The 57,300-nt window shown below is 69.9% G+C and carries 50 protein-coding genes, 2 tRNA genes and 1 pseudogene (1 of these 53 running past the window's edge); 31 read left to right on the top strand and 22 right to left on the bottom strand.

The window, feature by feature from the left end; translation table 11 throughout:
• The 7 genes from trpA to F9B98_RS09330 all read left to right on the top strand — a co-directional run.
• Positions 1–265 carry the final stretch of a tryptophan synthase subunit alpha gene (gene trpA / locus F9B98_RS09360; RefSeq protein WP_150956413.1) on the top strand. Its footprint begins 527 nt before the window's first position, so 265 of the gene's 792 nt are visible here — the last part of the coding sequence; its start codon lies beyond the left edge, outside the window; it ends in the stop codon at positions 263–265.
• 10 nt (positions 266–275) lie between these two features.
• The gene (gene lgt, locus F9B98_RS09355; protein WP_150956410.1) at positions 276–1,280 is read left to right on the top strand and encodes a prolipoprotein diacylglyceryl transferase; all 1,005 of its coding nucleotides are present in this window, start codon (positions 276–278) and stop codon (positions 1,278–1,280) included.
• 51 nt (positions 1,281–1,331) lie between these two features.
• Complete coding sequence (gene gltB / locus F9B98_RS09350) at positions 1,332–5,909, top strand: glutamate synthase large subunit (protein WP_150956407.1); 4,578 nt, start codon at positions 1,332–1,334, stop codon at positions 5,907–5,909.
• On the top strand, positions 5,902–7,368 hold the full coding sequence (locus F9B98_RS09345) for a glutamate synthase subunit beta (protein WP_150956404.1): 1,467 nt from the start codon (positions 5,902–5,904) through the stop codon (positions 7,366–7,368). Before gltB ends, F9B98_RS09345 begins: the two co-directional genes overlap by 8 nt.
• Positions 7,369–7,423: 55 nt before the next feature.
• The gene (gene pyk / locus F9B98_RS09340; protein WP_150956401.1) at positions 7,424–8,869 is read left to right on the top strand and encodes a pyruvate kinase; all 1,446 of its coding nucleotides are present in this window, start codon (positions 7,424–7,426) and stop codon (positions 8,867–8,869) included.
• A gap of 89 nt (positions 8,870–8,958) precedes the next feature.
• Positions 8,959–9,039: transfer RNA gene (locus F9B98_RS09335), tRNA-Leu, on the top strand.
• A gap of 71 nt (positions 9,040–9,110) precedes the next feature.
• Positions 9,111–9,731 carry an ANTAR domain-containing response regulator gene (locus F9B98_RS09330; protein WP_056231849.1) on the top strand — a complete coding sequence of 207 codons (621 nt, stop codon included), beginning with the start codon at positions 9,111–9,113 and terminating at the stop codon, positions 9,729–9,731.
• 74 nt (positions 9,732–9,805) lie between these two features.
• On the opposite strand, the gene F9B98_RS09325 is transcribed toward F9B98_RS09330, so the two are convergent.
• On the bottom strand, positions 9,806–10,237 hold the full coding sequence (locus F9B98_RS09325) for a hotdog fold thioesterase (RefSeq protein WP_150956398.1): 432 nt from the start codon (positions 10,235–10,237) through the stop codon (positions 9,806–9,808).
• A 60-nt stretch (positions 10,238–10,297) separates the two neighbouring features.
• Here F9B98_RS09325 and polA point away from each other — a divergent pair, with 60 nt between their 5' ends.
• The 6 genes from polA (at position 10,298) to F9B98_RS09295 (ending at position 18,767) form a co-directional block, all read left to right on the top strand.
• Complete coding sequence (gene polA, locus F9B98_RS09320; RefSeq protein WP_150956395.1) at positions 10,298–12,934, top strand: DNA polymerase I; 2,637 nt, start codon at positions 10,298–10,300, stop codon at positions 12,932–12,934.
• 126 nt (positions 12,935–13,060) lie between these two features.
• Positions 13,061–14,737 (top strand): DUF885 domain-containing protein, encoded by a 1,677-nt coding sequence (locus tag F9B98_RS09315; protein ID WP_150956392.1) that lies wholly within the window; start codon positions 13,061–13,063, stop codon positions 14,735–14,737.
• 98 nt (positions 14,738–14,835) lie between these two features.
• Positions 14,836–15,906 carry an LLM class flavin-dependent oxidoreductase gene (locus F9B98_RS09310; RefSeq protein ID WP_150956389.1) on the top strand — a complete coding sequence of 357 codons (1,071 nt, stop codon included), beginning with the start codon at positions 14,836–14,838 and terminating at the stop codon, positions 15,904–15,906.
• A complete protein-coding gene (locus F9B98_RS09305; protein ID WP_150956386.1) occupies positions 15,903–17,237 on the top strand; it encodes an MFS transporter in 1,335 nt (444 codons plus the stop codon). The genes F9B98_RS09310 and F9B98_RS09305 overlap by 4 nt, the downstream gene beginning before the upstream one ends.
• Positions 17,238–17,367: 130 nt before the next feature.
• Positions 17,368–18,132, top strand: coding sequence for an SGNH/GDSL hydrolase family protein (locus F9B98_RS09300; RefSeq protein WP_150956383.1), 765 nt, complete (start codon positions 17,368–17,370; stop codon positions 18,130–18,132).
• A gap of 131 nt (positions 18,133–18,263) precedes the next feature.
• The gene (locus F9B98_RS09295) at positions 18,264–18,767 is read left to right on the top strand and encodes a hypothetical protein (RefSeq protein ID WP_150956380.1); all 504 of its coding nucleotides are present in this window, start codon (positions 18,264–18,266) and stop codon (positions 18,765–18,767) included.
• 43 nt (positions 18,768–18,810) lie between these two features.
• Here F9B98_RS09295 and F9B98_RS09290 read toward each other — a convergent pair whose 3' ends face one another.
• Positions 18,811–19,875, bottom strand: a complete 1,065-nt coding sequence (locus F9B98_RS09290) for a hypothetical protein (RefSeq protein ID WP_150956377.1) — start codon at positions 19,873–19,875, stop codon at positions 18,811–18,813.
• A 74-nt stretch (positions 19,876–19,949) separates the two neighbouring features.
• Between F9B98_RS09290 and F9B98_RS09285 the strand changes: the two genes are divergently transcribed.
• Both F9B98_RS09285 and F9B98_RS09280 read left to right on the top strand, forming a co-directional pair.
• Positions 19,950–20,759: an SDR family oxidoreductase gene (locus F9B98_RS09285; RefSeq protein WP_150956374.1), complete on the top strand. Its 810-nt coding sequence runs from the start codon at positions 19,950–19,952 to the stop codon at positions 20,757–20,759.
• Between the two features lie 35 nt (positions 20,760–20,794).
• Positions 20,795–21,352, top strand: coding sequence for a DUF6578 domain-containing protein (locus tag F9B98_RS09280; RefSeq protein ID WP_150956371.1), 558 nt, complete (start codon positions 20,795–20,797; stop codon positions 21,350–21,352).
• Here the strand turns inward: F9B98_RS09280 and F9B98_RS09275 are convergent.
• The 3 genes from F9B98_RS09275 to F9B98_RS09265 all read right to left on the bottom strand — a co-directional run bounded on the left by F9B98_RS09275 (position 21,349) and on the right by F9B98_RS09265 (position 24,046).
• Positions 21,349–21,894 carry a hypothetical protein gene (locus tag F9B98_RS09275; RefSeq protein ID WP_150956368.1) on the bottom strand — a complete coding sequence of 182 codons (546 nt, stop codon included), beginning with the start codon at positions 21,892–21,894 and terminating at the stop codon, positions 21,349–21,351. The two genes, F9B98_RS09280 and F9B98_RS09275, sit on opposite strands and share 4 nt — an antisense overlap.
• Positions 21,895–21,909: 15 nt before the next feature.
• Positions 21,910–22,689 (bottom strand): SDR family NAD(P)-dependent oxidoreductase, encoded by a 780-nt coding sequence (locus tag F9B98_RS09270; RefSeq protein ID WP_150957767.1) that lies wholly within the window; start codon positions 22,687–22,689, stop codon positions 21,910–21,912.
• A 244-nt stretch (positions 22,690–22,933) separates the two neighbouring features.
• Positions 22,934–24,046: a fatty acid desaturase family protein gene (locus F9B98_RS09265; protein WP_150956365.1), complete on the bottom strand. Its 1,113-nt coding sequence runs from the start codon at positions 24,044–24,046 to the stop codon at positions 22,934–22,936.
• Between the two features lie 602 nt (positions 24,047–24,648).
• On the opposite strand from F9B98_RS09265, the gene F9B98_RS09260 reads away from it, so the two are divergent.
• Complete coding sequence (locus F9B98_RS09260) at positions 24,649–24,999, top strand: hypothetical protein (protein WP_150956361.1); 351 nt, start codon at positions 24,649–24,651, stop codon at positions 24,997–24,999.
• 497 nt (positions 25,000–25,496) lie between these two features.
• On the top strand, positions 25,497–25,955 hold the full coding sequence (locus F9B98_RS09255; RefSeq protein WP_150956358.1) for a hypothetical protein: 459 nt from the start codon (positions 25,497–25,499) through the stop codon (positions 25,953–25,955).
• A 165-nt stretch (positions 25,956–26,120) separates the two neighbouring features.
• On the opposite strand, the gene F9B98_RS09250 is transcribed toward F9B98_RS09255, so the two are convergent.
• Positions 26,121–26,903, bottom strand: a complete 783-nt coding sequence (locus F9B98_RS09250; protein WP_150956356.1) for a dienelactone hydrolase family protein — start codon at positions 26,901–26,903, stop codon at positions 26,121–26,123.
• A 125-nt stretch (positions 26,904–27,028) separates the two neighbouring features.
• On the opposite strand from F9B98_RS09250, the gene F9B98_RS09245 reads away from it, so the two are divergent.
• Positions 27,029–27,550 (top strand): DUF2127 domain-containing protein, encoded by a 522-nt coding sequence (locus F9B98_RS09245; protein WP_150956354.1) that lies wholly within the window; start codon positions 27,029–27,031, stop codon positions 27,548–27,550.
• A 20-nt stretch (positions 27,551–27,570) separates the two neighbouring features.
• Here the strand turns inward: F9B98_RS09245 and F9B98_RS09240 are convergent, their stop codons facing one another.
• Positions 27,571–28,263: a class I SAM-dependent DNA methyltransferase gene (locus F9B98_RS09240; protein WP_191966753.1), complete on the bottom strand. Its 693-nt coding sequence runs from the start codon at positions 28,261–28,263 to the stop codon at positions 27,571–27,573.
• A 97-nt stretch (positions 28,264–28,360) separates the two neighbouring features.
• Between F9B98_RS09240 and F9B98_RS09235 the strand changes: the two genes are divergently transcribed.
• Positions 28,361–29,290 carry an AEC family transporter gene (locus F9B98_RS09235; protein WP_150956350.1) on the top strand — a complete coding sequence of 310 codons (930 nt, stop codon included), beginning with the start codon at positions 28,361–28,363 and terminating at the stop codon, positions 29,288–29,290.
• A gap of 72 nt (positions 29,291–29,362) precedes the next feature.
• The gene (locus F9B98_RS09230; protein WP_150956348.1) at positions 29,363–29,911 is read left to right on the top strand and encodes an HdeD family acid-resistance protein; all 549 of its coding nucleotides are present in this window, start codon (positions 29,363–29,365) and stop codon (positions 29,909–29,911) included.
• Between the two features lie 49 nt (positions 29,912–29,960).
• Here F9B98_RS09230 and F9B98_RS09225 read toward each other — a convergent pair whose 3' ends face one another.
• On the bottom strand, positions 29,961–31,931 hold the full coding sequence (locus F9B98_RS09225; RefSeq protein WP_150956346.1) for an alpha/beta hydrolase family protein: 1,971 nt from the start codon (positions 31,929–31,931) through the stop codon (positions 29,961–29,963).
• A gap of 2 nt (positions 31,932–31,933) precedes the next feature.
• Positions 31,934–32,698, bottom strand: coding sequence for an SDR family oxidoreductase (locus tag F9B98_RS09220; RefSeq protein ID WP_150956343.1), 765 nt, complete (start codon positions 32,696–32,698; stop codon positions 31,934–31,936).
• A gap of 154 nt (positions 32,699–32,852) precedes the next feature.
• On the opposite strand from F9B98_RS09220, the gene F9B98_RS09215 reads away from it, so the two are divergent.
• The 4 genes from F9B98_RS09215 (at position 32,853) to F9B98_RS09200 (ending at position 35,526) form a co-directional block, all read left to right on the top strand.
• Entirely contained in the window at positions 32,853–33,329 is a 477-nt protein-coding gene (locus tag F9B98_RS09215) for an NfeD family protein (protein WP_150956340.1), read from the top strand.
• Positions 33,326–34,267 carry an SPFH domain-containing protein gene (locus tag F9B98_RS09210; protein ID WP_150956337.1) on the top strand — a complete coding sequence of 314 codons (942 nt, stop codon included), beginning with the start codon at positions 33,326–33,328 and terminating at the stop codon, positions 34,265–34,267. Before F9B98_RS09215 ends, F9B98_RS09210 begins: the two co-directional genes overlap by 4 nt.
• Positions 34,264–35,061 carry a glycerophosphodiester phosphodiesterase family protein gene (locus F9B98_RS09205; RefSeq protein ID WP_150956334.1) on the top strand — a complete coding sequence of 266 codons (798 nt, stop codon included), beginning with the start codon at positions 34,264–34,266 and terminating at the stop codon, positions 35,059–35,061. Before F9B98_RS09210 ends, F9B98_RS09205 begins: the two co-directional genes overlap by 4 nt.
• Before the next feature lie 93 nt (positions 35,062–35,154).
• Positions 35,155–35,526 carry an RNA polymerase-binding protein RbpA gene (locus tag F9B98_RS09200; protein ID WP_150956331.1) on the top strand — a complete coding sequence of 124 codons (372 nt, stop codon included), beginning with the start codon at positions 35,155–35,157 and terminating at the stop codon, positions 35,524–35,526.
• Positions 35,527–35,541: 15 nt separating this feature from the next.
• Here the strand turns inward: F9B98_RS09200 and lnt are convergent, their stop codons facing one another.
• From lnt to F9B98_RS09155, 9 genes are all read right to left on the bottom strand, one after another.
• A complete protein-coding gene (gene lnt / locus F9B98_RS09195) occupies positions 35,542–37,119 on the bottom strand; it encodes an apolipoprotein N-acyltransferase (RefSeq protein WP_150956328.1) in 1,578 nt (525 codons plus the stop codon).
• Positions 37,116–39,599, bottom strand: coding sequence for a DEAD/DEAH box helicase (locus F9B98_RS09190; RefSeq protein WP_150956325.1), 2,484 nt, complete (start codon positions 39,597–39,599; stop codon positions 37,116–37,118). The genes lnt and F9B98_RS09190 overlap by 4 nt, the downstream gene beginning before the upstream one ends.
• A complete protein-coding gene (tatC, locus tag F9B98_RS09185; RefSeq protein WP_150957765.1) occupies positions 39,596–40,357 on the bottom strand; it encodes a twin-arginine translocase subunit TatC in 762 nt (253 codons plus the stop codon). Before tatC ends, F9B98_RS09190 begins: the two co-directional genes overlap by 4 nt.
• Before the next feature lie 63 nt (positions 40,358–40,420).
• Positions 40,421–40,672, bottom strand: a complete 252-nt coding sequence (tatA, locus tag F9B98_RS09180; protein WP_094733007.1) for a Sec-independent protein translocase subunit TatA — start codon at positions 40,670–40,672, stop codon at positions 40,421–40,423.
• A gap of 88 nt (positions 40,673–40,760) precedes the next feature.
• Positions 40,761–41,735 carry a WYL domain-containing protein gene (locus F9B98_RS09175; RefSeq protein ID WP_150956322.1) on the bottom strand — a complete coding sequence of 325 codons (975 nt, stop codon included), beginning with the start codon at positions 41,733–41,735 and terminating at the stop codon, positions 40,761–40,763.
• A complete protein-coding gene (locus F9B98_RS09170) occupies positions 41,732–42,724 on the bottom strand; it encodes a helix-turn-helix transcriptional regulator (RefSeq protein ID WP_150956319.1) in 993 nt (330 codons plus the stop codon). Before F9B98_RS09170 ends, F9B98_RS09175 begins: the two co-directional genes overlap by 4 nt.
• 88 nt (positions 42,725–42,812) lie before the next feature.
• Positions 42,813–43,760, bottom strand: a complete 948-nt coding sequence (locus tag F9B98_RS09165) for an FKBP-type peptidyl-prolyl cis-trans isomerase (protein ID WP_150956316.1) — start codon at positions 43,758–43,760, stop codon at positions 42,813–42,815.
• Positions 43,761–43,769: 9 nt separating this feature from the next.
• Positions 43,770–44,789 (bottom strand): tRNA (adenine-N1)-methyltransferase, encoded by a 1,020-nt coding sequence (locus tag F9B98_RS09160; RefSeq protein WP_150956313.1) that lies wholly within the window; start codon positions 44,787–44,789, stop codon positions 43,770–43,772.
• Positions 44,786–45,484 carry an HAD family hydrolase gene (locus tag F9B98_RS09155; RefSeq protein ID WP_150956310.1) on the bottom strand — a complete coding sequence of 233 codons (699 nt, stop codon included), beginning with the start codon at positions 45,482–45,484 and terminating at the stop codon, positions 44,786–44,788. Before F9B98_RS09155 ends, F9B98_RS09160 begins: the two co-directional genes overlap by 4 nt.
• Before the next feature lie 130 nt (positions 45,485–45,614).
• On the opposite strand from F9B98_RS09155, the gene F9B98_RS09150 reads away from it, so the two are divergent.
• Positions 45,615–46,481 carry a PAC2 family protein gene (locus F9B98_RS09150; protein ID WP_150956307.1) on the top strand — a complete coding sequence of 289 codons (867 nt, stop codon included), beginning with the start codon at positions 45,615–45,617 and terminating at the stop codon, positions 46,479–46,481.
• Between the two features lie 102 nt (positions 46,482–46,583).
• On the opposite strand, the gene F9B98_RS09145 is transcribed toward F9B98_RS09150, so the two are convergent.
• Positions 46,584–47,429: an undecaprenyl-diphosphate phosphatase gene (locus F9B98_RS09145; protein ID WP_150956304.1), complete on the bottom strand. Its 846-nt coding sequence runs from the start codon at positions 47,427–47,429 to the stop codon at positions 46,584–46,586.
• An 8-nt stretch (positions 47,430–47,437) separates the two neighbouring features.
• On the bottom strand, positions 47,438–48,739 hold the full coding sequence (locus F9B98_RS09140; protein ID WP_150956301.1) for a M20/M25/M40 family metallo-hydrolase: 1,302 nt from the start codon (positions 48,737–48,739) through the stop codon (positions 47,438–47,440).
• Between the two features lie 141 nt (positions 48,740–48,880).
• Here F9B98_RS09140 and F9B98_RS09135 point away from each other — a divergent pair.
• From F9B98_RS09135 to F9B98_RS09110, 6 genes and pseudogenes are all read left to right on the top strand, one after another.
• A tRNA-Leu gene (locus F9B98_RS09135) sits at positions 48,881–48,966 on the top strand.
• 206 nt (positions 48,967–49,172) lie between these two features.
• Positions 49,173–50,110: pseudogene (locus tag F9B98_RS16285) on the top strand (metal ABC transporter solute-binding protein, Zn/Mn family).
• Positions 50,107–50,895 (top strand): metal ABC transporter ATP-binding protein, encoded by a 789-nt coding sequence (locus F9B98_RS09125; RefSeq protein WP_150956298.1) that lies wholly within the window; start codon positions 50,107–50,109, stop codon positions 50,893–50,895. Before F9B98_RS16285 ends, F9B98_RS09125 begins: the two are co-directional and overlap by 4 nt.
• Positions 50,892–51,761 (top strand): metal ABC transporter permease, encoded by an 870-nt coding sequence (locus F9B98_RS09120; protein WP_150956295.1) that lies wholly within the window; start codon positions 50,892–50,894, stop codon positions 51,759–51,761. Before F9B98_RS09125 ends, F9B98_RS09120 begins: the two co-directional genes overlap by 4 nt.
• Positions 51,761–52,558, top strand: coding sequence for a metal ABC transporter permease (locus tag F9B98_RS09115; protein ID WP_150957763.1), 798 nt, complete (start codon positions 51,761–51,763; stop codon positions 52,556–52,558). The genes F9B98_RS09120 and F9B98_RS09115 overlap by 1 nt, the downstream gene beginning before the upstream one ends.
• Positions 52,559–52,741: 183 nt before the next feature.
• The gene (locus F9B98_RS09110; protein WP_150956292.1) at positions 52,742–53,788 is read left to right on the top strand and encodes an isopenicillin N synthase family dioxygenase; all 1,047 of its coding nucleotides are present in this window, start codon (positions 52,742–52,744) and stop codon (positions 53,786–53,788) included.
• A gap of 32 nt (positions 53,789–53,820) precedes the next feature.
• On the opposite strand, the gene F9B98_RS09105 is transcribed toward F9B98_RS09110, so the two are convergent.
• Positions 53,821–54,900: a VIT1/CCC1 transporter family protein gene (locus F9B98_RS09105; RefSeq protein WP_150956289.1), complete on the bottom strand. Its 1,080-nt coding sequence runs from the start codon at positions 54,898–54,900 to the stop codon at positions 53,821–53,823.
• A 235-nt stretch (positions 54,901–55,135) separates the two neighbouring features.
• On the bottom strand, positions 55,136–56,878 hold the full coding sequence (locus F9B98_RS09100) for a DEAD/DEAH box helicase (protein WP_225310327.1): 1,743 nt from the start codon (positions 56,876–56,878) through the stop codon (positions 55,136–55,138).
• Positions 56,879–57,300 lie beyond the last annotated feature (422 nt).

Genomic DNA, 57,300 nt, shown 5'->3' with positions numbered 1-57,300 from the left:
CGTCTCGACCATGGGCATCACGGGAGAGCGGGCACAGCTCGACGCCGCCGCCCGCGGCCTCGTGGAGCGCCTGCGCTCGTTCGGGGCCGAGCACGCGTGCGTGGGTATCGGCATCTCGAACGCCGAGCAGGTCGCCGGGGTCGTCGAGTACGCCGACGGGGCGATCGTGGGTACCGCGCTCGTCAAGGCGCTCCGCGACGGAGGCGTCGAGGGCCTGTCGGCCCTGGCGCGCGAGCTGTCTGCGGGCACCGCGCAGCGCGCCTAGACTCGAAGCCATGACGTTCGCCCTCTCGAGCGCCGCCTCCGGCGTGCTCGCCAGCATCCCGAGCCCGACCATCTCGTACGTCGATCTCGGTCCCCTCCGCATCCACTTCTATGCCCTGTGCATCATCGCGGGCATCATCGTTGCGATCTTCCTCACCAACGCGCGCCTGACGCGTCGCGGTGCCGAGAAGTGGGTCGTCATCGACATCTGCCTGCTGGCGGTTCCGCTCGCGATCGTCGTGGCGCGCATCTACCACGTCGTCACGCACCTGGGCTTCTACTTCGGCCCCGGGTCGAACCCGTGGAACATCACCCAGCCCGGATCGGTGTGGGCCATCTGGGAGGGCGGCATCGCCATCTACGGCGCCCTCATCGGCGGCGCGATCGGCGCCATCCTCGGATGCAAGTGGACCGGCATCCGCTTCTGGACCTTCGCCGACGCGCTGGCCCCGGGCCTCATCATCGCCCAGGCGATGGGCCGCTTCGGCAACTGGTTCAACCAGGAGCTCTTCGGCCAGCCCACCGACCTGCCGTGGGGTCTGGAGATCGCCTCGGGCAATCCCGCGATCCCGGTCGGACTGCCATCGGGCACGCTTTTCCAGCCGACTTTCCTCTACGAGGTCATCTGGAACCTGCTCGGCGCGGCGGTCATCCTCTTCGTCGGAAAGCGCTTCACCCTGCAGTGGGGCAAGCAGTTCGCGATCTACCTCGTCTGGTACTCCGCGGGCCGAATCGTCTGGGAATCCATCCGCATCGACCCCAGCGACATCATCCTGGGCCTTCGCACCAACGTCTGGGCCGCCATCTTCGGCGTCGTCCTCGGCATCGTGATCTTCGTCGTGCAGTCGCGTCGTCACCACGGTCTCGAGCCGTCGCCGTACGCACCCGGGCGCGAATCGAAGGCGCCGGGGGCTGTAGACTCAGGCGACCCCTCTGACTTCGTCGACGTGAGCGAGCCGCCCGCGACGAGCGACACCGTCGGCACCAGCGCCACAAGCAGCCCCGCCACGAAATAAACTCTGGGCCGACGTCGTCCCATTCGAAGCATCAACGTGAGGACGGTTGATATGGCTTCCAGCCTGCGTTCCGACACCGTCGGAGGCGCATTCCCCGCCCGCCAGGGAATGTACGACCCGTCGTTCGAGAAAGACGCCTGTGGCCTCGCCATGGTCGCCACTCTCCGCGGCGAAGCCGGACACGACATCATCGATCTGGCGCTGACCGCGCTGCGCAACCTCGAGCACCGCGGCGCCATCGGTTCGGATGCGGGTACCGGTGACGGTGCCGGCATCCTGACCCAGATGCCCGACGCGTTCCTGCGCGCGGTGGTCGACTTCGACCTGCCGCCGGTGGGGGAGTACGCCGCGGGCATGGTGTTCCTGCCTCTCGGTCACGACGAGCGCGCCGCGATGAAGGCGGGAATCGAAGAGATCGCCCGTCACGAGAACCTCGAGGTGCTCGGGTGGCGCGAGGTGCCCGTCGAGCCCGAGAACCTCGGCAAGCTCGCCTACGAGGCACGGCCCGCGTTCGAGCAGCTCTTCGTCTCGCGTCCGGCGACCGGCGACCAGCCGACCCTGTCGGGGATCGCCCTCGACCGCCGCGTCTACCGTCTGCGCAAGCGCGCGCGTCACGAGCTCGAGGCCTACTTCGTGTCGCTGTCCAGCCGCACGCTCGGCTACAAGGGCATGGTCACCACGCTCCAGCTCGAGCCGTTCTACCCCGACCTGCAGGACGAGCGCTTCGCATCCGAGCTCGCCGTCGTGCACTCGCGCTACTCGACGAACACGTTCCCGTCGTGGCCGCTCGCGCAGCCGCTGCGCATGCTCGCGCACAACGGCGAGATCAACACCGTCAAGGGCAACCGCAACTGGATGCGCGCGCGCCAGTCGCAGCTCGAGTCCGAGCTGATCGGCGACATCCGCCCGCTGCTTCCCATCTGCACCGACGGCGCCAGCGACTCGGCATCCTTCGACGAGGTCCTCGAGCTGCTCACCCTGACCGGCCGAAGCCTGCCCCACGCGATCATGATGATGGTCCCCGAGGCGTACGAGAAGCAGGCGACGATCGACCCCGCCCTGCGCGCCTTCTACGACTTCCACTCCATGCAGATGGAGCCGTGGGACGGACCCGCCGCGCTGATCTTCACCGACGGCACGCTCGTCGGCGCGACGCTCGACCGCAACGGCCTGCGCCCGGGGCGTTGGACCGAGACCACCGATGGCCTCGTCGTCATCGGCTCCGAGACCGGCGTGCTCGACTTCGCGCCCGAGCGCATCAAGCGCCGCGGCCGGCTGCAGCCCGGTCGCATGTTCCTCGTGGACACGGCCCAGCGCCGCATCGTCGAAGACGAGGAGATCAAGGCCGACCTGGCCGCCCTCCACCCGTGGGGGGAATGGGTCGACAAGGGCCGGGTCAAGCTCAGCGAGCTGCCCGAGCGCGAGCACATCGTGCACCCCATCGCCTCGATCACGCGTCGTCAGCGCACCTTCGGCTACACCGAAGAAGAAGTGCGCATCCTGCTCACCCCGATGGGCCAGGGCGGCGCCGAGCCGCTGGGCGCCATGGGCAGCGACGCTCCCGTCGCCGTGCTCAGCGACCGCCCGCGCCTGCTGTTCGACTACTTCTCGCAGCAGTTCGCGCAGGTCACCAACCCGCCCCTGGACTCGATCCGCGAAGAGGTCGTGACCTCGCTCTCCCTGGGCCTCGGCCCCGAGCGCAACCTGCTCGACTGGGGTCCGGATCACACCCGCACGGTGACGCTCGACTTCCCCGTGATAGACAACGACGAGCTGGCCAAGATCCAACACATCGACACGGCCCTGCCGGGCCGTTCGTCGGTGACGATCCGCGGCCTCTACCGCGTCGAGGCCGGGCACAAGGGGCTGCAGAAGCGCCTCACGCAGATGTGCTCCGAGGTCGACCAGGCCATCGAGGACGGCGCCGAGTTCATCGTGCTCAGCGACCGTGACTCGAACAAAGACCTGGCTCCGATCCCGTCGCTGCTCATGCTCGCGGCCGTGCACCACCACCTCATCCGCAGAGAGACCCGCATGAAGGTCGGTCTCGTGGTCGAGGCGGGCGACGTCCGCGAGGTGCACCACGTGGCGACGCTCATCGGCTACGGCGCCTCGGCGGTCAACCCGTACCTGGCGATGGAGACCGTCGAGTACCTCGTGCGCGCCGGCTTCATCACGAACGTCACGCCCGAGAAGGCCGTCAAGAACCTGATCTACGCGCTCGGCAAGGGCGTGCTGAAGATCATGTCGAAGATGGGCATCTCCACCGTGTCGTCGTACGCCGGCGCCCAGGTGTTCGAAGCGGTTGGCCTGTCGCGCGACTTCATCGACGCCTACTTCACCGGGACCGAGACCAAGCTCGGCGGCGTGGGCCTCGACGTCATCGCGGCCGAGAACGCCGCGCGCCACGAGTACGCCTACCCGCAGGACGCGGCGGCCCGCGCGCACGAGCGCCTGTGGACCGGCGGCGAGTACCAGTGGCGCCGCGACGGCGCCCCGCACCTGTTCAATCCCGACACGGTGTTCCGCCTGCAGCACGCCACGCGCGAGCGCCGGTACGACATCTTCCGCGAGTACACGCAGCTCATCGACGACCAGGCGCACGAGCTCAAGACGCTCCGCGGTCTGTTCGGCCTGCGCACGGGCACCCGCCCCGCCGTGCCGATCGACGAGGTCGAGCCCGTCTCGGCGATCGTCAAGCGCTTCTCGACCGGCGCCATGAGCTACGGCTCGATCTCGAAGGAGGCGCACGAGGTGCTCGCGGTGGCGATGAACCGCATCGGCGGCAAGTCGAACACCGGCGAGGGCGGAGAAGACGTCGACCGGCTTCTCGACCCCGAGCGTCGCAGTGCGATCAAGCAGGTGGCATCCGGTCGCTTCGGTGTGACGAGCCTGTACCTGACCCAGGCCGACGACATCCAGATCAAGCTCGCCCAGGGCGCCAAGCCCGGCGAAGGCGGTCAGCTGCCGCCGACGAAGGTGTACCCGTGGGTGGCGCGCACGCGTCACGCGACCGCGGGTGTGGGTCTCATCTCGCCGCCGCCGCACCACGACATCTACTCGATCGAAGACCTCAAGCAGCTCATCTTCGACCTCAAGCGCGCCAACCCCTCGGCCCGCATCCACACCAAGCTGGTGAGCCAGTCGGGTATCGGTGCGGTCGCCGCGGGTGTCGCCAAGGCGCTGAGCGACGTCATCCTGGTCTCGGGCCAGGACGGCGGCACGGGCGCGAGCCCGATGAACTCGCTCAAGCACGCGGGCACGCCGTGGGAGCTGGGCCTGGCCGAGACGCAGCAGACGCTCATGCTCAACGGCATGCGCGACCGCGTGGTCGTACAGGTCGACGGACAGATGAAGACCGGTCGCGACGTGATCATCGGCGCCCTCCTGGGGGCGGAGGAGTTCGGTTTCGCCACGGCTCCGCTCGTGGTCTCGGGCTGCATCATGATGCGCGTGTGCCACCTCGACACCTGCCCCGTGGGGGTCGCGACGCAGAACCCCGTCCTGCGCGAGCGCTTCACCGGCAAGGCCGAGTACATCGTCAACTTCATGGAGTTCATCGCTCAAGAAGTGCGCGAGTACCTCGCCGCGATGGGCTACCGCTCGATCGACGAGATCGTGGGTCGTTCGGAGCTGCTGGATGCCAACGAGGCGATCCAGCACTGGAAGGCTCGGGGCCTCGACCTCGCGCCGATCCTCGAGGGACCCCGCTTCGCCGAGGACGAGCCCCGTCGCCACGCGCGCAACCAGGACCACGAACTCGAGGACCACTTCGACGTGCAGCTCATCGAGCGCGCGCAGGACGTCATCGCCGGCGGCGGTCAGCTCACGATCGACCTGCCGATCCGCAACACCGCCCGCGCGGTGGGGACCATGCTCGGCCACCACGTCACCAAGGCGCGGGGCGAGCACGGTCTGCCGGAGAACTCGATCGACGTGCGCCTGACGGGTTCGGCCGGACAGTCGTTCGGCGCGTTCATGCCCGCGGGCATCACGCTGCGTCTCGAGGGCGACTCGAACGACTACGTCGGCAAGGGTCTCTCGGGCGGAACGATCGTCGTGCGCCCGCCGCGCGGCTCGAGCTTCGCCGCGTCCGAGAACGTCATCGCCGGAAACGTCATCGGCTACGGCGCCACCCAGGGACAGATGTTCCTCAACGGCGTCGTGGGCGAGCGCTTCCTCGTGCGCAACTCGGGCGCCACCGCGGTGGTCGAAGGCGTGGGCGACCACGCGCTCGAGTACATGACGGGCGGTCTCGCCGTGATCCTCGGCGCCACGGGCCGCAACCTCGGCGCCGGTATGTCGGGCGGTCAGGCCTACGTCTACAAGCTCGACCGCGATCTGGTGAACCGTGAGGCCATGGCATCCGGTGAACTCGTGCTCGGTTCCCTCGGATCGGGGGATGCCGAGATCCTCCGCGACCTGCTCGAAAAGCACGTCGCAGAGACCGATTCCACGCTCGCACGTCGTCTGCTCGACGACTTCGAGACCGAGGTGGACAACTTCGTCCGGGTGCTGCCGCGCGACTACGCCGCTGTGCTGCAGACCCGCCAGGAGGCGGTCACCGAGGGGCTCGACCCCGACGGCGACGTCGTCTGGAAGCGCATTCTGGAGGTGACGGGTGGCTGACCCGAAGGGCTTTCTCAAGGTCACGGAGCGCGAGCTCCCCAAGCGCCGGCCCGTGCCGGTGCGCATCATGGACTGGAAAGAGGTGTACGAGCCGGGGGATTCGGCCGTCATCAAGCGCCAGGCCGGTCGCTGCATGGACTGCGGCATCCCGTTCTGCCACAAGGGCTGCCCGCTCGGGAACCTCATTCCCGAGTGGAACGACCTCACGTGGCGCGGCGAGGGCCGCGCGGCCATCGAGCGCCTGCACGCGACCAACAACTTCCCGGAGTTCACCGGTCGGTTGTGCCCCGCGCCGTGCGAGAGCTCGTGCGTGCTCGGCATCAACCAGCCGGCGGTGACGATCAAGCAGGTCGAGGTCTCGATCATCGACGAGGCGTTCGGCAACGGCTGGGTCGAGCCCGAGCCGCCGGAGCGCCTGACCGGCAAGACGGTCGCCGTCGTGGGCTCCGGCCCCGCCGGCCTCGCCGCCGCCCAGCAGCTCACGCGCGCCGGGCACACGGTCGCGGTGTTCGAGCGCGACGACCGCATCGGCGGTCTGCTGCGTTACGGCATCCCCGACTTCAAGATGGAGAAGCGCCACCTCGAGCTGCGCCTGCGCCAGATGCAGGCCGAGGGCACGCGCTTCCGCGCCGGCGTCGAGATCGGCAAGGACGTCTCGTGGAGCGACCTGCGGGCGCGCTACGACGCCGTCGTGGTGGCCACCGGCGCCACGGTGCCGCGCGACCTCGCGATCCCCGGCCGCGACCTCGACGGCGTGCACTACGCCATGGAGTACCTCATCGAGGGCAACAAGGCCGTCGCCGGCGACCAGGTGCCGCACCAGATCACCGCCGAAGGCAAGCACGTCGTCGTCATCGGTGGTGGCGACACCGGAGCCGACTGCATCGGCACCGCGCACCGCCAGGGTGCGCTGAGCGTGACCAACCTCGCGATCGGCAAGCAGCCTCCGTCCGAGCGCCCGGCCGAGCAGCCGTGGCCGATGATGCCGAACCTGTTCGAGATGGCATCCGCCCACGAAGAGGGCGGGGAGCGCTCCTTCCTCGCCTCGACCGTGGAGTTCCTCGGCAACGCCGCGGGCGAGGTGCGCGCGCTGCGCGTGGCCGAGACCGAGTACGTCGACGGCCGCCGGGTGCCCAAGAGCGGCACCGAGCGCGAGATCCCGGCCGACCTGGTGCTCATCGCGATGGGCTTCACCGGCCCCGAGCGCGAGCACCTCGAGAGCCAGCTGGGCACGCAGTTCACGGGCCGCGGCAACGTGGAGCGCGACGCGACCTACGCCACCAGCACCCCGGGGGTGTTCGTCGCCGGAGACGCCGGTCGTGGACAGTCCCTCATCGTGTGGGCCATCGCCGAGGGCCGCGCGGCCGCCGCCGAGGTCGACACGTTCCTCATGGGCGAGACGGTGCTGCCCGCACCGGTGCGCCCGACCGATGTCGCCATCGGCCTCCTGCCCGCCTAAGCTGGCAAGGGCCGATCGGCCACTTCCCGAAAATCCTCACGGAGCTTGAAAACGGATGAGACGCGCCAAGATCGTCGCAACACTCGGGCCCGCCACGTCGTCGTATGAGATGGTTCGCGCCATCATCGACGCCGGGGTGGACGTCGCCCGCCTGAACCTGAGCCACGGAGACTACTCCGTGCACGACGCCAACTTCGCCAACGTGCGAAAGGCCGCAGAGGACGCCGGCCGCCCGGTCGCCGCCCTCGTCGACTTGCAGGGCCCGAAGATCCGCCTCGGCAAGTTCGAGAACGGTCCCCACGACCTGCTCCCCGGCGACATCTTCAAGATCACCGTCGAGGACATCCTCGGCACCAAGGAGATCGTCGGCACGACCTTCAAGGGTCTGCCCCAGGACGTCCGCCCCGGCGACTTCCTGCTCATCGACGACGGCAAGGTGCGCGTCGAGGTCGTCGAGACCGACGGCACCGTCGTCACCACCAAGGTCGTCGTCGGCGGCCCGGTCTCGAACAACAAGGGCATCAACCTGCCCGGCGTGGCCGTGAACGTCCCCGCCCTGAGCGAGAAGGACGAGGCGGACCTCCGCTGGGGCCTGAACGCCGGCGCCGACCTCATCGCCCTCTCGTTCGTCCGCGACGCCAAGGACATCGAGCGCGTGCACGAGATCATGGCCGAGGAGGGACGCTACATCCCCGTCATCGCCAAGATCGAGAAGCCGCAGGCGGTCGACAACCTCGAGGAGATCATCGACGCCTTCGACGGCATCATGGTCGCCCGTGGCGACCTCGGCGTCGAGCTGCCGCTCGAGGCCGTGCCGATCGTGCAGAAGCGCGCCGTGGAGCTGGCCCGCCGCATGGCGAAGCCCGTCATCGTCGCGACGCAGATGCTCGAGTCGATGATCAACAGCCCGGTGCCCACCCGCGCCGAGACCAGCGACGTCGCCAACGCCGTCCTCGACGGCGCGGACGCCGTCATGCTCTCGGGCGAGACGAGCGTCGGCGACTACCCGGTCGTGGTCGTCGAGACCATGGCCCGCATCGTCGCCTCGACCGAGGAGCACGGACTGGAGCGCATCGCACCCCTGACCAACAAGCCCCGCACGCAGGGTGGCGCCATCACCCTCGCCGCCGTCGAGGTGGCCGACTTCGTCGAGGCGAAGTACCTCTGCGTCTTCACCGAATCGGGCGACTCGGCTCGCCGCATGTCGCGTCTGCGCTCGACCATCCCGATGATCGCGTTCACGCCCGAGCCCGGCATCCGCCGCCGCCTGGCGCTGACCTGGGGCGTGCGTTCGACCCTGGTCGAGCACGTGTCGCACACCGACAAGATGTTCCTGCAGGTCGACGACTACCTGCTCACGAACAAGCTGGCCGAGGTGGGTGACAAGGTCGTCGTGATCTCGGGTTCCCCTCCCGGAATCGCGGGCTCGACGAACGACCTGCGCGTGCACCGCGTCGGCGACGCCGTCCACGGCGCGGCCCCGGTCTACAAAGAGGTCTGATCCTCGATGACGCGCGCCGGGTTCGCCCGGCGCGCGTCTTCGCGTTCCCGCTCCGGCCCCACCGCCGGTAGGTTGGGAACGTAACACCTGCCGGTGTGGCGGAATGGCAGACGCGGGGCACTCAAAATGCTCTGTCGAAAGACGTGTGGGTTCGAGTCCCACCACCGGTACCCGTAACAGCACCCGAGCGATGGGGGCTGCGATCCGGGGCTTCGAGCCCCCGCAGACTTAGGATGGTTCCGTGACTGATCAAGAAGCCGTTCCGGCCAGCGCTCCGGCCGCCCCCCGACGCGTCGTCGTCGCGGAAGACGAGTCGCTCATCCGCCTCGACATCGTCGAGATCCTCCGCGACAACGGCTTCGACGTCGTGGGCGAGGCCGGCGACGGCGAGACCGCCGTGCAGCTGGCCACCGAGCTGCGTCCCGATCTCGTGATCATGGACGTCAAGATGCCGCAGCTCGACGGCATCAGCGCCGCCGAAAAGCTCAGCAAGAACCACATCGCCCCCGTGGTGCTGCTCACCGCCTTCAGCCAGAAGGAGCTCGTCGAGCGCGCCAGCGAGGCCGGCGCCCTGGCCTACGTCGTCAAGCCCTTCACCCCGAACGACCTGCTGCCCGCGATCGAGATCGCCCTGGCCCGCTACGAGCAGATCATCACGCTCGAAGCCGAGGTCGCCGACATGGTCGAGCGGTTCGAGACGCGCAAGCTCGTCGACCGCGCCAAGGGCCTGCTCAACGAGAAGATGGGCCTGTCCGAGCCCGAGGCCTTCCGCTGGATCCAGAAGGCGTCGATGGACCGCCGCCTCACCATGCAGGACGTCGCCAAGGCGATCATCGAGCAGCTGGCCCCCAAGAAGGGCTGAGCGAGACTCTTCGCGAGATGGATGCCACGTCAGTGGCATCCATTTCTCGTTTCTGTCGCGAGCGTCAGGGGCGCTCAGCGCGCGGGGGCGTCCTTGATCATGTTCGTGATGCGAATGGTCGAGCAGCGGCGACCCTGCTCATCGGACACGGCGATCTCGTGCACGGTCAGCGAGCGGCCGAGGTGCACGGGCGTGCAGACGCCCGTGACGATCCCCGAGGTGGCGGAGCGCGTGTGCGTGGCGTTGATGTCGATGCCGACCGCGAGCTTGCCGGAGCCGGCGTAGAGGTTGGCCGCCATCGATCCGAGCGACTCGCCGAGCACGACGTAGGCCCCGCCGTGCATCAGGCCGACCGGTTGCGTGTTGCCCTCGACCGGCATGGTCGCGACGCTGCGCTCGACCGAGAACTCGACCCACTCGATGCCCATCTTCTCGGCGAGGGCGCCCATTCCGCGCTGCTTCGCCCAGTCGAGGCCGGAGGTCGTGTCGGGGGTCGTGGAGCTCATCATCGCCTTCGATCGGGCCGGGGCCGGGGGAGTGTCCGTGGTTCTCGTTACGCTGGAGGGGTGACGGATGCCGAAAAGCCTACTCTCCTCGTCGTCGACGGCCATTCGCTGGCGTACCGGGCGTTCTACGCCCTGCCGGTCGACAACTTCTCGACGAAGGACGGCCAGCACACCAACGGCATCTACGGCTTCCTGTCGATGTTCGTGAACCTCGTCAAGGCCGAGAAGCCCACGCACCTCGCCGTCGCCTTCGACACCTCGCGGCAGTCGTTCCGCACGCGCGAGTACGCCGAGTACAAGGCGAACCGCAGCGAGTCGCCGGCCGAGTTCAAGGGGCAGATCCCGCTCCTTCAGGACTGCCTCGAGGCCATGGGTGTACCCGTGCTGAAGAAAGAGGACTTCGAGGCCGACGACATCCTCGCCACCCTGGCCACGCAGGGGGCGGAGCAGGGCTTCGAGGTGCTCGTGTGCTCGGGCGACCGCGACACGATCCAGCTCGTCACCGACGACGTCACGCTGCTGTACCCCAATGTGCAGGGCGTGTCGCAGCTCAAGCGCTACGACACCGCGGCGGTCATAGAGAAGTACGGCCTGCCACCCGAGCAGTACCCCGACATCGCCGCCCTCGTGGGCGAGACCAGCGACAACCTGCCCGGGGTGCCCAAGGTGGGCGAGAAGACCGCGGTGAAGTGGCTGACGCAGTGGGGCTCGCTCGACGCCCTGCTCGAGAACGCCGACAAGGTCACCGGCGTCGTCGGCAACAACCTCCGCGAGCACCTCGACGGCGTACGCCGCAACCGCACCCTCAACCGCCTGCTCCGCGACGTCGAGCTGCCCGTCGGCCCCGGCGACCTGAAGATGCACCCCCTCGACGCCCAGGCGGTGCGCGACATCTTCGCCCGCCTCGAGTTCCGCACGCTGCTCCCGCGCGTGTTCGACGCCCTCGGCGGCGACGCCGGCGAGGTGGAGGAGCAGCGGCCCACCGCGACCGCCCCGACGCCCACGCGTCTCGACGCCGACGCCCTGGCATCCTGGGCCGAGGCGGCCGAAGGCTCGGTCGGGGTGACCGTCACGCTCGAGGGCTCGCAGCCCACGTCCGTCGGTCTCGCCTCCGCCGACGCGGCGGTCGAGGCCGAGTGGACGGATGCCGTGGGCGAGGCGCTCGCGTCGTGGCTGGCATCCGATGCCCCCAAGGTGTTCGCCGATGCGAAGCCGCAGATCAAGGCGCTCGCGCGGCGGGGCCTGACCGTCGGCGGGCTCGCCTTCGACGTCGTGCTGGCCGGGTGGCTCGTGCGCCCGAGCTTCCCCGACAAGACGCTCGGCGACCTCGTGGAGCGCGTGCTCGACGAGAAGCTCCCCGTCGCCGACCCCACCCAGCTCGTCCCCGAGACCGAGGGCGCGACCCCTGGCCAGCTGTCGTGGTTCACGCGGCGCGTGGCGGAGGCCCAGCGGGCCGAGCTTCCCGGTCGCGTCGCCGAGGTGCTCGACGATATCGAGCTGCCCACGCTCACGGCGCTTGCCGACATGGAGCTCGCGGGCGTCGCCGTCTCGCACGAGAAGCTGTCGGGTTTCTCGGCCGAGCTCGGATCCCGCGCCGACGCCCTCGCGCGCGACGCCTACGCCGCGATCGGTCACGAGGTGAACCTCGGCTCGCCCAAGCAGTTGCAAGAGGTGCTGTTCGACGAGCTGCAGCTGCCGAAGACCCGCAAGACGAAGAGCGGATACACCACGGATGCCGCGGCCCTCGCCGACCTGCAAGAGAGCGCGCCGCACCCCTTCCTCGACCTGCTGCTGCGCCACCGCGAGGCGACGAAGCTGAAGCAGATCATCGACGCGCTCGACACCGCGACCGGGCCCGATGGCCGCATCCACACCACGTACGTGCAGACCGGCAGCCAGACGGGGCGCCTGTCGAGCACCGACCCGAACCTGCAGAACATCCCGATCCGCACCGAGGAGAGCCGCCGCATCCGCGCGGCGTTCGTCGTGGGCGAGGGCTACGAGACCCTTCTCACCGCGGACTACTCGCAGATCGAGATGCGCATCATGGCCCACCTGTCGGGCGACCCGGGGCTCATCGAGGCCTTCAACTCCGGCGAAGACCTGCACCGCTTCGTCGGCGCCCGCGTTTTCGGCGTCGAGCCCGCCGACGTCACCCCCGCCATGCGCACGAAGGTCAAGGCGATGTCGTACGGCCTCGTCTACGGCCTGTCGGCATTCGGGCTGTCGAAGCAGCTGCGCATCGAGCAGTCCGAGGCCAAGAAGCTCATGCTCGAGTACTTCGCCCGCTTCGGTGCGGTGCGCGACTACCTGCGCGGCTCGGTCGAGCAGGCCCGTCAAGACGGCTACACCGAGACGATCTTCGGCCGGCGCCGCCCGTTCCCCGACCTCACGAGCATGAACCGCGTGCTCCGCGAGAACGCCGAGCGGGCCGCCTTGAACGCGCCCATCCAGGGCAGCGCCGCCGACATCATGAAGGTCGCTCTGTTCCGCATCCAGCGCGAGCTCGCCGAGGCAGGGCTCAGCTCGCGCGTGCTGCTGCAGATCCACGACGAGCTCGTCGTCGAGGTGGCGGCGGGGGAGTGGGATGCCGTGGAACAGATCGTCCGCGCGCGCATGGCCGACGCCGCCGACCTGTCGGTTCCGCTCGACGTGCAGATCGGACGCGGCGGCGACTGGGACGAGGCGGGGCACTGAGGCCGACGGCGCGGCATCCGGAACCTTCGATCGCGCGTCGTGCTCGTGCGCGTCGTGGCGCGTAGCGCCGGCATCCGGGACGAACCGGGGTGTGCGCACCCGCGACCGCTTCCCTAGGCTCGGAGAATGACAGACGCACAACGCACCCCCACGTCGATCGACACGATCGCGGACGTGTGGGTCGACACCCTGGCCCAGCGTGAGCCGACGCTCGCGACCTACATCGGACGCTTCGAGCACAACGGGCGTTTCGGCGACTACAGCCCCGAGGGCGCCGAGGCGCTCATCGCCGACGCGCGCGCGACCAAGGCGGCCCTCGACGCAGCCGAGCCGGTCGACGCCATCGACACCGTCACGAAGATGGACCTGGGCCGCGAGCTCGACCTCATGATCGAGCAGCACGAAGCGAAGACGCACCTGCGCGACCTGAACGTCATCGCATCGCCCGCGCAGGACATCCGCTCGACCTTCGACCTCATGCCGACGGCGACCACCGACGACTGGTCGACGATCTCCCAGCGGCTCAAGGCTCTGCCCGCGGCGATCGACGGTTACATCGCCACCCTCCGCCACGGCATCAGCGAGGGCATCGTCCCGGCCCGCCGTCAGGTCACCGAGGTCGTCATCCAGATCGCGCGGTACACCTACGACACGGGGTTCTTCGCCGAGTTCGTCGGCGACGCCGCTCCCGAGGAGGGCCAGCTGCCGGCATCCCTCGCTCGAGATCTCTCCACGCACTCCAACGCCGCGCGCGTCGCGTACGACGCGCTCGCGACGTTCCTGTCGTCGGAGCTGGCTCCCGCCGCGGGTGAAACCGATGCGGTCGGGCGCGAAATGTATGCGCTGCACTCGCGGCACTTCCTGGGCGCCGAGATCGACCTCGACGAGACCTACGACTGGGGCGTCGAAGAGCTCGCGCGCATGGTCGCCGAGCAGGAGGCCATCGCGAACGAGATCCTCCCCGGCGCGAGCGTCGAAGAGGCCGTGGCGTTCCTCGAGAAGGACGAGTCGCGCAAGCTGCGCGGAACCACGGCACTGCAGGAGTGGATGCAGCGCACGAGCGACAAGGCCGTCGAAGAGCTGGGCCGCACGCACTTCGACATCGCCGAGCCCATCCGCCACCTCGAGTGCATGATCGCCCCCACCAACGAGGGCGGGATCTATTACACCGGCCCGACCGACGACTTCTCGCGGCCGGGACGCATGTGGTGGTCGGTGCCCGAGGGCGTCGACACGTTCGACACCTGGCGCGAGCTGACGACGGTGTATCACGAGGGCGTTCCCGGTCACCACCTGCAGATCGCCCAGGCCGTGCACAACCGCGGCGAGCTCAACTCGTGGCGACGTCTGCTCGCCGGCACGAGCGGCCACGCCGAGGGCTGGGCGCTGTACGCCGAGCGCTTGATGGAGCAGCTCGGCTACCTCGACGACCCCGCCGACCGCCTCGGCATGCTGGACGGCCAGCGCATGCGCGCCGCCCGCGTGGTGCTCGACATCGGCGTGCACCTGCAGAAGCCGCGCCTGGACGGCACCGGCACGTGGGACCACGACTACGCCCTCGCGTTCATGCTGAAGAACGTCAACATGAGCGAGGAGTTCGTGCGCTTCGAGGTCAACCGCTACCTCGGGTGGCCGGGGCAGGCTCCGTCGTACAAGGTCGGCCAGCGCATCTGGGAGCAGGTGCGCGACGAGGAGCAGGAGCGCCGCGGCGCCGACTTCTCGATGAAGCAGTTCCACACCCGCGCCCTCGACATCGGCGGCGTCGGTCTCGACACGCTGCGTGCGGCCCTGGCATCCGCATGATCCTCCCGAGGGGCGTCGCTGCGGCGGCGCCCCTCGGCGATGCGGGGGAATACCCCGCGGTCGCGTAAAGTTCATTCATCCGAATGCAAGGAGACCCCATGGACGCCCGTTCCCTCGAGTTCGGCCTCGACACCTTCGGAGACATCTCTCGCGCCCCAGACGGGTCGCTGCTGTCCGACGCGCAGACCATCCGCAACGTCGTGGATCAGGCGGTCCTGGCCGACGAGGTCGGCCTGTCGTTCTTCGGCGTGGGGGAGCACCACCGTAAGGACTTCGCGGTCACGAGCCCCGAGATCGTGCTGGCCGCTGCGGCCGCCCGCACGAAGGAGATCCACCTCGGCACCGCGGTGACCGTGCTCTCGAGCGACGACCCCGTTCGTGTGTACGAGCGCTTCGCGACGCTGGATGCCATCTCGAACGGCCGCGCCGAGGTCATCCTCGGGCGGGGGTCGTTCATCGAGTCCTTCCCCCTCTTCGGCTACGACCTCGCCGACTACGAGCAGCTCTTCGAGGAGAAGCTCGAGCTGTTCTCGCACCTGCTGACCGAGAAGCCCGTCACCTGGTCGGGCCGCACGCGCGCGTCGCTCCAGGATGCCGATGTGTACCCGAAGACCGAGACCGGGCTGACCGCGTGGGTCGGCGTCGGCGGTTCTCCCGAGTCGGTGGTCCGCACCGCGCGCTACGGCTACGGCCTGGTCCTCGCGATCATCGGCGGGTCGGCGGCGCGCTTCCGCCCCTACGCCGACCTGTATCGCCGCTCGCTGGCCGAGCTCGGCAAGCCGCAGATGCCCATCTCGGTGCACTCTCCCGGCCACGTGGCTGAAACCGACGAGCAGGCGTGGGACGAGGCGTTCGAGGGCGTCGCCGAGCTCAACAACACGATCGGTCGCGAGCGCGGCTGGCCCGAGTACAACCGCATGCGCTTTCAGCACGACGTGAGCCCCGAGGGCTCGATGTACGTCGGCTCGCCCGAGACCGTCGCGCGCAAGATCGCCGCGACCGTGCGAGCGCTGGGCAACTCTCGCTTCCAGATGAAGATCGCGAGCGGATCGATCTCGCACGACCGGCTCCTATCGAGCATCGAGCTGTACGGCACCAAGGTGCGGCCCCTCGTCGAGGAGATGCTCGCCGAGACGCCCGCCTCGGTCGACGCTCCCGGCATCCGGTGACCACGACCACCGACACCATCCGGGTGTCCGAACGCCTCGACGCGCTGCCGTTCACCCGTCGTCACGGGCGGATCCTGGGCGGGTCGGGCCTGGGCTGGGCCCTGGATGCCATGGACGTGGGCCTCATCTCGTTCGTCATCGCGGCCCTCAGCGCGCAGTGGCAGCTGGCACCGACGCAAGCCTCGTGGATCGCCTCGGTCGGCTTCGCCGGCATGGCGATCGGGGCGAGCGTGGGCGGGCTGCTGGCCGACCGGTTCGGACGCCGTCACGTCTTCGCACTGACGCTGCTGGTGTACGGCGTGGCCACCGGGGCGAGCGCCCTGGTGGGCGGCCTCGCCGCACTCCTGGTCCTGCGCTTCGTCGTGGGCCTGGGGCTCGGGGCGGAGCTGCCGGTCGCCTCGACCTACGTGAGCGAGTTCGCACCCGCTCGCATGCGGGGGCGCCTCATCGTCCTCCTCGAGGCGTTCTGGGCCGTCGGCTGGACGGCCGCCGCGCTCATCGGCTACCTCGTGGTGCCCTCGTCGGCCGACGGCTGGCGCTGGGCGTTCGCCCTCGGCGCGATCCCCGCGGTGTACGCGCTGATCGTGCGGTGGGGTCTGCCCGAGTCGCCGCGATGGCTCGCCTCGCGCGGGCGCAACGCCGAGGCGGTCGTCATCGTGCGCGACCTGGAGGCCGCGGCCGGTCGCATCGCTCTCGAGGCGTCGACCGAGGGGGTCACGGCATCCGCTCCCGCTCCTCGTCCGCGCGTGGGCGCACTGTGGGCGCCGGCACTGCGGGCTCGTACGGCGGCCCTGTGGGTGCTGTGGTTCTGCGTGAACTTCTCCTACTACGGGGCGTTCATCTGGATCCCCACGATCCTCGTCGCCCAGGGCTACGACCTCGTGCGCTCGTTCGGATTCACGCTCATCATCACGCTCGCACAGCTACCCGGGTACGCCGTGGCCGCGTGGCTCATCGAGGCGTGGGGGCGGCGTGCGACGCTCGCGACATTCCTCGCCGGTTCTGCGGTCGCCGCGGTGCTCTTCGGTACGGCATCCGGTGAGGTCGCCGTGATCGCGGCGGGCATGGCGCTGTCGTTCTTCAACCTCGGCGCGTGGGGCGCGCTGTACGCCGCGACGCCCGAGACCTATCCCACCGCGCTGCGCGCGACGGGCGCCGGGTGGGCCGCGGGGGTCGGGCGGATCGCGTCGATCCTGGCGCCGCTCGCCGTGCCGCCGCTGCTCGGCCTCGGGGGAGCGCCGCTGCTGTTCGTCGTGTTCGCCGCGTTCTTCGCCGTCGCCGTGGGGGCGGCGCTCTTCCTGCGCGAGCAGCGCGGGCGGGCACTGGCCTAGGCCCGTCTCCGGCTTCGAGGCGGGTTTCGCCGGTGGGGCGTGAATTCTCCGCCCGGAGGACGGGATGCGCCCCGAACGCGTGTGTGTGGCGGGCGACGGCCCGGGCTGCGCTCCCGCGTAGGCTCGTGCCATGGCATCCGTCCGCTACGTCGCGATCGGCGACTCGTTCACCGAAGGCGTCGGCGATGAGCTGCCCGACGGAACCGTCCGAGGGTGGGCCGATCTGGCCGCGCAGGGATGGGCGGATGCCGCGGGCGAGCCGATCGCGTACGCGAACCTCGCGATCCGCGGCAAACTCATCGAGCCGATCGTCGCGCAGCAACTCGAGCCGGCGCTCGCGCTCAAGCCGACCCACCTGTCGTTCAACGGCGGCGGCAACGACATGCTGCGCCCGCGCACGGGAATCGATCGCATCGTCGACCTCTTCGACCACGTTCTGCGCCGCTGCGACGAAGAGGGGGTGCAGCTCATCGTGCTCTCGGGCGCGAACCCGTCGGCGGGGCTGCCGCTCGGCAAGGTCATCGAAGCGCGCGGCGACCGCCTGTCGCACGCGGTCGAGAAGCGCCTCGAGGCCCGACCCGACGTCATCACGGCCTACAACTGGTTCGATCGCGAGCTCGCGGGCGGAGAGTTCTGGTCGGTCGACCGCCTGCACATGAACGCGCGCGGCCACCATCGCGTGGCCGCACGGGTGATCGAGTCGGTCGGGCTCACACCGCCCGCCGAGTGGTGGCATCTGCGTGAGATTCCAGAGACCCAGCGCCTGAAGGGCACCGCCTACTACCGCGAGCACGTCGCCCCGTGGGTGCGGCGTCGACTCACCGGAACCTCCTCAGGCGACAACCGTCAGGCGAAGTTCGGCGGCGGCTGGGTGGAGCTCGCCCCACGCGGCTGAGGTCGGTCGAGGCGATGCTGGTCCGTGAGGTGCCCGGCAACGCGGACCACGGCCGATCTCGGCAGTCCCAGCTGATCTCGGATTCCCCCCGCGGGATACGCCCTCTGTGAGACTGTGCGCGGGGGGAACACATGAAGAGATCTGCTTTCGCTCTCACCGTCGCTCTGTCGCTCGCCGCCGTCACGGGGTGCGCGTCGAACACGACGGGGGCCGCCGAGCCGACGCCGACGCCGAGCGTGTCCGCGTCGTACGCGTGCCCGACGATGGAGGGCGTGAAACTGCCACCCGAGTGCGCTCCCTACGATCCGGATGCCGCGATGGCGGCGAACGAGCGATACCGCGACCGGATGGGCATCGACGACGAGGCGCGCGCGGCTGCCGAGGAGGCCTCGCCTGACATCGTCGCCGTCCTCCGGGCGGCCGCGGCCGAGACGCAGCTGTCTGCGGACGAGGTCGCCGCGCTGCTGGTCGAGGCCGGAGCGCTCTCGCCCCAGGTTCGTGCGGAAGCACGGACGGTGCTCTTCGCCGTCGCCGGGCCGAAGGGCGGCTGCCTCTTCGGTGAGGTGGCCGGAACGTCCGTGTCGGTCGAGGTCGGCGGCTACATCCTCGACGGTGGGTGTCTGCCCGCGCAGTGAGTCGCGAACAGCCGCGCCCCTGAAGTGACGGCATCGGCTCTCATCAGGGTGCGCGGCAGTCCGCCGTCAGCGAGAAGTGCAGCAGTCCGTCGATGCTCGAGCGATCGCGGGCCGATAGACGGACGACCCCGTTGTCCCGCAGGTCTTCCTGCATGGCGCGGTCCTTCGCGTAGCCCTCGGCGCTCCACGCATCGAGGATCGCCGCGTAGGAGGCGGCGTTGTCGTCTGTGCGGACGGTCATATCGTGGCTGGTCGTTCCGTCACACGGCAGGTCGGATGCCGCGGGCGCGGTCACCGGCACCCCCTCGGCATCCGTCATCGGCGTCCCTGCCGCGTCGATGGTCAGCTGCACCATGCGTGCGATCTCGTCGCGCGAGTCGGATGCGGGGGCTGGCGCGGGGCCCTCGTCGACCGTGGCGACCGGGGGAGGGGATGGGGACGGGGGAGCGGCCACCACGCCGCCGGCGACGCCGCACTCGGTTTCAGAGACCAGCCGAGGGAGGACGAAAGCCGGTTCGGTCGAGGTGCTGAGGCGCTCCTGCACGTTGTCGAAGGTGTTCCAGACCCGCAGCGTGTCGCCGTCGGTCACGGCGAGGTAGGACTGCTGTTGGAACGGCTTGTGCCCGTCATCGACCGATGTGCGGCCGACGGATGTGCCGATCACCCCGTCCACGCGGCGCACCTCGCCCGCGGCGAGGAAGAGAAAGCTGCGCTCGGTCACGACGTAACCGGTTTCGCATCCGTTCGCCACGATGGGGGTCACCGACTCGTCCGTGAGAGTGAAGCCGACAGCGGCCACCACTGCCGCCGCCGCGACGATCGCCCGGAGCGGCCCGAGCAGCACCCACCACCACCTGCGCGCGGGCACGGCGAAGACGATCACGCTCAGCGTCACCGTGGATGCCATGAGGCACGCAGCGACAAGCACGCCGCCCGTCCACGGCCCGACGACCACCTCGCGCCCGCCCGTACTGTCCACCGAAATGGGCATGACCACGAGGATCACCCCCGCGAACACCAGGTACGCCAGGCTCGCCACGACCGCTGTCCGGCGGCGCCCCGCGCTCACACCCCGCTCGGCGGCCGGCGCCCCCACGTCCACTGTCACATCGCCACCCTGGCAGCGCTGCCTGGACAACCCCCGCACACCGCGCCCATGGGTTCGAGGAGCAGACTGAGCACATGACTCTCGCGATCGTCACCGGCACCACCAGCGGCATAGGCCTGCACACCGCCATCCAGCTCGCACAGCAGGGGGTGACGGTCATCGCCACGGTCCGCGACACCGAACGCGCAGACGCCCTGCGCTCCGCGGCATCCGGAGCGGGTGTCGAGCTCGACATCCGGGCCTTGGACGTGACGGATGCCGAGGCCGCACGCGCCCTGATCGAAGCCGCGGGACCCGTGGACATCCTCGTCAACAACGCCGGGCGCGGCGCCGTGGGCACTCTCGAGCAGATGAGCGACGACGACCTGCAGGAGCAGCTCGAGACGAACTACCTCTCGGTCGCGCGCCTGACCCGTCTCGTCCTCCCCGGCATGCGCGAGCGGGGGAGTGGACGCATCGTCGCGGTCACCAGCGTCGGGGGAGCGGTGGGCCAGCCGTTCTCCGACGCGTACTGCGCCGCCAAATTCGCGGTGGAGGGTCTCATGCAGTCGCTCGCCCCGGTCGTCGCGCCCTTCGGCATCGACGTGTCGATCGTCGAGCCCGCCGCCGTCGCGTCGTCGTTCGTCGACTCGGTGCACCGGGCGGCTCCGGGGCCCTACGCCGAGCTGCAGCAGGCGTACCTGGACCGCGCGGCGACCTCGTTCGCCTCGGCGCAGTCGGCGGAGGATGCCGCGAAGACCATCGTCGAAGCCGCCACGACGTCCGCGCCGCGTTTCCGGTGGCAGACCTCGGATGCCGCAACCCGCTTCGCCGGCCTGTCGCTGGCCGATCTCGACGGGTCACGGGTGCTGGGGATGACGTCGGGGTGGGTGCGGCGCGACTGAACCGCTGCGCGCACGCCTCGGTTAGCGTGGGAGGCATGACGCGGGTCTGGCTGGATGCGACGGAGTGGGCGTGTTGCGGTGATCCGTTCAGCGTCGGCGATGACGTCGACTTCGTGATCGATCGATGGACGCCGTCCGCAGGATTCGTCCGAAGCCTCGGCGCCGAGCTGTCCGCGACGGTCGACGCCTTCGAGGCGCGGCATCCCGAAGGCCCTACCGACGATCGCGTGCGGGGACGGGTCACGAACGTGCGCATCGTCGTGCAGGAGAGCATCGACCGGTTCGACCTTCGGCGCCCCGGGCACGGTGCGCCTGCGGATGCCGAGATGCCGGCCGAAGGGGAGCCCTGGCCGTTCTCGGGCCGAGACCTCGGGAACGGGTTCTTGATCGGAACGCGCCCCTCGCGATGGGTGCTCGTGTCGGAGCCCGTGCCGGGGGCGGTCGAGCTGGTGCCCAGCGACACGGTCCCGGGGGAGCGGCCGGAGTCGGGCGAGGTGGTCTCGGACGACGACCTCGACGGGCCCGAGCCCGCCGAACAGCGTCGGCGCGTGCGCAGGGGGTGGCTCGTCGACGTCGACGAGACCGACCTCTAGGACGGCGTCGCCGCGGGCTCCCACGAGCACACGTCATCCACCATTTCGCTCACCGCCGACCGACTGTCGAGGCGCAGGACGGGCTTGCCGATCGTGGCCAGCCACCGGTCGTGCTCGGCGCGATTGCGACCGTCGAAGGCGGGATCGTCGTAGCCCTCGGCCCACGTCCGGAACGCGCGCCAGGCTTCGTCGTCGGGGGACAGGCCGCCGCGTCGTATGGTCTCGCGGGCCTCGAGCCGGCGGAGCCTCTCGGAGGGATCCAGCGCGAGGAAGACGATCGCATCGCACTCGGCGACGATCGACTCTCCCCATCCGAGCATCGACCCCGAGAGCACCCACGCGGGGCGCGCGGCGAAGATCTCGCGCATGAGCGCCACCCTGCGCGTCTCGTCTCGTTTCCGGGAGAACGGGGGAGTGGTCGGCATCCAGAAGTAGTCGTCGGCGTCGGCGTGCGGAACCGCCCAGCGCGCGGCCAGCGCGTGACCCAGCGTGGTGGTTCCGCTGCCGCTCGCGCCCAGGATGTGCACGCGGGAGGGACCCATCTCGCGGCCCTTCCGTCAGGGCAGGATGCTGTCGACGTACCCGCCGTCGACGCGCAGGGCACCGCCGGTGGTCGCCGAAGCCAGGGGAGAGGCGAGGTAGGTGACCATGTTCGCGATCTCCTCCGGCTCGATGAGCCGTTGGATGAGGGACTGCGGACGAGCGGTCTTCATGAACTCGCGCTGCGCGTCGTCCCAGGGGAGGTCCTTGTCGACCATTTCGTAGACGAAGTCCTCGACGCCCTCGGTGTGCGTGGGCCCGGCGATGACGGAGTTGACCGTGACGCCCGTTCCCGCCGCCGCCTTCGCGAAACCGCGGGACACGGCGAGTAGGGCGCTCTTCGAGGCGCCGTAATGGATCATCTCCTCGGGGATGACGACGGCGGAGTCGCTCGCGATGTTCAGCACCCGGCCCCAGCCGCGCTGCATCATCGCGGGGAGCGTGAGGCGGATGAGCCGGGCCGCGGACACGACGTTGGTGTCGAGGAAGCGAGTCCATTGCTCGTCGTCGATCTCGAGCGCCGGGGTGGAGCCGAAGATGCCGAGGTTGTTGACGAGGATGTCGACGTCGCCGGCGGCCTCGATCAGCTGCGCAGCGCCCTCCGCCGTGGTGACGTCGGCGGCAATGCCGCGGGCGCCTTCGCCGAGCTCGGCGGCGACGCGCTCGACCCGGTCGGGGTTGCGCCCGTTGACGACGACGTCGGCGCCGGCGTCGCGGAGGCGTCGGGCGATCGCCAGGCCGATTCCCTGCGTCGATCCGGTCACGGCCGCTGTCTTGCCAGCGAGGTCGATGGTGATGGTGCTGGTCATTCCGGTTTCCGCCTTTCGTCGTCTTCGACGCTACGTGGCCGGGCCGCGTCGCGCACGGGAGCGCCGTGCCGAATCGGGCGTCTTCGCGGTGCCGCTTCGGCGCCGCTGACCCGCCGCGCGTCGACGAGCTCGCAGGACACCCGGCGCGACTCAAACTGACATAATGTGCATTATCGGCTTTCCTGCATGCGGTCTTTCAGCCGTCTTCGACCTCTGTCATGCATGCTCGTGATTACGGCGCAAGTCGAGCCGAGGGTGACGTCATCGGACACTCGAACGGGTCGCGAGCGGCGAGCCCCACTCGGTTGAGGTAGCGAATGACGATGCCGTACGACTGCAGCAGCGTGGTCTCGACGTAGGGGACGTTGAGTGTCCGGCTGTGTTCTTTGACGATGGCGCGGGCTTTGCTGAGGTGCGGGCGCGGCATGTTCGGGAAGAGGTGGTGCTCGATCTGGTAGTTGAGGCCGCCCATGAGCCAGGTGGCCCACCAGCCGCCGGTGATGTTGCGCGAGGTGCGCACTTGCTTGCTGAAGAAGTCGAGCTTCGCGTCAGGGGCGATGACGGCCATGCCTTTGTGGTTCGGGGCGAATGACGCGCCCATGTAGACCCCGAACACGGCGAGTTGCACGCCGAGGAAGGCGAAGGCCATGCCGAGCGGCAGGAAGACGAACACGGGTCCCACGAAGAGCGCGAAGCGCGAGGCGATGAGACCTAGCTCGGTCCAACGGCCCTTGACCGGTTCCTTCGAGATCAAGTGGCGGAGGCCGATGACGTGCAGGTTCGCGCCTTCAAGGGTCAGCAGGGGGAAGAACGCCCACCCTTGACGCTGGGTGATCCAACGCTGCACGCCGCGCGCCTTCGCCGCGTCGACCTCGATGAACGAGATGGTGTCGATCTCGATGTCGGGGTCTTTGCCCACGCGGTTGGGGTTGGCGTGGTGGCGGGTGTGCTTTGAGGTCCACCACGACAGGCTCATTCCCACGACGCCGGCGGCGAGCCATAGCGCGAGTCGGTCGTTGGCCTTGCCCGAGGCGAAGATCTGCTTATGCGCGGCCTCGTGAGCGAGGAAGGCGACCTGGGTGAACAGGATGCCGAGAGCCGCGGCGATGAGCAGCTGGAACCAGCTGTCGCCGAGAAGGATGAAGCCGGTGACCGCGCCGCCGAAGCCGAGTGCGAGCGCCGCGCCGACAAAGGCATAGAAGCGGCTGGCACGAACGAGCAGACCCGTTTCGCGGACGACGTGCGAGAGCTCGGTGTAAGCCTTCGCGATCGGTGGAAAGTCGGTTGTCCCCTTATAGGTCTGGCGGATCGGTCCCATCCGGGATCCGATGGCGGGTGCAGGCATTGCGTGCTCCTTGGGTTGGGTGACCGTACCGGCCCGTAGCCGAAGGCGGATGCCGAGGACTTCTTCGTGACGCTACGTGGGGCGTATGCGTTCTAATGCATGTTCGTCGGTGCGAAACCCCGGTTTGACGGTGTTTCGGTGCGAGCTTGGCTCGAGGTACTCAGGCGATTGCCAGTCACCACGCTGGAAACCTGATTGACGCCGGCCACCGGCGGCGAGGGGACGCCGACTGAGCGTCCCGCGGGCACCCGAGCTCGTCGTCGCGGAGAGAGCTGTGCACCTTTCTGCTGTCGAAGTCGCCGGAGTGGAACCGCGCCAGCAGAGAACACGCTGCAGCGCCACGCGTTGCCGAACGATTTCAGATCCACCCGAGCAAACAAGAAGCCCCGTTGGGCCGACTTTTTCCCAGGAGCGCCACGTCCTCGCCGTTGAGGATCGGCTGCTGTCCCATCTGCGCGTCGTCATCGTGAACAAGCTGCGTCGACAAGAGCCGTTCATGCTCATGGCACCGCCACTCGCTGCACGGTGCGGTACGACGCCGCCAAAAGCAACCCACCCCTGAAAAACGCCGTTTGCATCTGCCTGCGCGCACACTGAGGTAGATGCGCGAGATTAGCTATGCGGGTGGGCATTTCACGACCACCGACGAAGTGGCAGACGCGCTGCTCAAGCTCGCCGTAGGACTTGCGAGGGTTGGCACATCTGAGCAAGTGGAGGTCCCCATTACTCGCGGCCATGATGCGCACGGCGTCGCGTGGCTGATGGTGGGTCTGGGGTCGTCAATCCTCAGCATGCCCTGCGACTGGAGCGGCGCGGAACCAGACTTCTCGGGACAAGCGACCATGATGCAGATGCATGACCTGTATCCGCGCGCCGCAACCACGTGGATTCAGGGTCCGAGTGCTGAGGGTGACGCTTCTGCTAACCAGTGGGATGACTATTACGGTCTCTGAACGCCAGGGCAGCCGCCGGCATCTCAGTACGTCACCCCGAGCTCCTCGAGGTGCAGCGCGGTCCGTTCATGTGCCTCGCAGCTGACCTCCCGACCGTCCCGCCATGAAACTCGTCGGACACTCTTCATCGTGTCATCGCCCAGACCGAAACGACGAACCTCGAATTCGACATTGACATCACCGACACCGGGGATTGTAAACGTCTCCATCTGACGCAGATTACGCCTACCTGCACACCCGAACACCACTCGCGCGGCAAGCATTGACAAAGACCCGAGAAAGTGCATCACGGTTCTGGGAGGAATTGTGCTGGACTGACCCCCATTTTTGGCCGAAGCAAGAGATGCGCGACGATGAAAAAAGAAAACCGACGGGGAAAATATATTCAGCGTAGTGTCGCAAACATGGCGCATCCCTGATCAATCGTCACGCGGCATCCCGGTACCCGATCACGCGCGCAGTCACCCTGTAGCGCTCCACCAGAAAAGACGTCTCGCATGAGCGAACCCATTTCCGCCAGCGCCAACTTCTCAGACATGCTCGGTCTCACGACCGTGCTGTCGGGCTCACTTCCCCCAACGCTCGGAACCTTGGACGCACCCGACAAGTACCAGGTCGACGCAGTATTCACTCGCCGCCCGACGTCAGAGGAAGTCATTGCGATCCATTCCGCCGCAACGAAAAAAGCTCTCGTGGCCGCTGGATATCCCGACGTCACCCTGCGGGTTTCTGACCGCCGCCTCGAAATTCGCGACACCACTCTCGAGCAGCTCGAAATGGGACTTGCTACTTTCCTGGCAGACTACTTGGCCCACATCACTGAGGAAATTCGCGAATACCAGGCAACGGCTCGAAAACTTGTCGAAGACGCAGCCAAGGTGGAAGGGTCGCGGTCCGAAGCAGTTGCAGCTCGGGCTGCTTTGATCAGATTTCAGGAATCGGGCGGCGTTCGCTAACATCCCGCGGCCCTCTCTGGAGCTCATGTTCCCGCACGGTCGCCGTCTCCCGTGGCCTCGGTCACCGCCGGACGCACCCTCGCCGCGTCCCGCGACGCCTGACGCCCGCAACACCAGATTCGCCCGCCACGGACCGCAATGCGAACCCGTGGCGGGCGAATCCTGTCACGCCCGCGCTTCGAACACTTCCGCGAGGAACGCCTTCATCGCCGCCCAACTGCGCCGCTCGGCGGTCGCCTGGAACTGCGCGCCCTGCTCGGGGGCATCGGCATCCGGGAGTGTGAAGGCGTGCATCGCGTTCGCGTACGACACCAGCTGCCAGTCGACCGACGGTGCCGTGCGCAGGTCGTTCTCGAAGGCGAGCATCGCGTCGTCGGGTGCGACCGGGTCGGCGGCACCGTGCAGCACGAGCAGCTTCGCGGTGATCCGCTCGGCCTCGCCCTCGGGGCCGGTGAGCAGGCCGCCGTGGAAGCTGACGACCGCGTCCACGTCCGCGCCCGTGCGCGCGAGCTCGAGCACCGACGACCCGCCGAAGCAGTATCCGATCGCCGCGGTGCGGTCGGCGGCGACCGACGGCTGCTCGCGCAGGTAGGCGAAAGCCTCGGTCAAACGTTTCCTCCACAGCGGACGGTCCTGGTAGAAACCGCCGGCCACTCCGGCCGCCTCTTCGGGCGATGGACGCACATCGGCGCCGTACACATCCGCCGCGAAGGCCGTGTACCCGAGGCGTGCCAGCATGTCGCAGCGCATGCGCACGTAGTCGGTCACCCCGAGCCAGTCATGCACGACCATGATCCCCGGGTGGCGCCCCTCCCCTGCCGGGCGGGCCAGGTATCCGCGGTAAGCGACACCGTCGGCTTCGTAGTCGACGTCGCCCGATTCGATTCCGGATGCCGGGAGGGGTTCGCGAGCGAGGATCTCGGTGAGGTTCGGGTCGTAGGTGTTCATTCCCGCGACGGTAGACCTCCTGCCTACGGACCAGCCGGGTCTTGTGGACGAGGTGTCGATGCCTCACGGCCTACACTCGGCCCCGACGACGGCCGCCGTCGACGTCGGCCGGAGAGGAGCGCCAGATGCGCGAACGGGTGATGGATCTCGTCTTCCTGATCGGTGTCGCCTTGAAGGGCCTCGACGGCCTGGTCGAGCTGGTCGGCGCGGTCGTGCTGCTGGTGACGACGCCCGGCCAGTTGCTGCACGTCGCCCAGCGGCTGACGGCGCACGAGCTGGCGCGGGAGCCGAACGACTTCCTCGCGAACGCGCTGCTGCACAGCATCGAACAGCTCGGATCGGGCACTGTCGTGTTCCTCGCCGTGTACCTCCTGCTGCACGGCGTTGTGAAGCTCGCGATCGTCATCGCCCTGATGCTCGGCACCCGACGGGTGTACCCGTGGGCGATCGTCGCGATCGGTGCCTTCCTCGTCTACCAGGTGTACGAGATGTTCGTCTCACCGAGCATCGGTCTCGTGCTGCTCACGGTGTTCGACCTGATCATCCTGCTGCTCACCTGGCGCGAGTGGCGGCGCGGCCGACCCCTGCGCCAGACCTGGCATTCGACGCTGGATTGGGTCCTGCGCCGGCCGCAGCCGCAGCACTGACCGCTCCCGCGGGGCACGCGTCAGCGGCGGCACGCGAAGAACAGTCGCGGTGCCTCGTCGTCGACGGGACGATCGCGGCCGCCGCTCACCTCGACCCGGGTGAATCCCGCCTCCGCCAGCATGCGGCGGACGTCGGTCAACGCGGCACCGTACTCGGCGATCGTCTCGTCGATCGGATCGTGGTCGCCCTCGATGCGCACGTGCCAGTCGTAGCGGTCGTCGCCCTCGTCGCTAATCGAGATCGTGACCGTCGCTCCCCCGGCGACCGTCGTCTCGGACCGCCCCGCGCCGTCGCGGAGGCGCCCGAGCGTGTTCATGTCGAAGAGGAACATCCCGTCGGGTTCGAGATGGCCGACTGCGACGGCGAACACCCGCGGCCAGTCCGAGACCGGCACATGGTTGACGGTGTCGTAGACGCACGCGACGACGTCGAACCGCCGATCCAGCGCGACGTCGCGAATGTCCGCCTCGATCAGGTCGGCATCCACCCCCTTGATCCGGGCGATCTCGAGCATGTCGGGTGACACGTCGATGCCCACCTTGGCCCACGCGGCGGGCAGGAGATCGAGCACGGCCCCGGTGCCGCACCCGAGCTCGAGGATCGACTCCACCTCGCGCCCGAGCTCGACCGCGCGTCTCTCGATCCAGGCGGCGAAGGGCTCGGGGGTCCCGCCCTGCAGGGCGTCGTAGAAGCGCGCGAATCCGGAGTACATGCACCTCATCCCACCACGCCGTCACGGGCCGGACCAAGACCCCCGCTACGCTCGAACTGATGACTCCCCCAGGCGCGCCGGTACGGACCCCCGTCGCATGAGCGGCGTCTTCACCGGATTCGCGGTCGTCGGCCTCGCCGTGGTGGTGGGCTACGTCATCGCCCGCATCGACCTGCTCGGTCCGCACGCGCGGCACGTCCTCAGCCGTCTGACGTTCTTCGTCCTGTCGCCGTTCCTGCTGTTCACGGTGCTCGCGAAGGCGGATGTCGCGACGCTGTTCTCCGCTCTCCTGCCGGTCTCGATGATCACCGCCGCGGTCATCATCGGCGTGTACGCGCTCGTGTCGGCCCTGATCCTGCGGCGCCGCGTGGGCGAGACGGTGATCGGCGCGCTGTCGGCCGGTCAGGTGAACAGCAACAACATCGGCATCCCGATCTCGCTCTACATGCTCGGAAACGCGGCGTACTCGGCCCCGGTGATCCTGTTCCAGTTGCTGATCCTCATGCCGATCGCCCTCTCGATCCTGGATGCCGCGACCTCGGGGTCTCGGAACATCGGGCGCATCCTGTTGCAGACGGCGAAGAACCCGATGCTCATCGGCTCCGCCCTGGGTGTGCTCGTGGCGCTGCTGGGCATCGACCTGCCGCCCATCGTCTTCGATCCGCTGCACCTGATCGCCGGCGCGTGCGTGCCCGTCCTGCTGATGTCGTACGGAATGTCGCTGTACGGCCAGCGCGTGCTGACCGAGCCCGGCCGCCGCGTCGACATCGTGATCGCCTCGATCCTCAAGCTCTTCGCGATGCCCGCGCTGGCGTGGCTCGTCGCGACGCTGTTCGCCCTGCCCGCCGACCAGGTGTTCATCGTCGTCGTGCTCGCGGCCCTGCCGACGGCGCAGAACGTGTTCAACTTCGCCCAGCGCTACGGCGTGGGCGAGATCCTGTCGCGCGACGTCGTGTTCATCTCGACCCTCGGCTGCCTCCCGGTGCTGTTCACGGTGGCGCTGCTGCTCGAGCACTCCCCCGCGTAGCACTCGTCGCGCCGGGCAACCCTCGGGTCTAGGGTGAGAGTTGTTCTCAGCTTTCACTCAGAAAGGCTCGCCATGTCGCCCACCACGACCAACCCCGCCGTCGGCGCCGTACGCACCGCGCTCGGCGTCAGCGGAGCCCTCTCGCTCGTCATCGGTCTGCTCATCCTCATCTGGCCCGGCCGCACCGCCGAGGTCGCCGTCGGCATCATCTCGGTCTACGTGATCATCGCCGGCCTCGTGAACATCGGCATCGGCCTGTTCTGGCGGTCCGGATGGGCCCGCATCGGCTACCTCGTGCTCGGCGTGCTGTTCATCGTCGCCGGCATCTTCTCGTTCGCCAACCTGTCGGCGACGACCGCGTGGTTCGGCGTCTTCATCGGCACCCTGGTCGGCATCCTGTGGATCATCGAGGGCGTCGTCTCGCTCACCACGGCCGGTCACCAGTCGAAGGCGCGGGCCTGGACGATCTTCTTCGCGATCGTCAGCATCGTCGCCGGCATCGTGCTGCTGTTCTCGCCGCTGCTGGGCGCGGTGACGCTGTTCCTGCTCATCGGCATCTCGCTGGTGATTCTCGGCGTCTTCCAGATCGTGCGCGCGATCCAGTTCGGCAAAGCCGTGTGATCTCGAACGAACAGGGCCCGGATGCCATGGCATCCGGGCCCGTTCCCTGTCACGTCACCGGGAGGTAGCGGCTCCACCACTCGAGGACCGCGTCGAAGCGCTGCACGCGGTGCTGCGGGCGACCGGCGCGGGTGAGCTCATGGTCTTCGCCGGGGAAGACGAGCATCTCGGCGTCGACGCCGTTGCGCTTCAGCGCCGCGTAGTACCGCGTGGCCTGCTCGAGCGGACAGCGGTAGTCGAGCTCGGAGTGCAGCACGAGCGTGGGCGTGGCGACCTGGTCGACGACGACCATCGGGCTCTGCGCGGCCACCAGCAGCGGGTCGGTGCCGACGTACTCGTCGCCGAAGAACGAGCCGATGTCGCTCGAGCCCGGGAACGCGGCGGGGTCGAGGAATCCGCGCTCCACGATCGCGCCGGCGAAGCGGTGGTCGTGGGCGATGACCCAGGCGGTCATATACCCGCCGTACGAGCCGCCCATCACCCCGACCCGCTCCGCGTCGAGCCGCGGGTCGGCCGCGACGACGCCGTCGAAGAAATCCATCACGTCGAAGAAGTCGAGCGTGCCCATGCGGCGGCGGATCGACCGCCCGTGCGCCCGGCCGTAACCGGCGCTCCCCCGCGGGTTGCTGTAGACGACGGCGTATCCGGCGTCGACGAGCACCTGCGTCTCGTCGAACAGGTGCACGCCATACGACGCGTACGGCCCGCCGTGGATCTGCAGGATGACCGGGAACGGCCCCTCCCCCTCGGGAGTGGCGACCCAGCCGTGCACCGGGTAGCCGTCGCGGCCGGTGATCTCGTGCTCGACCGGCACGACGATGCCCGCCTCGCGCGCGGCGGCTCCGAACGCGGTGACCGCCCGCACCTCGGGCCCCTCGATCACGACGAGCTCGCCGAAGGATTCGGGAGAGGCGACGGACGCCACGACCCGGCCCCGCGCGACGGCATGGCCGTTCACCTCGAGGTCGCCGCCGAGCACCTGCTCCACCCGCCCGTCGCGCGTCACACGCAGGAGCCGCAGACGACCGCGCGTGCGGTCTTGGACGAGGACGTCGTCGCCGTCGAACGACAGGTGGCTGCCCACCTCGCCGAGATCGGTCGTCTCGGGGTCGGTGAGAAGGCGCGGCCCAGCGGACTCGAGGGCGAACAGCGCGACACCGGGAGCGACGAAGTCGGTCCCCTCATCTCCCACGTCGTTCGCCAGCACGAAGACCGCCCCGTCGGGTGCGACATCGACCGCTGCGATGGAGAGGTTCTCGGCCCGGCCCAGCACCTCGCGCTGCTCGCCGCTGTCGACGGCGATCGCGACGACGCGATCGCGCAGGTCGCGGCGGGCGGTCTCGATCACGTCGGGCACGCTGAGCAGTTCGGCGCCGTCGCGCGTCCACGCCACGCCGCTCCAACTCGTCTCGCCGTGCGTGAGTTGCGCGGCGGGTTCGGCGACGACCTTCTTCTCCGGCGTCTCGAGGGCGGGCGCGGGGTCGTAGAACGGCTCGGCATCCGTGGCGGGGGCGTCCACCACGAACACCTGGGCGGGTCGATCGAGGTAGCCCAGACCGTTCGCGTGCCAGCGGATACCGGTGATCCGGCGCGGCGGTTCGGCCGCGGCATCCCGCCCCTCGACGGTGCCGTACCGCCCGGGCTCGGGAACGCGCGCGGTGAAGGCGAGGCGCGATCCGTCCGGCGACCAGGCCAGATCGGTCACTCCTCCGGGCTGGTCGGTGACCTGCACCGGCTCGCCGCCGTGCGCGGCGACGACGAACACCTGCGCGCGGCCCCTCGCGTCGGAGCGGAGGAACGCGACGGTGCTGTCGTCGGGCGACAGGCGCGGCGAGCGGTCGGCCGTCCCGCGTGTGATGCGCCGGGGCGCACCCGCGGGCAGGTCGACCCGCCACAGCTGGCCGACCGCCCGATCGGCGTCGAGGTCGGGGCGCGAGGTCGCGAAGACCGCGAACGCGCCCGAGGCGGAGATCGCAGGCCGACCGACCCCGATCAGTGTCTGGATGTCGGTCGGCCGCATGCTCACTCGCCTCCGAACGAACCCGTGTCTCCGACGAGGCGGGTGTTGTCGGCGGGCACCGGGTCGACCGCGGCCTGGGCGACCTCGGCGGCGAACTCCGACACGTTGTAGAGCTTTCCGGCATCCTCGCGGCGGGCCGAGATCGCGCCGGGGTTGGCGCGTTCGAGCAGGGTCGCCGTGATGGTGCCCTCGATCATGTCGCCCGAGACGACGGTGAAGCCGATGCCGCGCTCCTCGAGAGCGGGGATCTTCTCGCGCAGAGCGTCTTCGCCGGCGCGCTTGGACAGGGCGACCGGCTCGTACTCGGGCATGGTCGGGGTGGTGCGGATGAAGTGCGCCTGGTGGCTGGTGACGAAGACGACGCGGGCGTCGTCCTTCAGCAGCGGAAGCGCCGTCTCGAGCACGTTCACCTGCGCGTCGCGGTTGAGCAGGAGCGCGTAGTCCTCGGCCATGCCCGACTCCATGCCGCCCGAGGCGTTGAGCACGAGGATGTCGAGACCGCCGAAGGTGCGCTCGACCTCGTCGAACATCACCTTCACCGACTCGGGGTCGGTCAGATCCGCCCCGACGACGAGGGCCTCGACGCCGAGCTCGCGCAGCTGCGTGGCGAGCTTCTCGGCACGGGGGGCCTTGTTGCGGAAGTTGATGACGACGTTCGCGCCGGCCTCGGCGAAGTAGCGGACGGTGTCGGCGCCGATACCGCGCGACGAGCCGGTGACGAGGGCGGTCTTGCCGCTCAGGGATCCGGACGGGAGGGTCTGGGACACGGGGGTTCTCCTGACGATTCGAAGATCAGCCCCCAGCCTATCGAGCCCGGATGCCGCATCCCGGATGCCGCGGATGGTGCGGACTGCTGTGGGGAGGGTGAGAACCGGCCCCGGTGTCGGTACCCGGTGATACGTTCGGGCCAGGAGGCACGAAATGGACGTTCTCTCCACCCTCGAGACGTGGGCCTGGATCGGCTGGATCCTGCTCATCCTCGTGTTCCTCGTGTGCGAGATGCTCACCGGCGAGCTCACGTTCCTCATGGTCTCGGTCGGGAGCCTCGCGGGGCTCGTCGCCGACGTGCTGGGCGCACCGCTCTGGCTGCAGATCATCGTCGCGGCCGTGGCCTCGGTCGCACTGCTGCTCTTCGTGCGTCCGCCCCTGCTGCAACGCCTGCACCGCGGCGCCGACCCTCGACCGTCCAACATCGAGGCCCTGTTGGGCCTCGAGGGGCTCGTCCTGTCGCGGATGTCGGCGTCGGTCCCCGGGCAGGTCAAGCTGGCGAACGGCGACGTGTGGACCGCCCGCGCCGACACCGACGCCCGGATCGACCCCGCCACGCGCGTCGAGGTCGTCCGCATCGACGGCGCGACCGCCGTCGTCCGCGCGCGAGAGAAGGAGGAGACCTCATGAACGATCTGATCCCCGTGACGATCGGGTGGATCCTCGCGGCGGTGGTGGCGGTCTTCGTCATCGTCGTGCTGTTCCGCGCGATCCGCATCATCCCGCAGGCGCGGGCCGGCGTGGTCGAGAGACTCGGCAGGTACCACAAGACCCTCTCCCCCGGTCTGAACCTCGTCGTGCCCCTCGTCGACCGCGTGCGCCCGCTGATCGACATGCGCGAGCAGGTGGTGTCGTTCCCGCCCCAGCCCGTCATCACCGAGGACAACCTCGTCGTCTCGATCGACACCGTCGTCTACTTCCAGGTCACCGACGCGCGGGCGGCGACCTACGAGATCGCCAATTACCTCGGCGCGGTCGAGCAGCTGACCACCACGACGCTGCGCAACGTCGTGGGCGGGCTCAACCTCGAGCAAGCGCTCACCAGCCGTGACAACATCAACGGCCAGTTGCGCGTCGTCCTCGACGAGGCCACGGGAAAATGGGGCATCCGGGTGGGACGCGTCGAGCTCAAGGCGATCGATCCTCCCCTGTCGATCCAGGATTCGATGGAGAAGCAGATGCGGGCCGAACGCGACCGCCGCGCCGCGATCCTCACGGCCGAGGGCTCGAAGCAGTCGCAGATCCTCGAGGCCGAGGGGCGCCGTCAGGCGGCGATCCTCGAGGCCGAGGGAGACAAGCAGGCGGCGGTCCTGCGCGCCCAGGGTGAGGCCGAGGCGATCCACTCCGTCTTCACCGCCATCCACGACGGCCGCCCCGACGACAAGCTCCTCGCCTACCAGTACCTGCAGACGCTGCCGAAGATCAGCGACAGTTCCTCGAGCAAACTCTGGATCATCCCGAGCGAGTTCACCGAAGCCCTCAAGGGCATCTCCGGCGCGTTCGCCGCGCGCACCGGGGGCGACGACGAACCACCGCGGCCCGCCCCAGACGGCTCAGACGCCCGATGACGCTGCATCCGTATCTGTCCCGCTCCTCTCCGCGCGTGCTCGCCCACCGAGGACTGGTGACCCGGGATGCCGATGCGCTCGGGGTGGTCGAGAACTCCTTCGCCGCAGTGGCCGAGGCGCACGCGGCCGGGGCCGACTACGTCGAGTCGGACTGCCACCTGACCGCGGACGGAGAGGTCGTTCTCTTCCACGACGACGACCTGCAGCGCGTCGCCGGCGACCCGCGGGCGATCGCCGACGTGCGCCTGCACGAGATCGAGGAGCTGATGGCCGACCGCGGGGGTCTGATCACGCTGGTCCAGGCCCTCGACGCCTTCCCCGAGGTGCGCTTCAACCTCGACGTCAAGGCGGCGGCCGCGGCAGAGGGGGTCGGCCGGCTCGTCGCCCCGCACGCCGAGCGCGTGCTCGTCACGAGCTTCTCCGACGAGCGCCGGCGCGCTGCCCTCGCGGCCGCCGAAACCGCGGGGGCGCGGGTCCGTCCGGCGACCTCCCCGGGTTCGGGCACCATCGCCCGTCTCCTCGCGGCGCGGGCGCTGCACCGGACCGCCCTGGTCCGCTCTCTGCTGGGCGAGGTCGACGCCCTGCAGATCCCCGAGCGCCAGGGGCCGATCCGGGTGCTCACGCGCGGCCTCGTCCGCGCCGCGCACGCCGCCGGGGTCGAGGTCCACGTGTGGACGGTGAACGACGAAGACGACATGGCGCGCCTGCTCGACCTCGGCGTCGACGGCCTCGTCACCGACCGCGCCGACGTGGCCCTCGCGTTGGTGAACAGACGGGGAACGGCGCCTGTCTGAGCATCCACTGTGAAACCCGTCAGGACGCGCGCAGTTCGAATAAAGCGCACAGGTGCGGACGTTATACATGGGGACCGACGAGAGGACCACACAATGGCAGACCGCAGTCTCCGCGGCATCCGACTCGGCGCCCAAAGCCTCCAGAGCGAAGACGGCGTCGTGTTCCACGACCGTGCACAACACACCTACTCCTGCAGCACCTGCGGACGCGACACCGTCCTGACCTTCGCTGCCGACGCTGAAGTTCCCGACGCCTGGGAGTGCCGCACCTGCGGTGCCGAGGCGCTTCTTCGCATCGGAGAGGGCACGGCGACCGTCGACCACAGCGCCGACAAGGCCGCCCGTACGCACTGGGACATGCTCCTGGAGCGTCGCACCATCCCCGAGCTCGAAGAGCTGCTCGAGGAGCGCCTCGCGTTCGTCCGCGCTCGTCGCGGCGCGGGCAACGAGAAGCTCAGCGCCTGACGCTGACCCGCTGATTCAGACGCCGGCCCCTTCGGGGGTCGGCGTCTTCTTCGTGCGCCGCGAGCGGATCGCGAGTACGAGCCCGGCGGCGAGCAGCCCCGCGAGGCTCCCCCACCCGAGGATCAGCTTCACGGCCGGCCCGATCACGACCGCCGGGGTCAGCCCGGTGCGCAGCGGCACGTCGGTGAGCATGTGCCCCGCGGTGTCGGGCGGCAGGGAGTCGAGCACCGAGCCGTCGGGAGCGATGACCTGGCTCGTCCCCACCGTCGAGAGGTTGACCACGGAGCGCCCCGTCTCGATCGCCCGCATCTGCGCGAACGCGAGCTGCTGGAGGTTCTCGTCGGTGCCGCGGAAGTCGGCGTTGTTCGTCTGGAACATGTAGACCTCGGCGCCCTCGTTCGCGCCGTCCCACACGACGTCGTCGTAGATGACGTCGAAGCAGATCGCGAGTCCCACGCCGACGCCGTTCAGGTCGATCAGCGGCGCGGCCGTGCCCGGGGTGTACTCGCGACCGATGAGCCCGATCAGATCGGGGGCGAACGGCTCCCAGAACGAGCGGTCGGGAACGTATTCGCCGAAGGGCACCGGATGCCGCTTGTCGTAGATCGACCCCTCCTGCCCCGTGGCCGTCCACAGCAGCGACGAGTTGAACAGCTCCGAGCCCCGCTCCGTCACCGCCGACACCAGCAGGGGGGCGTCCAGGCGCCGAGACAGCTCCGACAGGGTCGCCGCCGTCGCCGGGTTCGAGGTCGGGTCGGAGTCGACGCCCCCCTCAGGCCACAGCAGCACGTCCATCTGCTGACCGAACAGCGGAGCGGATGCCGCGAGCTGCGCGTTCAACACGGCGTTGCGCGAACGCTGGTCGAAGTAGCCCGCCGGGCCGTTCCCCTGCACCGCGCCCACGCGGATCGTGCCCGCGTCGCTGGTGGGGAACGCCGGAAGCGCCACCAGCACCACGAGCACCGCCGTCGCGGGCACGGCGCCGACCACGCGGCGTACCCGCCCTGCGCGGACGAACTCGATCGCCATGGCGCAGAACAGCACGACGAGGAACGACAACCCCGACATGCCCACCCATGACGCCACCTCGGCGAAGGGGCCGTTCACCTGCGAGACGCCGATGCGCCCCCAGGGGAAGCCGCCGTACGGCCAGGAGCCCACGATCTGCTCGCGCAGGGTCCACAGGCCCGCCACCAGCGCCGGAAGTGGCAGAAGGCGCCCCACACGCCCCGGCGCAACGCGGGGCATCCAGCGGTACGCCAGGGAGATCGGAGCCGCCAGAACGGCCGTCATCAGCGCCTCGAGCACGAACAGGGCCGCCCACGGGACCGGTCCGAGGTAGCGGGCGGTGAAGAGCAGGTTGACCGAGAAGAACGCCACCCCGAACAGGAAGCCGATCAGCACCGCCGACCAGAACCGGCGTCCGATCAGCGTCACCAGGGCGAGGGCGACGGCGGGGAACGCCATCGGCCACCACGCCAGCGAGGGGTAGGCGGTGACGAGCAGCAGACCCGCCACCACGGCCAGGGGCGCGGCGAAGGCGAGGCGCAAGAGCGGGGCTCGGCGCGAGGCCGACGTCGCGGTCCCGCTCATGCCGAGGTGTAGGCCACGATGCCGCGCCGCACCGAGTCGAGCGCGGTGCGGGCGGTCTTCGCGAGCTTGGGCTCGGCCACGAGCGAGATCTGATCGAGCAGATCGATGGTCTGCTTCGCCCAGCGGACGAAGTCTCCCGCGGCCATGTCGGCGAGGGTCAGCACGCTGTCGAGCGGGAGCCCCTTCGCCCACGCGTGCATCGCCGGAGCAAGACCCGAGGCGGGCGACTCGGAGCCCGGCAGACGGTGGTCGCGCTCGAGGTCGTCGAGCTCTTGCCACAGCGTCTGCGTGGCATCCAAGGCACCCCGGAAGGCACCACGGGGCAGACCCCGCTCCCCCGGCCCCGCCTCATCGCGGCGCGGCTCGTACACGAGGCAGCACGCCAGGGCGGCGAGCGAGGGGGCGTCGAGCCCCTCCCACAGTCCCTGCCGCAGCGACTCGGCCACGAGCAGGTCGCGCTCGCCGTAGATGCGGCGCATCGTCCGCCCGGCACGGGTCAGCACGGTCGCCCCGTCGTCCTCGATCGCGACGTACTCGAGGGCGGCGAGCACCTCGACCACACGGTCGAAGACGCGCGCGACGGTTCCGGTGCGCTGGTCGATCTGCTGGCGGGTCTTGTCGGTCGTGCGCTTGAGCTTCCAATACCGCTCCGCCCAGCGGGCGTGCGCCTCGCGGTCGGGGCAGGAGTGGCACGGGTGCCGCTGCATGCGCTTGCGCAGCGACTGGATCTGCTGCTGACGTTCGTCGCGCAGACGGCGGGGGGCCGTGGCATCCCGTCTGTTGATCTTCTCGAGATCGCTCAGCTCGCGCCGGATGGTGGAGTACTCGCGGAAGTCGCCGCGATCGCACGTCATCGCCTTCTCGTAGCCGTCGAGCGACTCCTCGGCCTCTTTCACCTGGCGGGCCAGGCCCACGACCGACCGGTCGGCCTGAAACTGCGCGAACGACGACTCGAGGATCTCGCGGGCGCGCGCCCGACCGAACTGGTCGATGAGGTTGACGGCCATGTTGTACGTGGGCCGGAAGCTCGAGTTGAGCGGGTACGTGCGGCGCGAGGCGAGGGCGGCGACCGACTGCGGATCGAGCCCCTCGGTGAACTGCACCACCGCGTGACCCTCGACATCGATGCCGCGGCGGCCGGCGCGACCGGTCAGCTGCGTGTACTCCCCCGAGGTGATGGCGACGCGCGCCTCGCCGTTGAACTTCTCGAGCTTCTCGAGCACGACCGTACGCGCGGGCATGTTGATGCCCAGGGCGAGCGTCTCGGTGGCGAAGACGACCTTGACGAGCTTGCGGCGGAAGAGCTCCTCGACGACCTCTTTGAACGCCGGCAGCAGACCCGCGTGGTGCGAAGCCATTCCGCGTTCGAGGTTGTCGCGCCACTCCCAGAAGTGGAGGACGGCGAGATCCTCGTCCTTGAGGGTGAGGGTCAGCTCGTCGACGATCTGGCGGATCTCGACGCGCTCCTCGGCCGAGGTGAGCCGCACGTTCGCGCGGCGCAGCTGCTGCACGGCGGCATCGCACCCGGCGCGACTGAAGATGAAGAAGATCGCCGGCAGCAGGTGATTGCGCTGCAGCAACTCGACGACCTCGGGCCGGTCGATGCGCTCGATGCGGGGGCCCTGCTGAGCGCGCAGTGGCTTGTGCCCGCCGCGGCGCTGGTGCGCGTGGCGGGGGCCGCCCGCGTGCCGCTGCGAACGGTACTCCTGCGCGCGCCGGTTGTTCTCGTACCCGCCGGCGTTGCCGCCGCGGATGCGCAGCAGCTCTTGATTCACCTGGGCGGTGGCGACCCCGGCGCGGTCGTCGAAGAGCGGCAGCAGGTCGCCCCGCACGAGCACGTGCTGCTCGAGGGGCACGGGCCGCGTCTCCGACACGATCACCTCGGTGTCGCCGCGCACGGTGTCGAGCCAGTCGCCGAACTCCTCGGCGTTCGACACCGTCGCCGACAGCGACACGAGCTTGACCGACGGCGGGAGGTGGATGATCACTTCCTCCCACACCGCCCCACGGAAACGGTCGGCGAGGTAATGCACCTCGTCCATGACGACGAAGCGCAGACCCCGGAGTGCCGGTGAGTCGGCGTACAGCATGTTGCGCAACACTTCGGTGGTCATCACGACGATGCGCGCCGAGGCGTTGATGTTGGTGTCGCCCGTCAGCAGACCGACCTCGTCGTCGCCGTACACCTCTTGCAGCTCGTGGAACTTCTGGTTCGACAGCGCCTTGATCGGCGTGGTGTAGAACGCCTTGTCTCCGGGCTCGAGCATCGCGAGGTGGATCGCGAACTCACCGACGATGGTCTTTCCGGCACCGGTGGGAGCGGCCACCAGCACGCTCCGGCCGTCCTCGAGGGCATGGCATCCCGCGATCTGGAAATCGTCGAGCTCGAACCGCTGCATCTCGGCGAAGTCCGCCGTGTGCGGGTGCGTGGAACGGGCGGCGGCGCGAGCGAACCGCTCGGCCGGACTGGGAGAACTCACGCGATGGGCCCCGATGGCATCTCGGCCGCGGCGAGGCGACGCGCCTTGCGCCGGTCGAACAGCATCGAGACACCGGCCGCCGCGAAGAAGAGGACGGTCAGGATGCCGGCCAGCATCAGCATGCTGATGATGTCGGCCGCGGGGGTGGCGAGGGCCGAGAACAGCGTGGCGATGAGGATCGCGATGCGCCAGCCCTTGAGGATCGCCTTGCCGCTCATGATGCCCGCGACGTTCAGGGCGACCAGGAACACCGGCAGCACGAACGCCACCCCGACGACGATGAGGAGCTTGAAGACGAAGTCGTAGTAGTCGACGGCGTTGTAGAAGTTCGTCCCACCCTCGGGGGTGAAGCCCCACATGAGCTCGATCACGTGCGGGACGATCAGCAGCCCGACCCAGCAGCCCACGAAGAAGAGCGGGACGGCGGATGCCACGAACCCGACCGTGTAGCGGATCTCTTTGCGCGTGAGCCCGGGCATGATGAACGCCCAGATCTGCCACAGCCACACCGGCGCCGAGAGGAAGATGCCGATCGAGAATGCGATCCGCATGCGCAGATCGAACGCCGAGGTCACCGAGGTGAAGTTCAGCGCCGAGAAGTCGTCACCGCGCCGTTCGGCGATGGCCCGGATGGGCTCGGTGATGAGGTGGATGATCGGGTCGGTGATGAGGAAGGCCACCACCATGCCGACCACGAGCGCGAGCGCCGCGATCATGAGCCGCTTGCGCAGCTCGACCAGGTGCGCGCCGATCGACATGCGCTTGTCGCGCCGCGGCCCCTCGGGCACGTCGATCCGCGGCGGTCCTGCCGTCGCCACGGGTCAGACGGTGGGGTCGGTCGACCTGCGCGGCTCGGGAGCGACGGTCGGAGTCGTGCCGACGTCGGTGGCGCGCGGGGCTTCGGATGCGGCGGCGACCTCGTCGTCGCGCTTCATCTCCTTCATCTCACTCTTGAACACACGTGCCGACTGACCCATGCTCTTGGCGAGAGCGGGGAGCTTGGCGGCACCGAAAAGAAGGAGGATGACAGCGAGAACGATCAGCAGGTGCCATCCGGTCAAACCCTGGAACATGAGGACTCCTCGTCTCGTTCGGGCGGTACTTCAGTCTAACCCGGGCTCTCGCGCGCTGCTCCGACGCGCGGCAACCCTGCGGGATCGGTCAGGATTCGTGCGCGTACTGCGCGAGTCCCGCGGCCGCCCAGTCCGCGGCGGCGCGCCGGGCGCCGGCGGGTTCGAGGAGCTCGACCTCTCCCCCGCGCCGCGCCGCGAGGCGCTTGAGGCTCTGCTCGTCGGCCAGGCGGAGGGATGCCACGGCGCTGCCGTCCTCGGCATCCTCGATCTCGGCGCGCTCGAGGTAGTCCGCGAGCAGCGGGGCCACGGCGCGCGGGAAGCGGAACCGGGCGACGACCTCGTCGTCGGACGGGGCGAACAGCTCGGGTACCGGATCGGCACCGTGCGCGGCCGGGATCTCGGTGACCGCGGCGTCGCTCACGCGATCGAGGTGGAAGGTCCGGACGGCCTGACGCAGGTGATCCCAGCCCTGCAGGTACCACTGCCCGTTCGCGATGTGCACCTTGATCGGATCGACCGTGCGGCGGATGGGGTCGGCACCGGGGGCGCGATACGTGAACGACACGGCGACGCGTGCGCGCAGGGCCGAATCCACCACGTCGCGCACGCCGTCGACGGGCCCGGGTGCGACGATCACCGCCGCGGGCGCCGCCGCCGCTCCCCGGGCGAGCTTCGACAGCAGGCCCGTGACGAGCTCGCTGTCACCGAAGCCGGGCAGACTCCGCGCCAGCTGCAGCCCCGCCAGCAGCGCGGCCGCCTCTCGGGCGGTCAGACGCGGAGAGCGCTCCAGCCCCACGGTGTTCGTGATGGCGATGACGTCCTCGCGGTCGAGGAGGTCCCAGTCGATGTCGAACAGGTCGTGCGGGAGCTGCCAATACCCGCGCTCGCCCGGCAGCCCGATCACGGTGAGACGCTCGACCATCGCGCGCATCTGGTCGGGCGCGACCTCGAACTCGGCCGCGGCCTCGGCCACGGAGACCTCGCCCTTGCCCAGCAGGTAGGGCACGAGCTGCAGCAGGAGGGCGGCGCGGTCGAGGGCCGCGACGGGACGATCGGTGCTCACGCGGCACCCCCGTGCAGGGCGAGGGTGGCCTCGAGCCGGCGGATGACCTCGGTGCGCAGGTCGGCCGGTTCGACCACGCGCACCTCGGGTCCGTACGAGGCGAGCTCGTCGGCGAAGACGTGCAGGTCGACGTACGGCACGAAGATCCCCTGCGGCGCCTTCTCGGCGCGACGGTCGAGGCGCAGAGCCGCCTCGGTGCCGGGGTGCACCTCGAGCAGAGCCCGCTGGCGGGCGGCGACGGCGCGGAGGCCCTCGAGGGCGCGCTCTCCGGCTCCCTCGCGCAGCTCGGCCGGGAAGCTCGAGCGCGTCAGCGTGACCTCGCCGACGATCCGCGACAGCAGGAAGGTGCGGTCGGCTTCGACGGTGAGGTCGTTGCCGTAGACGTGCCACCGAGCCTCGTACTCGACGAGCGCGAGGGGCTGCACCCGACGCTCGCGCGGGCGGGCCTCTCCCGGGCGGAGGTAGGTGAAGGTGACGACGCGGCACTGCTCGATGGCGCGCTGCAGCGCGGCGAACGACGCGTCGCGCACGCGGATGCGTGGGGCGTACCCGATGATGGGCTCGTCGACCGCGATGCCGAGTGCCCGGATCTTGCGCAGGCCGCTGCGGGCGTCGGCCGAGAGCGACTCGCTCCCCCAAACGCCCCCGGCGATGTTGAGCAGAGCCACCTCGGCCGGACTGAACGTGATGTCCTCCGGCAGCGCGTACTCGGCGGTCGGAACGCGGTACCGCGCCTCGCGGAGATCGTCGGGATCGGTGCGGTTGCCGATCGTCTCGATCGGCACCCCGAGCCCGCGCAGGCTCTCTTTGTCGCGCTCGAACATCTTCTCGAGCGCGTCCTTCGACGCGCCCGCCTCGAGCTGCTCGCGGTAACCGGCCACCGACGACAGGATCGTGTCCTTCGTCAGGCCCTGCTCGGTCGCCATGAGGGCGACGACGAGGTTCACCAGGCGCTCCTCGGGGGCGCTGCGGGACACGGTGGCGGGCACCCGCCCATCCTAGGCGTCGAGCGCTGCGCGGGGAGGTCGCCGTGCGTTCCCCGACCGCGCCTGAGCGCGTCGGATCAGCGGATGCCGCTCAGCTGACGGTTCCGAGGATGTCGACGACGTAGACGAGAGCCGCGTTCGCCGGAGCCTGGAGGATCTGCTGGTCCTGCTGCGTCTGGTCGGCGGGCACGACGACGAGCACCTGCGAGCCGACGGTCTGTCCCTCGAGCGCCGAGGCCAGGGCCGGCGGCAGCTGCGACACGGTCGCCTGCCCGGGCGCGCCGTTCTTCCAGGTCGAGGCGAAGGTGCTCTTCGCACCCCACGCGACGCCCTGGATGTGGATCACGACGGACGAGTCGGCGGCGAGCACGTCGCCGTCGCCCTTCTTGATGGTCTGGGAGCGCTCCTGGGTGGGCGCGTCGCCGGCGGGGATGATCACGCCGGGGGTGCCGTCGGGGGCGCGGACGACCGAGGGCATGCCCGAGTCGGCGTTGTACTGGTCGGCGCCGTCGGCCTTGGGGAGGAAGACCTTGCGCACGTCGAAGACGAAGATCGCTCCGTCGCCCTCGTTGACCCCGAGCGCCTGCGCACCCTGGGCACCGAGGTCGGAACCGGGGATGGCCACGGCGACGCGCGAGCCCTCGGCCACGCAGTTCAGCAGCGGCCCGATGGCCGGGATCGCCTGGGTCAGGCGCGGAAGGGGGGTCGCCGACTTCACGTCGGAGGCGTAGGTGGTCGCGACCAGCTGCGTGCCGGTGGCGGCGTCGAGCACCGTCACGTCGACGAGCGCGAGCTGACCGTCGCGCGTGATGCGCTGGCCGTCGCCCTCGATGAGCGTCTGCGTGCCCGCCGACTCGGGGACGAAGGGCGAGCGCACCGACACCGTCGGTGCGGTGCCGAAGTCGCCGCTCGCGTCGACCACGGACGCGACCGCGCTGTCGGTGGGCGTCGGGCACGACGAGGCGGCGGATGCCGAGCACCCGACGAGGCCGAATCCGGCCAGAGCGGTCACGGCCACGAGAGCGGGGAGTCTACGCACCGGAACAGTTTAGGCGGTCGAACCCGCGTCTTCCGACGCGGCCCCCGCGACGGACTGGCGGACGCCCTCGGCCGACTTCTGCGCCTCGCGCACGCGCTTGCGCAGGTTCTTGTCGGTGATCTCGCGGTCGCCGACGGCACCGGGGGTCCACAGTTCCACGTCCTCGTCGCCATAGCTCGACTTCGACGCGCGCCGCTTGACCTCGGGCGGAACGGCTCCTGGCGCCAGACGTCGCGCGGTGATGAGGAAGCCCGTGTGCGCGACCATGCGGTGGTCGGGGCGGACGGCGAGACCCTCGACGTGCCACCCGCGGACCATGGTCTCGCTGGCATCCGGCTCGGTGAACAGCCCCGTGGCGCGGATGTACTCGGCCACACGGCTGAGCTGCGTGGCGGTGGCGATGTAGCAGAGCACGACGCCGCCGGGAGTCAGGGCGTCGGCGGCGGCGTCGATGCACTCCCAGGGCGCGAGCATGTCGAGCACGATGCGGTCGACGGAGGCGGGGGCCACGGCATCCGGGAGGCTCTCGACCAGATCGCCGACGACGACCTCCCACGTCGCGGGCAGCTCACCGTGGAAGGTCTCGACGTTCGCGCGGGCGACCTCGGCGAACTCCTCGCGACGCTCGAACGACAGCAGTCGCCCCGCGGGGCCGATCGCGCGCAACAGCCACAGCGAGAGCGCACCCGAGCCGACGCCGGCCTCGACGACGGTGGCCCCGGGGAAGATGTCGGCCTGCGCGAGGATCTGCGCGGCGTCCTTCGGGTAGACGATGGCGGCCCCGCGCGGCATCGACATCACGAAGTCGCGCAGGAGCGGGCGCACGGCGAGGTAGTCGTGGCCGGAGCTGTTGGTGACGACGCTGCCGTCGGGCTGGCCGACGAGGAGCTCGTGCTTGAGCACGCCGTTGTGGGTGTGCAGCTCGCCCGCCTCGCGCAGGGTGATGGTGTGCATGCGGCCCTTGGGGCCGGTCAGCTGCACCCGGTCGCCGACCCGGAAGGGGCCGCTCAGGTGGGGGGTCTCGCTCATCGGGGGGCTCGTGTCTCTTCGGGGCGGGAGGGGGTGTGCGCGACGTGCAGCGCGCGCAGGTCGGAGGCGGTGCGGCCCGCGAGCGTGGGCCACAGCTGAGCGGCCCCCACCCCGTCGAGCGACACCATGTGCGGCACGCCCAGGCTGACCGCGCCGCTGGCGACGGCCGAGCGCAACCCGTTGGGCGAGTCCTCGATCGCGACGGTGTCGGCGATGTCGACGCCGAGGGCCGCGGCCGCCTGCAGGTACGGGTCGGGGAACGGCTTGGGGCGTTCGACGTCGTCGCCGGCGACCACGACGTCGAAGGCGGGGAAGTCGATGAGGTCGGCCACCGACAGCGCCATGCGGCGCATCGACATCGTGACCAAGCCGGTCTTGATGCCCGCCGCGCGCAGGTCGGCGAGCAGTTCGTAGGCGCCCGGACGGAACGGCACGCCGATGGTGGCGAGCTGGCGCAGCACCTCGTCGGTCAGGTGCGCGATGATCTCGTCGACGCTCCACGGCACGCCGGCGTTCTGCAGCAGGGCGGCCGAGTCCTCGAGCGCGAGGCCGACCATGCCGAGCGCCTGCTCGTGCGACCAGGTGCCGCCGAAGCGCTCCACGAGCGGGGTCTCCGCGGCCATCCAGTACGGCTCGGTATCGACGAGCGTGCCGTCCATGTCCCACAGGACCGCGGCGAGGGCGGGAGAAGTCATCGTTCCATCGTATCGAGCGTCGGCGTCGCGCCCTCACGGGCCCCGCTGCGCACAGCCGCGGCCCCTCCGGCCGCGTGCTCGCCCGTACGCCTATCCTGGAAGCCAGCCCCGACGGGGCAGAGGAGGTTGCGTGGACGCACTGGGTCGCCGGATCATCGTGGCCGCATTCGACGGGTGGAACGACGCCGGAGAAGCCGCGTCGGCCGCCGCCGCGATGCTGCGGGCGGATGCCGCGTACGAGGTCGTCCATACGGTGGACCCCGAGCTCTACTTCGACTACCAGTACACGCGCCCCCAGGTCGGACTGGATGCCGAGGGCCGTCGCACCCTGACCTGGCCCGAGGCCACACTGCTGCGCCCGGTCGAGCGTTCCGACGACGCCGAGATCTGGCTGCTCGTGGGCGTGGAGCCCGCCCGCGCCTGGCAGGCCTTCGCCGCCGAGTTCATCGACGTCGCGCTGCGCGAGGACGTCACCGGCTTCGTCGCGCTCGGCTCGATGATGTCCGACGTGCCGCACACCCGCCCCATCTCGGTCTTCGCCGGCAGCGACAACGAGGCCGTGCGACAGTCGCTGGGGCTCGAGCGGAGCCTGTACGAGGGGCCGGTCGGCATCCTGAGCGCCATCGGTCATGTCTCGGAGACCGTGGGCATCCCGACCGCGAGCCTCTGGGCGAGCGTTCCACACTACGTCGCGGGGCACACGCCCTCGCCCAAGGCCACGCTCGCCCTGCTCGACAAGCTCGAGGCGATCACGGGGATCACGGTGCCGCGCGGAGACCTCGAGACCGAGTCGCGTCAGTGGGAGGCCTCGATCGACGCCGCCGCGGCCGACGACGAGGAGATGAGCGAGTACATCCGTCAGCTCGAGCAGACGCGCGACACGTGGGACTCCCCCGAGGCGTCGGGAGACGCGATCGCGCAGGAGTTCGAGCGCTACCTGCGCCGCGGCGGCGACGGGCCCACCAAGCCCGGTCGCGACGATCCGCCCCGACGCTGACGCTGCGGTCCGAGCCTCTTCGACGGACTCAGGGACCACCCCGCCACCGACACGACGAAGGCGCCGCCTCCGGATGGGACGGAGCCTTCGTGGCATCCGGGATCAGCCGGTGATGGCGGAGTACGCGGGCAGCACGCCGAGCGTCAGCAGCACCATGATCAGCACGCCGAGGGCGACGCGGTAGATCACGAACGGCAGGAAGCTGCCGCGCTTGAGGTACTGCATGAGGAAGGCGATCACGATGTAGCCGACGACGAACGCGATCACGGTCGCCAGCGCCGTCTCGCCGAGGTTGTAGGGGCCGGTGCCCTCGTCGAAGCTCTTGTACAGCTCGAAGAACCCACTGGCGAAGACCGCGGGGACCGCGAGCAGGAACGAATACTCGGCGGCGGCGGTGCGCTTGTACCCCAGCGCGCGGCCGAGGGTCGTGGTGGCACCCGAGCGCGAAACGCCGGGGACGAGGGCGAGGGCCTGCGCGAAACCGAAGGCGACGCCGTGCGGGTAGGTCAGGTCGTCGAGCTCGCGACGGCGCTTCCCGTAGTGGTCGGCGAGCCCCAACAGGATGCCGAAGACGATCAGCACCACCGCGGTGATCCACAGGCTCCGGAAGTTGTCGCGGATGAGACTCTGCAGCAGCACGCCCAGCAGAGCGATCGGCAGCGTGCCGATGATCACGAGCCAGCCCATGCGCGCGTCGGGATCGGTGCGGGGCACCTTGCCGGTGAGCGAGCCGAACCAGCGGGAGATGACCCGGGCGATCTTCTTGCGGAAGTAGATCAACACCGCGAGCTCGGTGCCGATCTGGGTGATGGCGGTGAACGTCGCGCCGGGATCGGTCTTCGACGGGAGGAACTCCCCCACGATGCGCAGGTGGGCGCTCGAGGAGATGGGGAGGAACTCGGTGAGGCCCTGGACGAGCCCGAGGACGATGACCTCGAAGATATGCATGCGGTCCTTCAGTACGTGCGGATGAGGTCGGCGAGAACCCGCTGACCGAACTGGAGCGCGTCGACGGGGACGCGCTCGTCGACACCGTGGAACATCCCGGTGAAGTCGAGGTCGGCCGGAAGGCGCAGCGGCGCGAACCCGTAGCCGGCGATGCCGAGACCGGCGAGGGCTTTGTTGTCGGTGCCGCCGCCCATCAGGTACGGCACGACCGGCACTCCGGGATCGTGTCGGCCCAGCTGCGCGATCATCGCGTCGACCAGGTCGCCCGAGAACGGCACCTCGAGACCGATGTCCTGGTGCACGATCTCGATCTCGATGTCAGGCCCGACGATGCGACGGATGTCGGCGAGGGCCGCCTCCTCGGTGCCGGGCAGCACCCGCACGTCGATGAGCGCCTCGGCACGATCGGGGATGACGTTGTGCTTGTAGCCCGCGGTGAGCCCGGTCGGGTTCGTCGTCGTCCGCAGGGTGGAGCGGATGAAGCTGGATGCCGCGCCGGCGCGCAGAGCGAGCGCGTCGGGGTCGCCCGCGTCGTCGCCGGTGATCTCGGCAAGGCCCTCGAGCAACTGAGAGGTGGTGTCGGTGAGGCGGATCGGCCACTCGGTGCGCCCGAGGGCGGCGACGGCCTCGGCGAGCTTCGTCACGGCGTTGTCGGCGTGCAGTCCGCTGCCGTGACCCGCGCGACCGCGCGCGATGAGCTTGATCCACACGAGGGCCTTCTCGCCCACCTGCAGCAGATAGGCGCGGCGGTCGCCCACGGCGATCGAGTAGCCGCCGACCTCGCTGATGGCCTCGGTGGCGCCGGCGAACCACTCGGGACGGTTCTTCACCACGAGCGCCGAGCCCTCGACGCCGCCGTTCTCCTCGTCGGCGAAGAACGTGACGATGATGTCGCGCTCGGGTTGCTCCCCCGCGCGCAGAACCTCGGCCACGGCGGTGAGGATCATGGCATCCATGTCCTTCATGTCGACCGCCCCGCGGCCCCAGAGGACGCCGTCGCGGATCTCGCCGGCGAAGGGGTCGACGCTCCAGTCTTCTGCGACGGCGGGCACGACATCGAGGTGGCCGTGCAGGATCAGGGCGGGCTTGTCGTGGTTGCGGCCGGGGATGCGGGCGCAGACGTTCGTGCGGCGCTCGATCGGCTCGTAGTACTCCACCTGCAGGCCGAGGTCTTCGAGGTACGCGCCGACGTATTCGGCAGCCTCTCGCTCACCCTCGGCACGACCCCCGCCGTAGTTCGACGTGTCGAACCGGATGAGGTCGCGCGCCACGCGGGCGACCTCGGGGACGTCGGTTTCGAGCTCGGGCATGCGCACTACGGTACCGGGGGCCGAGTCGCCCTCCCGCCCTGTGTCGCCGCGAGACGCGCCCGGGCGGCGGAACCGATTCGGGGCGGGGTCGGGAGCGTGGTAATGTCGTTCCTCGTTGCGAAAGCAGCGAAACACCCAGATGCGCGGGTGGCGGAATAGGTAGACGCGCTAGCTTGAGGTGCTAGTGCCCTTTAACGGGCGTGGGGGTTCAAGTCCCCCCTCGCGCACAGAACGAAGAAGGCCCCGGATTCATCCGGGGCCTTCTTCGCTTTGTCCGGGAGCGGGAGGGCTTCGAACTCGTCCGGGTGAAAGCCGGCCTGTTCAGCCAACGCACAGCCCTGACTTTCGCCGACCATAGCCCTCGTCTCTAGCTTCCCTCCTGATAACGGTTCTCATTCCCGAGGAGCCGATCGTCGAAGGGACATCGACCTCCATGAAGACAGCGCGCTCCGTCGTCGTCGCCACCGCCTCCCTGCTGACCCTGGTGCTCGCCGGGTGCTCCACCGCGGCGTCATCCGCCGCCCCCGCCGCCACGTCCGACACGGGTCCGAAGATCACCGTCGTCGCCGCCGAGAACGAGTACGCCGACGTCGTCCAGCAGATCGGCGGCGACCGCGTGGACGTGTCGGCGATCATGAGCGACCCCAACACCGACCCGCACACCTTCGAAGCCAGCGCGAGCGTGGCCAAGGCGGTCGCGGGGGCGCAGCTCATCGTGCAGAACGGTCTCGGTTACGACGACTTCATGACCGATCTCGAGAAGGCCTCCCCTGACGCGAATCGCTCGGTGATCGTCGCGCAGGACGTCCTGGGACTGCCCGACAGTACCGAGAACCCTCACCTCTGGTACGACCCGAAGACCATGCCCGCGGTCGCGAGCTCGGTGGCCGACAAGCTGAGCGCGCTCGACCCGGCCAGCGCTGACACCTTCCGCGCCAACCTCGCGACCTTCACCGCGTCTCTGAGCGGCTGGACCGACGCTCTCGCCTCGTTCGCAAAGATGACCCGAAAACGCCCGTGGCGGTGACCGAGCCCGTCGCCGACTTCATGCTCCAAGCCGCGGATGCCGATATCAAGACACCGTGGAACCTGCAGGCGGCGATCATGAACGACACCGACCCCTCGGCCCAGGACACCGCGACGCAGGACGCCCTCTTCACCGGCAAGCAGGTGAAGGTGTTCCTGTACAACCAGCAGGTCACCGACGACACGACCGACAAGTATCTGCAGCTCGCGAAGGACAACGGCATCCCCGTCGTCGGTGTCTACGAGACGATGCCCGCGAACTACCACTACCAGGACTGGATGCTGGCCGAGGTGAAAGCACTCGAGACCGCCGTCACCCAGGGCACCTCGACCGAGCACCTGTGAACGAGGCCTCCGCGCGGAGCGATCCCGACGCCGTCCTTCGGGCACGGGGGGTCGCGGTGAGTCTGGGCGGTGCTCTCGTGCTCGACGGCGTCGATCTCGACGTGCCCCCGGGCGCGATCGTCGGGTTGATCGGAGCGAACGGCGCGGGCAAGACCACGCTGCTGCGGGTACTGCTCGGCATCCTGAGCCCTCAGGCCGGGCGGGTGCAGCGCCCGGACCGTCGCGCAGGCATCGGGTACGTCCCACAGAAGATCAGCCTCGACCCGCACGCGCCGCTGCGCGCCCGCGACGTGGTGATGCTGGGGCTGGACGGAGCCCGGCTCGGCATCCCGCTCGCACGGCGACGGCTGCGCGGGGCGGTCGACGACGCTCTCGCCCAGGTGGGGGCCACCGCGTTCGCCGACGCCCGGGTGGGCGAGCTCTCGGGAGGACAGCAGCAGCGGGTGCTGCTCGCGCACGCGATCGTTCGTCGACCGGCCCTGCTTCTGCTCGACGAGCCGCTCGCGAGCCTCGATCCGGTCAGCGCTCGCGATGTCGTCGCGCTCCTGGACGAGGTGCGGCGGCGAAGCGGCGTGGCGATCGTGGTGACCGCTCACGACCTCACCCTGCTGCTGCCCGTGCTCGACCGCGTCGCGTATCTCGCGTCGGGGCGCGCGGCGGTGGGGACGCCGGCCGAGGTGGTGCGCGACGACGTCCTCAGCGCGCTGTACGGGCGCCCCATGCGGGTGATCGAGGCGGCCGGTCGCACGTTCGTCGTCGCCGACGAGGCGGTGACGACGGCATGAGCGGCGTGCTGTCGGCGTTTCTCGCGAGCCCGACGGTGCATACCGCGCTCGTGGTCGGCACGGTGGTCGCGGTGCTGTCGGGCATCGTCGGGGTGTTCACCATCACGCGGGGCCAGTCGTTCGCCGGTCACGCGCTGGCCGACCTCGGAGCCGTCGGCGGCTCGGGTGCGTTCCTGTTGGGAGTGAGCCAGCTCTGGGGCTTCGTCGCCGCGGGGGTGCTCTCCGCGGTGGTGATGGAGGCGATCGGGACTCGGCGGCTGGCCGGGCGCGACGTCGCCACCGGCGTCGTCTTCGGCGCGGGGACGGGGCTCACCGCCCTGTTCCTCACCCTCGACACCCTGATCGGCGGCTCGAGCAACGCCGCGATCTCGGTGCTGTTCGGCTCCCTCTTCTCGATCGATTCACGCCTGGTCCCGGTCATCGTCGGACTGGGCGTCGTCGCCGTGGCCGTCGTCGCCCTCATCTGGCGGTGGGTGAGCCTCGAGACGCTCGACAGCGACCTCGCCGCCGCCCGCGGAGTGCCGACCCGGTGGGCGAGCTCGCTGTTCCTGGTCGCGCTCGCCCTCGCCGTGCAGCTGTCGTCGCTGTCGATCGGCGCGATCCTCTCGACGGCTCTGCTGATCGGACCGCCGGCGACCGCGCTGCTGTTCACCCGGCGGCTGGGAACCGCTGCGGTGCTGGCCGCGACCCTCGCCGTGGCCCAGGTCTTCGTCGGGTGCCTGGTGTCGTTCGCGAGCTTCGACTGGTTCGGAGGGAGCAGCTGGCCGGTGAGCTTCACCATCGTGGCGGCGGTGTTCCTGACCTACCTTTCGGCCCGCGCCGTCACTGCCCTGCGCCCGGCGCCGCGTCGAGGGGCGGTGGCGTGATGTTCGCTCCGTACCTCATGACCGCGTGGGCGGGAGGGACGATCGTGGCCGTGGTCGCGGGCGTCGTCGGCTTCTTCGTCGTGCTGCGCGGCAATGCCTTCTTCGCCCACGCCGTTCCGCACGGGGCGTTCGCCGGAGCCGCCGGGGCCGTGCTGATCGGGGTGAACCCCCTCGTGGGCCTCGGCGTCTTCGCCGCGGGTGGGGCGGTGGGCATCGTGCTGCTGGGACGCCGGGCGCGACACGACGTGGTCACCGCCCTGACGCTCGTGACGATGCTCGCCCTGGGCGCGCTCTTCCTCAGCCGCTCGCGCGAGTACTCGGCGCAGGTGTTCGCCCTGCTGTTCGGCCAGATCCTGGGGGTCTCCCCCGACGAACTGCTCACCATGGGTCTGCTGGCCCTGATGTGTCTCGCGCTGGTCGCGCTCATCGTGCGGCCGCTGCTGCTGGCATCCCTCTCCCCCGCCCTCGCCGCCTCGCGCGGCGTGCGCGTGCGAGGCGTGGACCTCGTGTTCGCGCTCGTGGTGGCCGCCGCCACGACGGTGAGCGTGCCGATGGTGGGGGCCCTGCTGATGTTCGCGTTGCTCATCGGGCCGCCGGCCGCCGCGCAGATGCTCGCGCGGACTCCCGGTGGAGGCCTCGCGCTGTCGGTGGCGCTCACGCTCGTCACGGTGTGGGCGTCGATCGCGCTTGCGGTGACCACCGACCTGCCGATCGGGTTCTTCGCCACGGCGATCGGGGCACTGATGTACGCGGGGGCGCGGGTGTGGACGCGCGTGCGTGGCCGTCGGGTCGGATGATTCCGGATGCCGGGACCCCGGCGCGTGCATCGCGGTCGGCGGGGGCCGCGGTCGCGGTGGTCCGCGGTCGGCGGGGGCCGCGGTCGCGGTGGTCCGCTCGCCGTGGACCGCGCTCGCCGTGGTTCACGATCGCCGTGACCCCGCAGAAACACCCGTGTGACATGGGCCGCTTAGCGTCGGGGCATGCCCGCCTTCTCCGTCCCGACGATCGACATCTCCGCCTGGGTCGGCCCGGGCTCCCCCGATGCCCGAGCCGCGGTCGTCGCCGCCGTCGACCACGCGTGTCGCACCGTGGGCTTCATGCAGGTGGTGGGTCATGGCATCCCGGATGCCGTCATCTCGGAGCTGACCGAGGGACTCGACGAGTTCTTCGCGCTGCCGTTGGAGACGAAGAAGGCGTACGTGCGGCCCGCGGCCGAGAATCGCGGGTACAGCCCGCCGAAGAGCGAGTCGCTGAGTTACAGCCTGGGCGTGGATCCAGTCACGCGCATGAACGATTTCTTCGAGGCGTTCAACGTCGGTACCTCTGCGGCGGAGTATCCCGGCAGCACCGCGACCTCCGCGGACTACGCCGAGAGCACCTGGCCCGCCGAGACGCGGATCTTCGAGCCCGCGGTGCGGGAGTACTACGACGAGGCGCGTCGCGTCGCGCGCACCCTCACGCGGATCTTCGCGGCGGCGCTGCGGGTGCCGGTCGACTTCTTCGACGACGTCACCGACCACTCGATCGACGTGCTGCGCATGAACAACTACGCCCTGCCGCCCGGGGAGATCGAGCTGGGCGCGGAGCTGACCGGCATGGGCGAGCACACCGACTTCGGACTCGTCACGGTGCTGTGGGCCGACCAGGTCGCGGGGCTGCAGGTGCTCGGGCAGGACGGCTCGTGGAACGACGTCTCCCCCGCCCGCGGTGCGCTGCTCGTCAACCTGGGCGATGTCGCCGCGCGCCTGACGAACGACCGCTGGATGTCGACCCTGCACCGGGTGAAGCCGCCCGTCGTCAACGGCACGATCGAGCGCCGACGCTCGGCGGCGTTCTTCCACGACGGCAACGCCGACGCGGTGATCGCCCCGCTGCCGCATTTCGTCTCGCCCGAGGCCCCCGCGCTGTACGACCCGGTGACGGTGCGCGAGCACATCGCGGCGAAGCTCGCGGGGTCGCGCGCCGGGCGCAAGAACGTCGGCGCCGAGCGCGAGGCGGCGCGGGTGGCGGCTGCGACGCGGGGCTGAGCGCCGCGCTCGCGCGGCAGGCGCGCCTCGGGTCAGGCCGCCGACACCCCGAACAGCAGACCCAGCACGTAGGTGACAGCCGCGGCGCCGAAGCCGATCGCGAGCTGACGCAGGCCCCGCTTGAGCGGCGAGGCACCGGACAGCAGGCCGACCATCGCGCCCGTGCCGAGCAGCGCGATGCCGACCAGGCCGAGCGCGAGGGCGACGGCCGCGAAGCCCGACATGCCGAAGATCCACGGCAGCACCGGGATGATCGCGCCCGAGGCGAAGAACAGGAAGCTCGACAGGGCCGCACCCCACGCGCTCCCGACGACGTCGTGCGACGACTCGCCCGGTGCCGCCGCCGCGGGCGCGGTTCCCGCCCGGGCCGCGGTGACGACCTCGCGCGCCTTGTCGAGGGCGGCGTCGGGGTCCATCCCGCGGGTGCGGTAGACGAGCGCGAGCTCGTTGGCATCCAGGTCGAGATGGGGAAGGGCAGAGTCGGCGAAGTCGCTCTCTTCGGTCGCCTCGAGAAGTTCGCGCTGCGACCGCACCGACACGAACTCTCCAGCGCCCATCGACAGCGCACCGGCGAGCAGTCCCGCGATGCCGCTGAACAGCACGAAGCTCGGGGCGACGCCGGTCGCGCCGACGCCCATCACCAGCGCGAGGTTCGAGACGAGACCGTCGTTAGCGCCGAAGACGGCGGCGCGGAAGGTGCCCGAGAGGCGCCTGCGCCCGCGAGCGGCGAGACCGCGCACGACCTCGTGGTGCACGCGCTCATCGGCCGCCATCGCGGGGGTGGCGTAGGGCTCGTCGGCGTAGGGCGAGCGCGCCTCGGCGTTCTGAGCCAGGGCGAGCACGAAGATCGAGCCGAACCGCCGCGCCATCCAGGCGAGCACGCGGGTGCCGATGCCGGGCTGCGGCAGACGCTGCGGATGCTCGCCGAGCAGGTCGATCCAGTGCTGCTCGTGGCGGCCCTCGGCGTCGGCGAGGGCGAGGAGGATGTCGCGTTCCTCGCCCGTGCGGCGCGAGGCGAGCTCGCGATACACGCGCGCCTCGGCGCGTTCGTCGACGAGATAGCGCGCCCAACGGCGGCGGTCGCGGGCGGTGGGTGTGGCGGGGGTCGTCACGGGGCTCCTTCGGGTCGTCCCCCACCGTAGTGAGGCGGAATCCCGCCCTCGGGCGCGTCGCCCACACTGACAGCATTTCGGGGCTCCGAAGAGCGGAATACCGCGGATGCTGCGGGGTGGATGCCAGCATTTCGGCGCCGCGAAACCGTGGCGCGCGTTCGCGCAGCGGGGCGGGCGGCGTTCGCGCGAGCGCTCCGCTCGGCGGCGACTCACGCGAACGCCCCGCAGCGCCGGCTCAGGAATGCACGCGCTTGCGCAGCACGTCGATGCGCGCCTGCAACTGCGCCACCGTCGCGTGCGAGACGGCGGGACCCCCGCAGATGCGCCGCAGCTCGGCGTGCACGAGGCCGTGCGGCTCGCCGCTTTGGCGCGCGTACAGGCCGACCATCGTGTTGAGCAGTTGGCGCTGCTCCTTCAGCGTCCGGTGCAGCGGCGCCGGAAGCCCGCCCTCGTCGACCGACGCCGGCTCGACGCCGCTCTCCTTCTCGGTCGCCTCGCGGGTCGAGCGGTGGCGCGACTGTCGCGTGGCCCTCGACATGAGCACCTCGTGCACCTGCTCGGGTTCGAGAAGGCCCGGGATGCCGAGGAACTCCTCCTCCTCGATGGTTCCCGGAACCGCCAGCTGGCCGAACTCCTGCCCGTCGAACATCACGCGATCGAAGTGCGCGAGCGAGCCGAGCGCCTGGTACTCGAATTCCTGCTCGAGCGCGTCAGAGGCTTTGTCCTCGCGCTCGGCGGCATCCATCATGTCTTCTTCGGCGTTCCACTGGTCTTCCGCGTCGCTGTCGCGGTCGAGGGCGTGTTCGCGCTGCGCCTCCATCTCGCCGGCCAGAGCCAGCAGTTGCGGGACGTTGGGCAGGAACACGCTCGCGGTCTCACCGCGGCGGCGGGCGCGCACGAAACGCCCGATGGCCTGGGCGAAGAACAGGGGGGTCGAGGCGCTCGTGGCGTACACGCCGACGGCGAGGCGCGGGACATCCACGCCCTCGGACACCATGCGCACCGCGACCATCCAGCGGGTCGTGCCCTTCGAGAACGTCTCGATGCGCCCCGAGGCCTCCGCCTCGTCGGAAAGGACGACGGTGACCTTCTCGCCGCTGATGTCCTCGAGGATGGCCGCGTACGCCCGCGCGGCGGTCTGGTCCGTCGCGATGACCAGGCCACCGGCATCCGGGACCGTCTCCCGTACCTCGGTGAGGCGACGATCCGCGGAGCGGAGGACCGCGGGGATCCAGTCGCCGTTCGGGTCGAGCGCGGTGCGCCAGGCCTGCGAGGTGATGTCTTTGGTGTTGTCCTGCCCGAGCTGGGCTTCCATCTCTTCGCCGGCTTTGGTTCGCCAGCGCATCTGACCGGCGTAGACGAGGAAGAAGACCGGGCGCACGACACCGTCTTCGAGTGCGCGCTTGTACCCGTAGGCGTAGTCGGTGCGTGAGAGGCGGATGCCCTTCGCGTTGGGGTGGTACTCCACGAACGGGATGGGCGCGGTATCGCTGCGGAACGGCGTTCCCGACAGCAGCAGGCGCCGAGTCGCCCGGTTGTAGGCCTCGCGCAGGGCGTCGCCCCAGCTGAGGGCGTCTCCGCCGTGGTGCACCTCGTCGAGGATGACCAGGGTCCTGGCATCCATCGTCAGCCGCTGGTGCACCTCGGCCTTGACCGCGACCTGTGCGTAGGTGACGGCGACGCCGTGGTACTGCCGCGAGGGCGTGGCGTGCCGGTTGGAGAAGAAGGGATCGAGACGGATGCCGACACGCGCGGCCGCCTCGGCCCACTGGGTCTTGAGGTGCTCGGTGGGGGCCACGACGACGATGCGGTCGACGACGCGGCGCCTCATGAGCTCGGAGGCGAGGCGGAGGGCGAAGGTCGTCTTTCCGGCGCCGGGGGTGGCCGCCGCGAGGAAGTCGCGGGGACCCTTGCCGACGCCGTCGGGTCCGTCGAGGCCGAAGTACAGGTCGAGCGCCTCGGCCTGCCACGCGCGCAGGCGCTGGGCGGTTCCCCACGGCGCACGTTGCGGGAACGAGGGCGAGAGGTGCTCGGCGGCGAAGGAGCCGAAGTGGGGCTCGACGCCGTCGAGGGCGGATTCGGGGACCGCCCCGGACGCGGGCTCGTCGGCGACGGGGGCGGTGGCGTGGGACGGGTCGGCGAGGGGGGCCGGCTGGGCGAGGGCGGATGCCGGGACGGCGGGCGTGGAGTGCGCCTCGGGTGCGGTGGCGAGGCCGGGGGTGGCGACCGGGCCGGGGCTGGCGAGGGCGGCGGAGCCGGGGCCGGGGGTGGCGATGCGGTCGGGGCTCGCGACGGTGCCGGGGCTCGCGACGGGACCGGGGCTCGCGACCGGACCGGGGCTCGCGACCGGACCGGGGCTCGCGACCGGACCGGGGCTCGCGACCGGACCGGGGCTCGCGA

This window comes from Microbacterium testaceum StLB037 (genome assembly GCF_008763945.1).
GTDB lineage: Bacteria > Actinomycetota > Actinomycetes > Actinomycetales > Microbacteriaceae > Microbacterium > Microbacterium testaceum_G.
Note: the sequence above shows the minus strand (reverse complement) of the source record. Positions and strands in the feature narration are given on the sequence as shown.

Bases quoted from the DNA above. Each gene is read 5' to 3' on its own strand.
- F9B98_RS09275 (WP_150956368.1), bottom strand. From the start codon at position 21,894: ATGGGTCCCTCCCGCGTGCACATCCTGGGCGCGAGCGGCAGCGGAACC.
- tatC (WP_150957765.1), bottom strand. From the start codon at position 40,357: ATGTCGATCGGCGCGCACCTGGTCGAGCTGCGCAAGCGGCTCATGATC.
- gltB (WP_150956407.1), top strand. From the start codon at position 1,332: ATGGCTTCCAGCCTGCGTTCCGACACCGTCGGAGGCGCATTCCCCGCC.
- F9B98_RS09210 (WP_150956337.1), top strand. From the start codon at position 33,326: ATGAACGATCTGATCCCCGTGACGATCGGGTGGATCCTCGCGGCGGTG.
- F9B98_RS09110 (WP_150956292.1), top strand. From the start codon at position 52,742: ATGCCCGCCTTCTCCGTCCCGACGATCGACATCTCCGCCTGGGTCGGC.
- F9B98_RS09235 (WP_150956350.1), top strand. From the start codon at position 28,361: ATGAGCGGCGTCTTCACCGGATTCGCGGTCGTCGGCCTCGCCGTGGTG.
- F9B98_RS09245 (WP_150956354.1), top strand. From the start codon at position 27,029: ATGCGCGAACGGGTGATGGATCTCGTCTTCCTGATCGGTGTCGCCTTG.
- tatA (WP_094733007.1), bottom strand. From the start codon at position 40,672: ATGTTCCAGGGTTTGACCGGATGGCACCTGCTGATCGTTCTCGCTGTC.
- F9B98_RS09160 (WP_150956313.1), bottom strand. From the start codon at position 44,789: ATGAGCGAGACCCCCCACCTGAGCGGCCCCTTCCGGGTCGGCGACCGG.
- F9B98_RS09205 (WP_150956334.1), top strand. From the start codon at position 34,264: ATGACGCTGCATCCGTATCTGTCCCGCTCCTCTCCGCGCGTGCTCGCC.
- F9B98_RS09145 (WP_150956304.1), bottom strand. From the start codon at position 47,429: ATGCATATCTTCGAGGTCATCGTCCTCGGGCTCGTCCAGGGCCTCACC.
- F9B98_RS09230 (WP_150956348.1), top strand. From the start codon at position 29,363: ATGTCGCCCACCACGACCAACCCCGCCGTCGGCGCCGTACGCACCGCG.
- F9B98_RS09295 (WP_150956380.1), top strand. From the start codon at position 18,264: ATGAAGAGATCTGCTTTCGCTCTCACCGTCGCTCTGTCGCTCGCCGCC.
- F9B98_RS09115 (WP_150957763.1), top strand. From the start codon at position 51,761: ATGTTCGCTCCGTACCTCATGACCGCGTGGGCGGGAGGGACGATCGTG.
- F9B98_RS09260 (WP_150956361.1), top strand. From the start codon at position 24,649: ATGCGCGAGATTAGCTATGCGGGTGGGCATTTCACGACCACCGACGAA.
- F9B98_RS09315 (WP_150956392.1), top strand. From the start codon at position 13,061: ATGACAGACGCACAACGCACCCCCACGTCGATCGACACGATCGCGGAC.
- F9B98_RS09255 (WP_150956358.1), top strand. From the start codon at position 25,497: ATGAGCGAACCCATTTCCGCCAGCGCCAACTTCTCAGACATGCTCGGT.
- lgt (WP_150956410.1), top strand. From the start codon at position 276: ATGACGTTCGCCCTCTCGAGCGCCGCCTCCGGCGTGCTCGCCAGCATC.
- F9B98_RS09215 (WP_150956340.1), top strand. From the start codon at position 32,853: ATGGACGTTCTCTCCACCCTCGAGACGTGGGCCTGGATCGGCTGGATC.
- lnt (WP_150956328.1), bottom strand. From the start codon at position 37,119: ATGAGCGGGACCGCGACGTCGGCCTCGCGCCGAGCCCCGCTCTTGCGC.
- F9B98_RS09200 (WP_150956331.1), top strand. From the start codon at position 35,155: ATGGCAGACCGCAGTCTCCGCGGCATCCGACTCGGCGCCCAAAGCCTC.
- pyk (WP_150956401.1), top strand. From the start codon at position 7,424: ATGAGACGCGCCAAGATCGTCGCAACACTCGGGCCCGCCACGTCGTCG.
- F9B98_RS09140 (WP_150956301.1), bottom strand. From the start codon at position 48,739: ATGCCCGAGCTCGAAACCGACGTCCCCGAGGTCGCCCGCGTGGCGCGC.
- F9B98_RS09285 (WP_150956374.1), top strand. From the start codon at position 19,950: ATGACTCTCGCGATCGTCACCGGCACCACCAGCGGCATAGGCCTGCAC.
- F9B98_RS09240 (WP_191966753.1), bottom strand. From the start codon at position 28,263: ATGTACTCCGGATTCGCGCGCTTCTACGACGCCCTGCAGGGCGGGACC.
- F9B98_RS09325 (WP_150956398.1), bottom strand. From the start codon at position 10,237: ATGAGCTCCACGACCCCCGACACGACCTCCGGCCTCGACTGGGCGAAG.
- F9B98_RS09265 (WP_150956365.1), bottom strand. From the start codon at position 24,046: ATGCCTGCACCCGCCATCGGATCCCGGATGGGACCGATCCGCCAGACC.
- F9B98_RS09250 (WP_150956356.1), bottom strand. From the start codon at position 26,903: ATGAACACCTACGACCCGAACCTCACCGAGATCCTCGCTCGCGAACCC.
- F9B98_RS09300 (WP_150956383.1), top strand. From the start codon at position 17,368: ATGGCATCCGTCCGCTACGTCGCGATCGGCGACTCGTTCACCGAAGGC.
- F9B98_RS09280 (WP_150956371.1), top strand. From the start codon at position 20,795: ATGACGCGGGTCTGGCTGGATGCGACGGAGTGGGCGTGTTGCGGTGAT.
- F9B98_RS09120 (WP_150956295.1), top strand. From the start codon at position 50,892: ATGAGCGGCGTGCTGTCGGCGTTTCTCGCGAGCCCGACGGTGCATACC.
- F9B98_RS09155 (WP_150956310.1), bottom strand. From the start codon at position 45,484: ATGACTTCTCCCGCCCTCGCCGCGGTCCTGTGGGACATGGACGGCACG.
- F9B98_RS09225 (WP_150956346.1), bottom strand. From the start codon at position 31,931: ATGCGGCCGACCGACATCCAGACACTGATCGGGGTCGGTCGGCCTGCG.
- F9B98_RS09310 (WP_150956389.1), top strand. From the start codon at position 14,836: ATGGACGCCCGTTCCCTCGAGTTCGGCCTCGACACCTTCGGAGACATC.